A 48,728-nucleotide genomic window follows, 5' to 3' on the forward strand; every position below is an offset into this window, starting at 1 on the left:
TTTAACCTTGCCCCGCACCACCGGCACCGGATTCGAAACCAACTGATCCCCAGCCTTCAACGGCGCATCCGGGATCGTCTTGATCGCCGTCGCCGGCCCCCCCAGCAACAACGGCTTCGACGCCTCGACATGCGCATCCAACTTCGGCCCCACTACCTGATCAGCCAACATCTGCAACCACTTACGCGCTTGAGCAGACTTGATGCGCTCCAATACCTGGGCACCCAGACGTATCTGCACCCCCATGCCCCGCGTTGCCCACACCAGAAGCAGATTGATCAGCACTTCGCCGGTGATCTTGCCCAGCAATTCGTACATCTGCGGCGGCGGCAGCATGCGTATCCAGCTGACCGCCGCTGACAGATAGATGAACAGCAGTGGTTCATCACTGAGCACCAACAGACCCTTGGCGAGCGCGTCCTTGCCCAGTGCCAGCAGCTGATTCAGTTCGCTTTCGGACATGAATTTCAGCAACTTCTTGCTGTTGGCCTTGAGGTCACTCAGCAGTTCGTACAGTTGTGTGAAATTGCCCCAAAGGTTGTAGAGCGCACTGCCAAACCCCGTCGTAAACCCAATGCCTTGCTTCACACTGCGCTCTAAAGGCGTGGCGTTGGCAAAGGTGTCCCATTGGGCTTTGAAGGTCTTTGTCCACTCATCGCGCAGCTGACTTTCCAGCCCGCTGATCACCGACTGATAAGACGCATACAGCGCCTTGACGTGATCCTTGGAAACGTTGGGATAAAAGGTGATTTGGTAGAGCTGGTCGCGGGTGCAGTCCTTGATTTCAAGAATCCCGCTGGGGCCGATGGTGTGTGGGATAGGCGCACCTATCGGGCTTTTGTCCTGCGCAAGCGCTTGCAGCATCACCGGTGTGTTGCCGATGGGCACGAACCGCGTGCTTTCGAACATGTGCACCAGGGTCAGCGAGCCTTGGGCCTTGCAGACGGCAGTCGTACGACTGGGCTTTTCTGACGACGCCGGTGCGACGAGAGTGACCTCTTCGCCAACCTTGAATACCTGCTCGACTTCCAGCGCCGAGCGAGTCCAGTAGTTATCAGCCCATTTATCGAAGGTGTTCAGGCAATTGCGGAAATCGCGTAGGACGCTTTCGACATCCGGCTTTTCGCCATCCATTGGGGCCAGGACAAAGCTGGCGATGACCGGAGTCAAGCGACAGCCCCAGCATTCAGAGCATTCACAACAACATCCATCTGCAATCCCTCGCACGGTGAAATCAGGCGAAGGACTTTGCAGGCGTTCCCAGGGCAGGGCAGTAGAGCTAATCCGGCGGTTGCGTGGGACGTTTCGACAGCGCTTGTGTTCCCTCTTGCGACTGGCGGCTATTGTCAGAAATTTCCCACAGGAGTACAAATGTACTCCATGACGACTCTAACCCCTCGCCGTACCGCCATCCTGACCTTCATCCGCGACCGTATCGCGCAACAAGGCCAGCCCCCCAGCCTCGCCGAGATCGCCGAGGCGTTCGGTTTTGCCTCGCGCAGCGTGGCGCGCAAGCATGTGCTGGCGTTGACCGAAGCCGGTTTTATCGAGGTCAACCCCAATCAGGCGCGTGGTATTCGCTTGCTCAACCAGCCGCCGCGGCCGGAGTGGCTGGATGTGCCGGTGCTTGGTCGTGTCGCGGCGGGCTTGCCGATTGGTGCCGATGCCGACGTGCACAGCCGCCTGCAACTGGACCCCGCCACCTTCGCGAAAACCCCGGACTACCTGCTGCGGGTGCAGGGCGATTCGATGATCGAAGACGGCATTCTCGACGGCGACCTGGTGGGTGTACGCCGCAGCGCCGAAGCCTTGAACGGGCAGATTGTGGTGGCGCGCCTGGACGGTGAAGTGACCATCAAGCGTTTCGAACGCCATGGCGACAGCGTGCGCTTGTTGCCGCGCAACCCTGCGTATCAACCCATCGTGGTCAAGCCTGACCAGGACCTGGCGATCGAAGGGGTGTTCTGCGGTTTGGTGAGGCAAGGCTGATGGGCGCCGTCGTTGCGTTGGACACGCTGTTCAATGGCGGCCGCGTCTGGAAAGGCAGACCCGCCGCGCCACCGGCCAGCGTGCATCCCACCGGGCTTGCGGGGTTGGACGCGGTGTTGCCCAGCGGCGGTTGGCCGGAGGCGGCCTTGAGTGAAATCCTCATGGCCAAGGAGGGCGTCGGCGAGTTGCAATTGGTACTGCCCACCCTGGCGCGCTTATCCAAGGCTGGCGAGCGCATTGTGTTGGTGGCGCCGCCCTACACGCCGTATCCCCACGCCTGGCAGAACGCCGGGGTGGATTTGCGCCTGCTCTCGGTGATCCAGGCCGAGGAGCGTGATGCGCTGTGGGCGGTGGAGCAATGCCTGCGCTCCGGCAGTTGCGGCGCGGTGTTGTGTTGGCCGCGCAAGGCCGATGATCGTGCGTTGCGGCGCTTGCAGGTGGCGGCGGAAACCGGGCAGACCCTGGCGTTTGCCTGGCGCTCTTTGAGCGAGGCGATCAATTCATCGCCCGCTGCTTTGCGTCTGGCGGTTGAAGCGAAACCCGCGCAAGTGCGGGTGCTCAAGTGCCGTGGCGGCCGGGCCCATCCGGCGCCGATTGCCCTGGCCGGGCACTGAGGTTGGCATGCGCTGGGTGTGTATTGTCTTCCCGCAATTGGCGCTGGACGGGGTGCAGCGCGTGCATCCCGAACCGGACCAGCCCCTGGCCCTGCTGGCCGGTACGCCGCAGCGCCGGGTGCTGCAAACCGTCAATGACGCCGCCCGCGCCCTGGGCCTGCGCCCCGGCCAGTCGCTGACGGCGGCCCATGCCCTGGCCAAGACGTTTGCCAGTGCCGAATACGACCCCGCCGAGATCGAGCGCTGGCAGCAATTCCTCGCGGCCTGGGCCTATCGCTTCAGCTCCCAGGTCAGCCTGTATTACCCGCGCGCCTTGTTGTTCGAGATCGAATCGAGCCTGGGTTTGTTTGGCCCGTGGCCGCAGTTCGAAGCGCGCTTGCGCGCGGAACTGACGGAGCTGGGCTTTCGTCACCGCATCGTCGCCGCGCCCAACCCGGCTGCGGCGCGGGTGCTGGCCAATCTCTACGACGGCCTGGCCGTGGCCGATGATGAACGCTTGATGCAAGCCCTGGCGCCGCTGCCCATCGACCGCGCCGGCCTTGACCCGCAGGCGGCCACAGCCTTGTCGCGCATGGGCCTGCGCACCCTGGCCCAAGTGCAGGCGTTGCCCCGGCATACTCTGGCGCGACGCTTTGACGCCAGCCTGCTCAAGCACCTGGACGCCCTGAGCGGGCAGCGCCCGTTGGCCCTGGCGTTTTATCAGCCACCGGATCAGTTCGATGTGCGCATCGAGTTGAATTTCGATGTGCAATCCCATCAAGCGCTGCTGTTTCCCTTGCGCCGCTTGACCGGCGATTTGTCCGCCTTCCTCTGTGGGCGTGACAGTGGCGTGCAGCGTTTTGACCTGCACCTGGAGCATGCCCAGGCGCCCGACAGCGTGATCAAGGTCGGCCTGCTCAGCGCCGAGCGTGAACCGGCGATGCTGTTTGAACTGGCCCGTGGCCGCCTGGAGCAAGTGCAAGTCACCTCGCCCGTGCGCGGCTTTCGCCTGGTGGCCGAGGATCTACCGGTGTTTGTGCCGCAACGCCAGGACCTGTTCGACGACCGCCCGCACCAAACCCTGCCCTGGGAGCAATTGCGCGAACGTCTGCGCGCACGGCTGGGGGATGAAGCGGTACAGGGCCTGCGTTTTCACGCCGACCATCGCCCCGAATGCGCCTGGCAAGCGGTGGCCGACAGTCGCCCCAGCCCAACCCTGGATAAAGTCCAGCGCCCCGGCTGGTTGCTGAGCGAACCGACCTTGCTCGCCGAGCAGGGCCTCCAGATCCTCATGGGCCCGGAGCGCATCGAATCCGGCTGGTGGGACGGCGCGGATATCCGCCGCGACTACTACCTGATCCAGACCCGCGCCGGCCAACAAGGCTGGGCCTATCGCACCGTGGGCCACAACGATGGGCTGTGGCTGCAAGGCTGGTTTGCATGAGTTACGCCGAGCTGCATTGCCTGTCGAATTTCAGCTTCCAGCGCGGTGCGTCCACGGCGCTGGAGCTGTTCGAGCGGGCCAAGCGCCAAGGCTACAGCGCCCTGGCGATCACCGATGAATGCACGCTGGCGGGCATTGTGCGGGCGTGGCAGGCGGCGAAAGCGGTGGAGCTGCCGCTGATTATCGGCAGCGAGATGCGCATCGAGAACGGCCCGAAAGTGGTGCTGTTGGTGGAAAACCTCAGCGGCTACCAGCAGCTGTGTCGCTTGATCACCCTGGCCCGGCGCCGTGCTGAAAAGGGCAGTTATCGCTTGCTGCAAGAAGACTTCGACCAGCCGCTGCCCGGCCTGTTGGCGCTGTGGATCGCCGCAGATCACGACACCCAGGCCGATATCCAATGGCTGCGCCACACCTTCGCCGAACGCCTGTGGCTGGCGGTGCAGCTGCATTGTGGCCAGGACGATGCGCGCCACTTGCAACAACGCCTGCAACTGGCCGCCAGCCTGCAACTCCCCGTCGTCGCTTGCGGCGATGTACACATGCATGCCCGTGGCCGCCGCGCCCTGCAAGACACCATGACCGCCATCCGCCATCACGTGCCGGTGGCCGAAGCCGGCACGCGCCTGCATCCCAACGGCGAGCGGCACCTGCGCAGCCTCGACGCCCTGGCCGCGTTGTACCCGCAAGCCTTGCTCGACGAAACTGAAACCATCGCTCGCCGTTGCACCTTCGACCTCAGCCAGTTGCGCTACCACTACCCGCGCGAGCTGGTGCCCGCCGGCCATGACGCCAAATCCTGGCTGCGCGCCGTGACCGAAGAGGGCATCGCCCAGCGCTGGCCCCAGGGCGTCGATGCAAAGACCTTGCAGCAGATCAACAACGAGCTGGAGCTGATCAGCGAGCTGGGCTACGAAAGCTACTTCCTCACCGTGCACGACATCGTGCGCTTCGCCCGCAGCCGCTCGATCCTGTGCCAGGGCCGGGGCTCGGCGGCCAACTCGGCGGTGTGTTTTGCCTTGGGCATCACCGAGATCAACCCGAGCCTGACGAGCATGCTGTTCGAGCGTTTCCTGTCGCGCGAGCGCAACGAGCCGCCGGATATCGACGTGGACTTCGAACACGAGCGCCGCGAAGAAGTGCTGCAGTACGTGTTCCAGCGCTACGGCCGCACGCGTGCGGCGTTGACGGCGGTGGTCAGCAGTTACCACGGCGCCGGCGCCGTGCGCGATGTGGCCAAGGCCTTGGGCTTGCCACCGGACCAGGTCAACGCGCTGGCCGAGTGCTGCGGGCGCTGGAGCGACGAAGCGCCGCCCCTGGAGCGTCTGCGCGAAGGCGGCTTCGACCCTGACAGCCCGATCCTGCGCCGAGTGCTGACGCTGACCCAGCAATTGATCGGTTTCCCCCGGCACCTGTCCCAGCACCCCGGCGGCTTCGTGATTTCCGAATACCCGCTGGACACCCTGGTGCCGGTGGAAAACGCCGCCATGGCCGAGCGCACCATCATCCAGTGGGACAAGGACGACCTTGACGCCGTCGGCCTGCTCAAGGTGGATATTCTCGCCCTTGGCATGCTCAGTGCGATCCGCCGTTGCTTCGACCTGTTGCGCCGCCATCGTCATCTGGACCTGGCGTTGGCGAGTATTCCCAAGGAAGACCCGGCCACCTACGCGATGATCAGCAAGGCCGACACCATCGGCGTGTTCCAGATCGAGTCGCGGGCGCAGATGTCGATGTTGCCGCGCTTGAAACCGCAGACGTTCTACGACCTTGTGATCGAAGTGGCGATTGTGCGCCCGGGGCCTATCCAGGGCGGCATGGTGCATCCGTACCTGCGGCGGCGGAACAAGGAAGAAGAGACCACCTATCCCTCGCCGGAGCTGAAAGCGGTGCTGGAACGCACCCTGGGCATTCCGCTGTTCCAGGAACAGGTCATGCAAATCGCCATGGTTGCCGCCGATTACGGCCCCGGCGAGGCGGACCAGTTGCGCCGTTCCATGGCGGCGTGGAAGCGTCACGGCGGCCTGGAGCCGCATCAGGCGCGCCTGCGCACGGGCATGTTGAAAAACGGCTACAGCGAAGCCTTTGCCGCGCAGATCTTCGAGCAGATCAAGGGCTTTGGCAGTTATGGCTTTCCCGAATCCCACGCGGCCAGTTTCGCCTTGCTGACCTACGCCAGTTGCTGGCTCAAGTGCCACGAACCGGCGGCGTTCGCCTGTGCGCTGATCAACAGTTGGCCCATGGGCTTCTACAGCCCGGACCAGATCCTGCAAGACGCGCGGCGCCATCACTTGCAGATCCGCCCGGTGGATGTGCAGGCCAGTGACTGGGATTGCAGCCTGGAGCCCATCGACGGCGCGCAACCGGCGATTCGCATGGGCTTGCGCATGATCGCGGGGTTTCGCGAAGAGGATGGGCGGCGCATCGAGGCGGCGCGCCAACGTCGCCTGTTCAGCGACATTGCCGACCTGGACGAACGCGCCGGGTTGGATGCCCGCACCCAGGCGTTGCTGGCGGATGCCGGCGCCTTGCGTGCCTTGGCGGGCAACCGGCATACGGCGCGTTGGGAGGTGGCCGGGGTGCACAAGCAACTCGGGCTGTTTGCCGGCCTGCCCAGTCCCGACGAAACGCCGGTCGAACTGCCAGCGCCGACGGTGGGCGAGGACGTGCAGGCGGATTACGCGACGGTCGGCACCACCCTGGGCCCGCATCCGCTGGCGTTGCTGCGCGCTGAATTGCGCCGGCGGCGCTGCCGCAGTTCCGAGGAGCTGATGGCGGTGGAGCATGGGCGCAATGTCAGCATCGCCGGGTTGGTCACCGGTCGTCAGCGTCCCGGCACGGCGAGCGGGGTGACCTTTGTCACCCTGGAAGACGAGTTCGGCAACCTCAATGTGGTGGTCTGGCGCGACCTGGCCGAGCGCCAGCGCCAGGCACTGGTGGGCTCGCGGCTGCTGAAAGTGGACGGGCGTTGGGAAGCGGTGGGCGAGGTGCGGCACTTGATCGCCGGGCGCTTGACCGACCTCACGCCGCTGCTGGACGGGATCAATGTGCGCAGCCGGGATTTTCACTGAGGGCGGTGGTGGCTGCGCGGTTTAGCGCCTAACGTACATGCGGTGAAACCATCTACGTTTGCAGCGCTCCAAACTTAACGATGTCTTCTTTGCGCACAGAGCCAACCGATGCAGTTTTTATCCAACCCTCACGGCTGTGAAGGCTGGGCCGGCGAAATGGCCCAGCGCATCCGCGCGTTCGATTGGTCGGCCACCGACCTTGGGCCGATTGACCGCTGGTCCACCAGCCTGGCCTGCAACGTGCAGATGCTGCTGGCGTCCCCCGTGCCCATGGTGATGCTGTGGGGGCGGCTGGGCTACATGATCTACAACGACAGTTATTCGCGGTTTGCCGGCGGCCGCCACCCGTACCTGCTGGGCACGCCGGTGGAGCTGGGTTGGCCGGAGGTCGCCGAGTTCAACCGGCATGTGGTGGACACCTGTTTGGCGGGCGGCACCTTGTCGTTCAACAACAAGGACCTGGTGCTGCTGCGCAACGGCCAGCCGGAAACCGTATGGCTGGACCTCTACTACAGCCCAGTGGCCGGCGATGACCAGCAGCCGGCCGGGGTGTTGGCGATCGTGGTGGAGACCACCGAGCATGTGCATTCCGAGCGCGTGCGCCAGGAACTCACCCACAACCTGGAACAGCGCGTGGCCGCCGAAGTGCAGGCACGCTCCGCCGCCGAGGAGCAGTTGCGCCAGTCACAAAAACTGGAAGCCATCGGCGGCCTCACCGGTGGCGTGGCCCACGACTTCAACAACCTGCTGCAAGTGATCGCCGGCAACCTGCACCTGCTGGCGCGCCATGAGCCGGACAACGCCCAGGTGCAGCGCCGTGTGGCGGCGGCGATTGCGGCCGTGGAGCGCGGGGCCAAGCTGTCGGCGCAACTGCTCGCGTTTGCCCGGCGCCAACCGTTGTCGCCTGCCGTGTACAACCCGCAACGCATCTATGCGGGCTTGGGGGAGTTGCTGCAACGGGCGCTGGGGGAAACCATCCATATCGACGTGCAAATGCCCCAGGATGCCTGGTTTATCAATGTCGATCGCAACCAGCTGGAAAATGCGCTGCTCAACCTGGCAATCAATGCCCGCGATGCGATGAAAGGCGAGGGCGTGATCCGGATCACCGGGGAAAACATCATTCTCAACCCCGCCGATTGCGCGGGTAAAAGCATCAAGCCGGGCGAGTATGTGCGCTTGGCGGTCACTGACACGGGGGTTGGCATGTCCCCGGTCACCCTCAAGCGTGCGTTCGAGCCGTTCTTCACCACCAAGCGCGAAGGCCACGGCACCGGCCTGGGCCTGAGCATGGTGTTTGGGTTTGTGCGCCAAAGTGGCGGGCATGTGGAGATGTGGAGCGAGGAGGGCAAGGGCACGGTGGTGCAGATGTATTTTCCCCACAGCCTGGAGCCGGAAAGTCTCGATGTGCACATTGACCAGGTGCTGCACGCCGGCGGCCAGGAAACCATCCTGGTGGTGGAGGACAACGAAGGCGTGCGCTTGACCGTGGTCGAACTGCTGCAACAGTCGGGCTACACCGTGCTCACCGCCGAAGACGGCGACCGCGCCATGCAGGCGTTGCAAGGCGGGTTGCTGCCGGACCTGATTTTTACCGACGTGGTCATGCCTGGCCGCGTCAAAAGTACGGACCTGGCCGACTGGGCCCGTACACAGAACCCGCCCGTGGGGGTACTGTTCACCTCGGGCCATACCCGCGACATTCTTTCCAGCAATCATCTGCTTAGCCCCGACATTCACCTGCTGAGCAAACCCTACAGCCCCGAAGCCCTGACGCAACGGGTACGCAGCGTGCTCACCGCGCGATAAGGTTGACCATGACTTCACAGCGCAACATCCCTCAATTCCACGGTTTCGTGCGGGTGCGCGGCGCCCGCGAGCACAACCTGCGCAACGTCGATGTGGATATTCCACGGGATGCCCTGGTGGTGTTCACCGGCGTGTCGGGTTCGGGCAAGTCGTCCCTGGCATTTTCCACGGTGTATGCCGAGGCGCAGCGGCGTTATTTCGAATCGGTGGCGCCGTATGCGCGGCGGCTGATCGACCAGGTTGGCGTACCGGATGTAGACAGCATCGAAGGCCTGCCGCCCGCCGTGGCCCTGCAACAACAGCGCGGCACGCCGAGTGCGCGCTCATCGGTGGGCAGCGTCACCACCTTGTCGAGCCTGATCCGCATGCTCTATTCCCGCGCCGGCAGCTACCCGCCGGGGCAGGCGATGCTGTATGCCGAGGATTTTTCGCCCAACCTGCCCCAGGGCGCGTGCCCGCAATGCCACGGCCTCGGCCGCGTGTATGAAGTGACCGAGGCGCTGATGGTGCCGGACCCTTCGCTGACGATTCGCCAGCGCGCAGTCGCCTCCTGGCCGTTGGCGTGGCAGGGCCAGAACCAGCGCGACATCCTTGTGACCCTGGGCTATGACGTGGATATTCCTTGGCGCGAGCTGCCGAAAAAGCAGCGCGACTGGATCCTGTTCACCGAAGAAACCCCGACCGTACCGGTGTACGCCGGTTTTACCCCGCAGCAGACCCGCGATGCGCTCAAGCGCAAGCTGGAGCCGAGCTACCAAGGCACCTTCAGCGGTGCACGGCGCTACGTCCTGCACACCTTCACCCACAGCCAAAGTGCGCTGATGAAAAAGCGCGTGTCACAGTTTATGCAGGGCAGCGCCTGCCCGTTGTGCGAGGGCAAACGCCTGAACAAGGCGGCGCTGTCGGTGAAGTTCGCCGGGGTGGACATTGGTGAGTTGTCGCAGTTGTCGTTGACGCAGTTGGCCGAACTGTTGCGGCCGGTGGCGGCGGGGCAGGACAGGATGCAGCTGTCGGTGGAAAAGCGCCTGGCCGCGCAACGCATCGCCCAGGATCTGCTGGAGCGGGTCAGCACCTTGACCGAGTTGGGCTTGGGCTATTTGTCCCTGGAGCGCAGCACGCCGACGTTGTCGTCCGGCGAATTGCAGCGCTTGCGCCTGGCCACGCAACTGGGGTCGCAACTATTTGGGGTGATCTATGTGCTGGATGAACCGTCGGCGGGGTTGCATCCAGCCGATGGCGAAGCGTTGTTCACCGCGCTGGAACGGTTGAAAGCGGCGGGCAATTCGTTGTTTGTGGTGGAACATGACCTGGAAACCATGCGCCGCGCCGATTGGTTGATCGACGTGGGGCCAGCGGCGGGTGAGCAGGGCGGGCAAGTCTTGTACAGCGGGCCACCGGCGGGGTTGGCGCAGATTGAAGCGTCACAGACCCGTGAGTATCTGTTTGCCGAAAAAAGCGGCTTGCCTCGGGTGTGTCGCGAGCCGCAGGGTTGGCTGAAGCTCGACGGCGTGACGCGCAACAATCTCAAGGAGCTGAGCGTGGATTTCCCCTTGGGCTGCTTTACGGCGGTCACCGGGATTTCTGGCTCGGGCAAGTCCAGCCTGGTCAGCCAGGCGCTGCTGGAACTGGTGGGCAGCGGCCTGGGTCGTGTGGTCGAAAACGATGAAGAGCCGAGCCTGGAAGACGACGCCCCGCAAACCAGCGGCGGACGGATCAGCGCCGGCCTGGAGCAGATCCATCGGCTGGTGCAGGTGGACCAGAAACCCATCGGCCGCACGCCACGTTCCAACCTCGCGACCTACACCGGGCTGTTCGACCACGTGCGCAAACTGTTTGCCGCGACACCGGCGGCAAAAAAGCGCGGTTATGATGCCGGGCAATTCTCCTTCAACGTCGCCAAGGGCCGCTGCCCGAACTGCGAGGGTGAAGGCTTTGTCAGCGTGGAATTGCTGTTTATGCCCAGCGTGTACGCACCGTGCCCGACCTGCCATGGCGCGCGCTACAACCCCGAGACATTGGCGATCCAATGGCAAGGCTTGAGCATCGCCGAGGTGCTGGGGCTGACGGTGGAGCAGGCCGTCGAAGTGTTTGCCGAACAACCCAGCGTGTTGCGCTCGTTGCAGGTGCTGCGCGATATCGGCCTGGGCTACCTGCGCCTCGGCCAGCCGGCCACCGAGCTGTCGGGCGGCGAGGCGCAGCGCATCAAACTGGCGACTGAGCTGCAACGCAATGCGCGGGGCGCCACGCTGTACGTCCTGGATGAACCGACCACCGGCCTGCATCCACGGGATGTGGACCGCTTGCTCAGCCAACTCAACCACCTGGTGGACGCCGGTCACACCGTGGTTGTGGTGGAGCATGAGATGCGCGTGGTGGCGCAGAGTGACTGGGTGATCGACATCGGGCCGGGGGCGGGGGACTTGGGTGGGGAGGTGGTCGTACAGGGAACGCCACAAACGGTGGCCAAAAACAAAACCAGCCGCACTGCGCCATTTTTGGCCCGAGAGCTACCCTGACAGACAGCACAGATGATGATCGTTCCCACGCTCTGCGTGGGAATGCCGCCGATGACGCTCTGCGTCATGCCTTCAAGAACGGACGCAGAGCGTCCAGGGATGCATTCCCACGCAGAGCGTGGGACCGATCCACCTGTGGAGCGGGCCAGTGTCCACATTTAGAGCAGTGTCTTGACCTCAAACATGACAAGACCCCGCGCAATGGTCTAGCTTCAAGGGCGTAAGCCATTGATCAACTTGCGGAGGTACGCCATGCCAGTGAAACACGACCTGTATCAGGACTTGGGGTTGAGCAAGGACGTCATTCACGAACGCAGGGCGAGCGACAAGCGTCTGGATTCGCTGCTCACTCAATACGACGACGCCGACAAAGAGGTGTTGAAGGCGGAAGCGGCCAGTGCCAGCGATGAGGATGTGGAGAAGCTGAAGAAGAAGCGGCTGTTGATCAAGGACAAAATTGTGGAGCAGCTGGGTTAACTGATACTCCTGTAGGGGAAAGGTCATATTTGTTCAGAATTGTCATAGGGACAGTGCCCGGCGCAGTCCCTATGATGCCCACCGCCCACCCGGCTCTTGGGGGCTTTTACGGTGTAAGGATTACGCCGGTGAGCTGGGTGGGTATCTTGTTTCAGGCATGCAGCGCTTTAATGCATGCCTCTATCGACCGCTGCTGCGTCTCTTCATACAGCGTCAACTCATCAATCGTCCGCCGCCCCAGTGCGTTCTCAAACTCGACCCTGTTCGAGTTGGCCGCGTAGTGACTCTGCGCCGCATCCCCCAGGTTTGACTGAAAAATCCCCGCCGCACTCACCGGCAGGAAATCTTCGTACACCAACGGCTCCACCGCCACATGACCTGCTGCGATCAGCGCCTCCAGTGTGCGCGGTTGATCGACTCTGCCGCGTGCCGCCAGGCCTTGTGCGGTGGCGAAGTAGCGGAAGTACGCCAGGCCCTGCTCGCGCATCTGCGCGTGGTTGTCGGGGAAGGCCTGGAAGTGCTGTTCCATCAATTGCACATAACGAGTGGCGTTGCCTTCAGTGGGGAACGCGCCGAGTTCATCGCGTGCGGCATTCAATAATTGGTCATACAGGGCGCGGCCTTTGGGGGTGAGTGCCACGCCGCGCTGTTCGATCTCGCCGAAGCGGGCGCTGTGGCTGCCTTGGGCGTCGGTGAAGGCGATGGCTTCGTCGAGGGCCTTGAAGCTGGTCTGGCGCAGCAGGATCGGGCACTGGCGGCGCGGTGGGCCTTCGATCACGGCCTTGGGGGTGATGCCTTTGCCGGGCATGGCGGCCTGGACCTGGTCGATGTCCAGGGTGCGCGGCGTCAGGTGGTTGATATGGGGGCCCTTGAAGGCCACCACGTCGGCGATCAGGCGGTGCTGGTCGCTGAGTTGCTGGTATTGGGTTCGGGTGACGGTGGCAGCGTGGTGCCAGCGAAAAGTTTCCAGGGCCTCGCGGATAAATTCCTCGGCGTCTACGGCGTTGAGTCCGTCAGCCTCTTCCGCCTGTTCGATCAGCGCCAGGGCGCGGTCGGTGAAGATGTTGCGTTTGGCCAGGGCGGTTTCGGCAAAGGCGCGCAGTTCGGGGTTTTCGATCAGTTCCAGGCGCAGCAACGAGGTGAATACGCGAAACGGGCTGGTTTGCAACGCCTGCTCATGCACCGCACGAAACGCGGTGGAATGCACCGGCACGCCGGCCGGGGTCAGGTCGTAGTAGCCCACCGGTTGCATGCCCATCACCGCAAACAGGCGGCCGATGGTGGCCAGCTCAAAGGCGGTGCCCAGGCGGATGGCCCCGTGGCGCTCCATGTCCAAACGCTGGATTTCGCCCGTGCGTTGCAGCTGTTGCGCCAGCGCTGGCTGGGTGTCGAGCACGCGGGTGTTGGTCTCGGCCACCAACGCCATCAGTGCGCCATAGAGTGGAACTTCATCTCGGTACATGTCGGACATGGCCTTGGAAAAGCCCTTGCGGATCTCGTCGGGGCTGACATGTGCGGTGGTAGGCATAGAAAAATTCCTGATGACGGTGGCGATGAAAGTGGCCTTGTTCTGGATTTTGTTGAGCGCCCGCCGCACTTGCAAACGAAGAATCCTCTGGACTTCATTCCCTGGATGAATGAGATGACGTGAATATGACAAAAATCGGCCAGATGAAAATTTCATTTTCCACTGTTTTTCCTAACTAATTCTTCACGCAGTCGCCCCCACCCGGCATGAAAGAATCGTCACGTTCGCAAGGATGAAAACGCCGTTTTGCACATCACACACATAAAAAAATGTTTAGGGGCCGTCGTTAATGAAAATTTCTACACTGGCGTTGTCGATCACCGCCGCCGTTCTTGCACAACACGCGTTAGCTGATGATTTTGGGCTCGGCTCCCTGGGCACGGGCACCGGTCACAGCGGTTTCCTTGAAGACAGCCATGCGTCCGTCAGTTCGCGGACCATGTACTACAGCGCTGACAACCGCTCGGGCAGCAACAACGACCTGCGCGAAGCCGCCACCGCGCTGCGGTTTGACTACAAATCCGGTTTCACCCAAGGCACCGTTGGCGTCGGTTTTGACGTGATGGCGTTCGGCGCCCTGCGCCTGGACGGTGGCGATGGCCACACCGCAGGCGCGGGCTTGTCGGGCAACGGCAACAGCTTCTTCCCGACCAAGAACAACGGCACTGAACCGGCTGACTCCTTTGGGCGTGCGGCAGGCAACGTGAAGTTCCGCATTTCCCAGACCGAGTTGCACGTGGGTGGCGGCTTGGCGCCGGTGTTGCCGATCCTGGTGTCCAACGACAGCCGCGTGGCACCGCAAACCTTTGATGGTGGCATCCTTACTTCCAACGATATTCCCAACGTCACTTTCACCGGCGGTGAGCTGAACCGTGCCGAAGGCCGTGCGTCCAGCAACTCCACCGGTTTGAGTGTGGCGGGCGGTCAGCGCGACAGTGATAGCTTCAAGTTCGGCGGGGTGGACTACAAGCCGTTTGGTTCTTCCGACAACGTCGTCGCGAAAAACCTGACGCTGCAGTACTACTACGCCCAACTGCAAGACTTCTACAAACAGAACTACTTCGGCCTGGTCCACGTATTGCCGCTGGGCAATGACCAATCGTTCAAGACCGACCTGCGCTACTTCGACAGCAGCAGCGATGGCAAGAACGGCCAGAGTGGCTACCAGTTCAACAACAACGGCGGCTATGCCAGGCACGCCAACGAAGTCGACAACAAAACCTACAGTGCGGCCTTCACCTACCAACTGGGCGGCAGCAGCTTGATGCTTGGCCATATCGGGGTGGGTGACGACGGCGGCTTTGTGTGGGTGAACCAGGGCAGCCTGGCCGATCCGCACGCACAAGGTGCCGGTGGCAGCGACTTCTACCTGTTCACCGACGCCGTGGTCGGCCAGTTCTCCCGGGCGGGCGAGCAGGTCAACTTTGGTCAGTACTCCTATGACTTCAAGGCCTACGTGCCCGGCCTGAAGGCGTCCGTGGCGTACCTGGATGGCCGGGACATCAAGGCGAAGGTGGCCGGTGGTCCAGACCAGAAAGAAAACGAAGCCGACTTCCGCCTGGACTACGTGGTGCAGGCCGGTCCTCTGAAAGGCTTCGGTACCACCTTCCGTACCGGTACCTACCACGGCAAGAACACCGGCACTGCCGATCAGGATCAAACCCGCCTGATCTTCAACTACACCTACGCCATCTTCTAAACCTTCATGTGCACACGGGCGTGGATGGGCCCTACACTGCACCTCACCTTGTAGGCGCAGGAGGACCCATGACGGCCACGCCCGTAACCCGGATTTCTGACACGATCGAAGGCCAACGCCTGGCAACCGGAGATGCCGAGCGCTGGCGCGAGTGGGGCCCGTACCTGAGCGAACGCCAATGGGGCACGGTGCGCGAAGACTACAGCGCCGATGGCGATGCATGGGCCTACTTCCCCCATGACCATGCGCGCAGTCGCGCCTACCGTTGGGGCGAGGACGGCCTGGCGGGGTTCAGTGACAAGGCGCAACGCTGGTGCCTGGGCCTGGCCCTGTGGAACGAGCGCGATGGGATCATCAAGGAACGCCTGTTCGGCCTGAACAACGCCGAGGGCAACCACGGTGAAGACGTCAAGGAGCTGTACTTTTTCGTCGATGGCGTACCGAGCCATGCCTACATGCGCATGCTCTACAAATACCCCCATGCTGTCTTTCCGTACGAGGATCTGATCGCCGAGAACGCCCGCCGTGGGCTGGCTGACGCCGAGTACGAAATCCTCGATACCGGCGTATTCGAAGACAACCGCTACTGCGATGTCAGTGTCGAATACGCCAAGCATCAACCGGATGATATTTTCATGCGCATCACCGTGCATAACCGCTCGGACCAGCCGACGCGGTTGCAGGTGTTGCCCCAGTTGTGGGCGCGCAATGATTGGAGCTGGACCGTCGGCGCGCCCAAACCACAGTTGACGCTGGACGGCGACCACGTGCTGGCACGTCATCATGCGTTGCCTGACCGCCATCTCAGCGCGTGGGGAGAGCAGGGCGTTGAGTGGTTGTTCTGTGAAAACGAAAGCAACCATCCCCGGCTGGAGGGGCAACCGGCGCCGGGGCCGTTCAAGGATGGGATCAACGATTACGTGGTAGAGGGTGTCCAGTCGGCGATCCGCCATGACTGCGGCACCAAGGTTGCCGCGCGGTTCATCCTCGAATTGGCGGGCCTGCAAAGCACAATCCTCTACCTGCGGTTTGCACCGGTGGACGCTGTGCAGGTCAACGCGCGCAAGCTGTTTGAGCAGCGTCGCCAGGAGGCCGACGATTTCTACGCGGCCTTGCAACAGGGTATGGCGTCTGAGGACGCACGCAACGTACAGCGTCAGGCATTGGCCGGTTTGCTGTGGTCCAAGCAGCTCTACTATTTCGATGTGAACCAATGGCTCGATGGCGACCCGGCCCAGCCCGCGCCACCGGCCGAGCGCCTGCATATCCGCAATACCCATTGGCGGCACCTGTCCAACTTCGACATCCTCTCCATGCCCGATACCTGGGAATACCCCTGGTATGCCTCCTGGGACCAGGGCTTCCAGGCCGTGGCCATGGCGCTGATCGATCCGGCGTACGCCAAGCAACAGCTGTTGCTGCTGGTGAAGGATCGTTTCATGCACCCCAACGGCCAGTTGCCGGCGTATGAATGGCGCTTCGACGACGCCAACCCGCCCGTGCACGCCTGGGCCAGTTGGCGCGTGTATCAGCAGGACAAGGCACTGACTGGCGTAGGCGACATGGACTTCCTGGAGCGCATATTCCACAAACTGCTGCTGAATTTTTCCTGGTGGGTCAATCGCAAGGACGCCGAGGGGCGCAACCTGTTCCAGGGCGGCTTCCTCGGCCTGGACAATATTGCCTTGTTCGACCGCTCGGCCGCACTGCCGCCGGGTTATCAGCTGGATCAGGCCGACGGCACGGCGTGGGTCGCCGCGTATGCGCTGGACTTGATGCGCATCGCCCTGGAGCTGGCCAAGCGCAATGCGGTGTACGTGGATATCGGCGTGAAGTTTTTCGAGCACTTCTTGTACATCGCCGGGGCCATCAACCGCGTGGATGACAGCGCCGAAGGCCTGTGGGATGAACAGGACCAGTTTTTCTACGACGTGCTGCACCGCCCCGACGGCCAGAGTGAACCGGTACGCCTGCGTTCCATGGTCGGGCTGATGCCGCTGTTTGCCGTGTTGGTGCTGGAACAGCACGAACATGAAGGCCTGGAAGGGTTGCGTGAGCGTTTGCTGGGGTTTATGAAGCATCGGCCCGACTTGGCCAAGCTGGTGTCGCGCTGGAATGAACCGGGCCAGGGCAATCGCCTGTTGCTGGCGTTGCTGCGGGGTGAACGCACCAAGGACCTGTTGCGGCGCATGCTCGACGAGGCTGAGTTCTTGTCGGCGTTTGGTGTGCGTTCATTGTCCAAGGCGTTTGCCGAGCAGCCGCTGGCATTGAAGATGAACGGCAACACCTTGTGTGCGCGCTACCAGCCCGGGGAGTCCGATTCGCGCTTGTATGGCGGCAACTCCAATTGGCGCGGGCCGTTGTGGATGCCGGTGAACTACATGCTGATCGAATCGCTGCGGGAATTTCACCGCTACTACGCCGACAACTTCTCGGTGGAGTACCCGACGGGCAGTGGTTATCTGGCATCGCTGGAAGAAGTGGCTGACAGCCTCAGCGCGCGGCTGACGGGGTTGTTTCTAAGGGATGAGGAGGGGGTGCGGCCATCGATGGCGGGGTATGCGCAGTTGGAAGCGGACCCGGCGAGCCGTGACCTGGTGCTGTTCCACGAGTATTTCCATGGCGAGACCGGGCGCGGGTTGGGGGCATCGCATCAGACGGGGTGGAGTGCGTTGGTGGCGTTGTTGCTACAGCCCAAAACCTGAGCATCACAGCCAATCAAAATGTGGGAGCGGGCTTGCTCGCGAATGCGGAGTGTCAGCCAATGAATCTGGTACTGATACACCGCATTCGCGAGCAAGCCCGCTCCCATACAAGCCCGCTCCCACACAGGGATTCAGGCTGGCCCTTGAATCAGGAAGGGAACAGCTCGCTCAGCTTCATCGCCAACATCATGTCGCCTTCGGTGCGCAGTTTGCCGCCCATGAAGGCCTGCATGCCGTCGGTGGAACCGTCAACGATACCTTCCAGGGTTTCGCTGTCCATGACCAGCGTCACTTGGGCGTCTGGGTTTTCGCCTTCCTGCAGCTCGCAGGTCTTGTCTTTGACAACCAGGGAGAAGTTCTTGGTGTCGTCGATGCGGAAACCGAATACCAGGTCCAGGCCGTCAGCGGCGCCTGGGTTGAATTTGGCTTTCATTGCTTCTACAGCTTTGGCTACGTCAGTCATGGTTTCGATCCTTTTATGGTGAGTCCAGTGACCTTGGGGTCACGGTTGGCCGCAGTTCATCGGAAGGTGATGAGCTGCGGCGCCTTCAACAGTTGCAAGTGGGTGTGGCTGTTGAAGGAAGCCAGGGCCACCTCGCGACCGCGAAACTTCAGCTGGTTGAGCGAGGTGTTAACAATTTGCCAGTTCAGTTCGAAGGCCTGGGTGGCAGGCATTCGGGTGATCAGGTGGAGCAGGGCGGTGATGGTGCCGCCCGAGGTAAACACGGCGATTTTCTGTGCGTTGTCCGCCGCTTCAAGAATGCGTTGCAGGCCGCCCTGGACCCGTTCGACAAACCCCAGCCAGCTCTCCAACCCCGGTGGATCATAGGTGCCGGCCAGCCAGCGTTCGATGATCAGGGCGAAGATGCGCTGGAACTCGCTGCGGTTCTGCGCGGCATTGCGCAGGATCTCCAGGGCTTCGGGTTCGGTGGTCAGCAGGTCGGGGAGCAGGGCGCGGATGATCGCATCGGCGTCGAACTCGTTGAAGGCGCTGTCCACTTCCACCGTTGGAACGGATAAACCGAGGGCGCTGTACTGCTCGAACGCGGCGCTGGCGGTGTGCTGCTGGCGGCGCAGGTCGCCGGCGATGCAGCGGTCGAACGTCACGCCCAGATCGGCCAGGTGACGCCCGAGCACTTGCGCTTGTTCCACGCCGACGGGCGACAGGACGTCATAGTCGTCTGCACCGAAGGAGGCTTGGCCATGTCGAATCAGATAGATGCTGCCCACGTCCGTTTTCCCGGTACGTTGAAAGTCTGGCGAGGTTATGGGGATGCCTGCGAGCTGTCAATGGAAAAACATACGCTTGTTTTAAAAGCCCGTTGGAGGCCCGCTTGCTGGCGGTTTGATCACTGGCCCCAACGCGGTGCCGCCGGTATGCTTGGGCGATCCGCGCCTGGCGCACTGCACTTGTAAGGAGCAACATGGATTTTTTGGCCGAATACGCGAGCTTCTTAGCGAAGACCGTCACCCTGGTGGTCGCTATTCTGGTGGTACTGATCAGCTTCGCCGCCTTGCGCAGCAAAGGTCGTCGCAAATCCGCTGGCCAATTGCAGGTCAGCAAACTCAATGACTTCTACAAGGGCCTGCGCGAGCGCCTGGAATCCACCCTGCTCGACAAGGACCAGCTCAAGGCCCTGCGCAAGTCCGAGAGCAAAGCCGAAAAGAAAAACAGCAAGAAAAAGCCCGAAGCCAAGCCACGGGTATTCGTGCTGGATTTCGACGGTGACATCAAGGCCTCGGCCACCGAAAGCCTGCGCCATGAAATCACCGCGCTGCTCAGCCTCGCGACGCCTAAAGACGAAGTGGTGCTGCGCCTGGAAAGCGGCGGCGGCATGGTCCACAGCTACGGCCTGGCTTCGTCGCAACTGGCGCGTATCCGCCAGGCTGGCGTGCCGCTGACCGTGTGCATCGACAAGGTCGCGGCCAGCGGCGGCTACATGATGGCGTGCATCGGCGAGAAAATTATCAGCGCCCCGTTCGCCATCCTTGGTTCGATTGGCGTGGTTGCACAGTTGCCTAACGTCAACCGCCTGTTGAAAAAGCACGATATCGACTTTGAAGTACTGACCGCCGGTGAATACAAACGCACCCTCACGGTGTTTGGCGAAAACACCGAGAAGGGCCGCGAGAAGTTCCAGGAAGACCTGGATATCACCCATCAGCTGTTCAAGAACTTCGTCTCGCGCTATCGCCCGCAGTTGGCAATCGATGAAGTGGCGACCGGAGAAGTGTGGCTGGGTGTTGCGGCACTCGACAAGCAACTGGTGGACGAGCTGCAAACCAGCGACGAATACCTGGCGACCAAGGCCAAGACCGCCGAGGTGTTCCACCTGCACTATGCCGAGCGCAAGAGCTTGCAGGAGCGTGTAGGCCTGGCGGCCAGTGGTTCGGTAGACCGCGTGTTGCTGACCTGGTGGAGCCGGTTGACCCAGCAGCGCTTCTGGTAACCCGGTCCTTCAGACAGAAGTGATCCCCTTGTGGGAGCGGGCTTGCCCGCGAATGCGGTGTGTCAGTCGATACATGTGTGACTGAACCACCGCTATCGCGGGCAAGCCCGCTCCCACATTTGTTTCAGGGTGAAGGGTTGATCGGGTGCCGCATCAACAGCCCCACCACCAACGCCCCCAGCAATCCCAACCATCCCGCCACCCACAACACCCCACCGAAACCCCCGACAAACGCCTGCTGTGCCAGCGGCTGCACACTGGCCCTTGCCGACGCCGGCAACAACCCCATCGCCGCTGTCATATCACCCGCCACCACCCGCGACGCGATCCCGGCCACCTGGCCCTGCCACTGCGCACCGATACTCGCCCCCAACAATTGCTCGCTATGGCCGCTCAACAATGCCCCATACACGCCAATGGCCAGCATTATCGCGCTGAAACGCATAGTGGTACTCATCCCCGAGGCCATCCCGACGCGGTCGCGCGGCACGCAGGCCATGATGTTTTTCTGCGTATCGCCATTGAGCAAGCCCGCGCCGGCCCCCGTGACCGCAATCGCCAACGCGAAGGGTAGATACCCGCCGACATTCACCGCCCACGCGCTGAGCAGGTTGCCGCAGCCCACCAGGGTCAATCCCGTTGCCATCATCGTCGCCGGGGTAAAACGCCCCGCCAGGCGCGCACCGATGCGTGGGCAAACCAGCATGGTCAGGGCGAACGGCAACATGCCCAGCCCCGAAGCAATGGCGGAGAACCCCAGGCCGTTCTGCAAGTAGAAGGGCAGCAGCGTCATCATCACCTGGGCGCAACCGGCGTAGGCAAACATCCCGAGCAAGGCGCCGATAAAGCGCGGGTGGCGAAACAGTTGCAGGTCCACCATGGGCCGTTGCTGCACGCGCTCGACCAGCACAAACACCCCCAGCAGCACGGCGCCACCCAGCAGGCGCGCATAGGTCAGCGGGCTGTCCCAGCCGATGCGGTTGGCCTCGATCAGCCCCCAGATCAGGCACAGCAGGCTGGCACTGAACGCCAGGCTGCCCCAGGGATCAAGGCGGGCGGACTGGGTATCGCGGGATTCCGGGATGGCGCGCAGCACCAGCGCCATCAGTGCCAGGCCCACGGGCAGGTTGAGGTAGAAAATCCAGCGCCAGCCCAGGTACTCGGTGATCAAGCCGCCAAGGGTCGGCGCGGCGGTCATCGCCACGCCCATGCACGCGCCCCAGAACGCCCAGGCTTTGGCGCGCTCCACTTCATCGTGGAAGGTGTGGCCGATGGACGCCAAGGCCGACGTCAGCAATAGCGCCGCGCCGACGCCTTTGACGGCGCGGGCGATGTCCAGCCACAACGCGCTGGGCGCGGCGCCGCAACCCAGGGATGCAAGGATGAAAATACTCAAGCCCCACACCAGGGTTTTCTTGCGCCCGAAGCGGTCGGCAAGGCTGCCGGCCGGCAAGAGCAGTGCGGCGAAAGCCAGCATATAGGCACTGACGACCCACTCGATATCGGCGAAATTGGCCCCCAGGTCGCGGGCGATGCTCGGCAGGGTGACGGCGACGATATTGGTGTCGAGCACAATCAGAGAGCAGACGCCGGAGGCGGTGAGCAACGTCAAGCGTGGGCTGACGGGCCTCATGAATGGATTACCCAGTAGGCAATGGTAGGTGTGAAATCGCAAGGCATCGCAAAGGCGCTCTGGCTGTTAGGATAGGCCCAGCTTATCGCCGTGCAACGCTGCCTTTGTTAGGTAGGAATAAGCACTTCATTACCTTTGAGCTAATCCTGCGATGGAAATCCGTCACTTCCGCTACTTCCTGGCCGTCGCCCGGCAACGCAACTTCACCCGCGCCGCCGAGCAGTTGGGCATTGCCCCGCCGACCTTGAGCCGGCAGATCCAGGACATGGAAACCGCATTGGGCACGCGCTTGTTTATCCGTCAGCAGCGCGAAGTCAGCCTGACCGAAGCGGGCGCGGCCCTGGTGCAGGAAGCCGAAGCCACCGTGCGCCAATTCGAATGCGCCCAACGCCATGCCCAGCGGGCCGGGCGCGGGGACATCGGGCATATCGAACTGGGTTATGTGGCGTCGGCGGTGTATGGCGGCGTGCTGCAGCGGCAGATGCAGGCGTTCAGTCAGGCGTTTCCCGATGTGAGCGTGAATGTGCGCGAATGCGCCATGGCCGCATTGCCAGGTGCGGTGGCGGATGGGCGGTATGACATTGGTTACGTCCGCTCACCCATGACCCTGCCCGATGGCGTGGAAGCGGTGCGCCTGGACAGTGAGGGGTTTGTCCTGGCGGTGGCACAGGGTTCCTGGCTGCTGGGATTGAAGGCCATCGGTTGCGAACACCTGCAAAACGAGACCTTTATCCTGCCGGAGCAGATCAGCGGCACGCTACATGTGGCCGCCCAGGGCGGTTATGCGCCGCGTCTGGGGCCGCAGCCGGGGGGCTTGGTCGCGGTGCTGGCGCTGGTGTCGCTGGGGCAGGGCGTTGCGGTGGTGCCGGCGTCGGTGGTGGGGCATGTGACGCTGCCGAATGTGCTGTACCGCCCCATTCAAGGCAATGACGCGTCGTCGTGGCTGTCGCTGATTCACCGCAGGTTTGAGAAAGCGCCGGCGGTCGCGCGGTTTATCCAGCAGGTGAAAGCGGCTCGCTGAACACGGTTACAGATCTTGTAATAGTTTTGCGTTGTAGGAATTTTGTCTTTCGGCTGTACGATTCAAGTCCTTTTTTATCGCAGGATTTGCATGAACACCCTCTCGGAGCCCCCCAGTCGTCTTTCCCCAAGACATCCGCTGCTGCCGTTCCCGCTGAAGCATCCCGTATTCCGACTGCTAACCTTGTCCCGGTCCACTGACCGCGTATCGCCGTGCCCGGCATTCTGAACTTCGAATCAAAGAGACTCTATAAATGGAATGGTTAGCGGATCCAACGGCCTGGCTCGGCCTGTTGACCTTGATTGTGCTGGAACTGGTGCTGGGTATCGACAACCTGGTGTTTATCGCGATCCTCGCGGACAAACTGCCACCCGAGCAGCGTGACCGTGCGCGCTTGATCGGTTTGTCCCTGGCGTTGTTGATGCGCCTGGGCTTGCTGGCGAGTATTTCGTGGTTGGTGACCCTCACCCAGCCGCTGTTCGAGGTGTTCGACAAGAGCTTCTCCGGCCGCGACCTGATCATGCTGTTTGGTGGTGTGTTCCTGTTGTTCAAGGCCACCATGGAATTGCACGAGCGCCTCGAAGGCCATGTCGCCCAACGCAGCGGCAATGCGGCCTACGCGATGTTCTGGCCGATCGTGGCGCAGATCGTGGTGCTCGACGCAGTGTTCTCCCTCGATGCGGTGATTACCGCCGTGGGCATGGTGGATGAACTGGCGGTGATGATGATCGCGGTGATCATTTCCATCGGCCTGATGATTGTCGCGAGCAAGCCGTTGACCCGCTTCGTCAATGCGCACCCGACGGTGATCATGCTCTGCCTGGGCTTCTTGATGATGATCGGTTTCGCCCTGACCGCCGAAGGCCTGGGTTTCCATATTCCGAAGGGCTATCTGTATGCGGCCATCGGTTTCTCGATCCTGATCGAAGTGTTCAACCAGATTGCCCGCGCCCGTCGCAAGAAGTCGGCGCAAGGCGTGTTGCCGGTACGTGAGCGCACCGCCCATGCGGTGATGCGCTTGCTCGGCGGGCGCAGCCTGGCGGTGGAAGAGGTGGGTGAAGAGGTCGCCGACCTGTTGGGCGAGCCGGATACCGCGCAAGGCCCGCTGTTTGATCGCCGTGAGCGCGTGATGATCAGCGGTGTGCTGCAATTGGCCGAGCGGCCGATCCGCACGTTGATGACGCCACGGGCCAAGGTGGACTATATCGACTTGGCGGACGATGCCGAGACAATTCGCTTGAAACTGATGCATTCGTCCTACTCGCGCCTGCCGTTGATCCGTAATGGCGCGGTGGATGAGCCCCTGGGCTTTGTGCACAAGAAGGAGTTGCTCAAGGAATACCTGGCCGGCAATGAGCCCAACCTCGAACACCTGGCGCGCCGGGCGATCAACCTGCTGGAGAGCTTCTCGGTGCTCAACGCTCTGGAGCAGATGCGCCAGGAATCCACGCACATCGCCTTTGTGATCAACGAATTCGGTGACTTCATGGGCGTGTTGAGCATGACCGACATTCTCGAATCCATCGCCGGTGAACTGCCCGACGCCAGTGAAATCGAGGGGCCGGACATTGTCGAGGACGGTGCAGGTTTTCGCGTGAACGGCGCCCTCAATCTCAACCAGATCCGCCAGCGCACCGGTTTCACTGCCACGGCAACCGAGGACTACCAGACCCTCGCCGGCTTGGTGATGAGCCTGCTGGACCGCTTGCCGGTGGTGGGTGACAGCCTGGTGTACGAGGGCTGGCGCCTGACCGTGGCGGCCGTCGAGGAGCGACGGGTGACCCTGGTGGCTATGGTGCGTGAAACGTAAAGCGGTCCTTGCCCGCATGTTTTGACACATACAACGCCTGGTCCGCCTTGATCAGCACCTGGTTCAAGGTTTCGCCATCCTCCACCCGGGCCAGGCCGATGCTGATGGTCACCGGGTGTTGGCTGGCGTCCTCCCGCACTTGGGCGCACAACTGGTCCGCCAACTGCGCCGCGTCTTCGCGGCGTACCCCGGCCAGGTAGATGGCGAATTCTTCGCCGCCAAGGCGGGCGTAGTCGTAGTCGTTCATCACGGCACGGATGTCGTGGGCGACGCGCTTGAGCACGTCGTCACCGACGTCGTGGCCATATAAATCATTCACTTTCTTGAAATTGTCGATATCGATCATCGCCAGGTAATGGTCGTGCGTGCGCGGCTGGTGGGCGAGCTTCTGCCCGGCGCTGGTCATGAACGAGCGGCGGTTGGGGATGTCGGTCAGGGTGTCCACGTAGGCCTGGTCCAGCAGCAGCTTGGCCATGATGTAGTTGCTCAGCTTGACCTGGCGCAGCTTGAGGAAGCTGTAGAGGGTCAGCAGGCTGAGGAAGCTGGAGTAAAAGAACACCGTGGTGCCTTTGACTTCCAGCACCGACGTTTCCGTGAGGTAGAACGGGTTGAGCACCACCCAGGTGATCACCAGCGTGGCGGCGAATGCCCAGCGCCTCAGCGGCAGCACGGAGGCACTGTACAAAATGGTCGAGGCGCCAAGGATCAGCCAGCCGGGGTGCAGGTCCATGGGCAGGCCTTCGATCACCAGGCGGATGCCGATGGCGATGATGCTGACGAAGATCAGGTTGATCCATTGGAAGTGGCGCACCTGGGTGTTGAAGGCCAGCACCAGCGTGGTGATCAACAGTGCGCTGAGAAATATCACCGAATAGAACGTAAAGCCTTGGCCGCCGCGAAAGCTGACGATCAGGTTGAACACCAGCCAGATGCTGATGCTGGCGAGGTAGATCAACAGGCAGAAAGGCTTGAGTCGCTCGAAATCATGCTGGGCGAACTCAAGTTGCAAGGCGGGTGAGGGGAGTTTCTTGAGGACTTCGGCTTCAATGGTCTTGAACATTGCTGACCCTGGCTCGGCTGAGACTGCATTGAGCAGCGTAGACGTCTGTCAGGGCCGTGCAAGGGCTAACTGGCGTAGCGGGCGAAGGTATCCTCGACGAGTTGTGCCTGATCTTCCAAGGGGCCGAAGCCCTTGAGTTTCTCTTTCAGTTCCCCGTTGACATAGACCAGCCCGGTCGGGGTGCCCGTCACCTCGGGATGCCTTGGGGTTTGTGCGCAGTCAAGCACCATGCTCAAGACGTTGGGGTACTTGGCGGCAATCATTTCAAACAGCGGCACGGCTTCGGTGCACGCAGGGCAGGAGATTGAAGTAAACAGCAGAAACACCGGATATGGCGAACTCAATACCCGTTGGTAGTCCTCGGCATTGGCAATCGTTGCGGTGGCAAGCCCCATGGCGGTCGTCCTCCTGCGCAGCGTCAGTTGAGTGCCAACGCTAAATCGAGGATTCGCTGCCGTCTACTGTCAATCTTCACAGGTTGGCATCACGCTCCAGACGCTCGCGCGCCTTTCGGGCCTGGCTCGCGCATTTCTTGTATTCCAGGTTATCCCGCGAGGCCTTTGCCTGGCGGTAGCCGTGGTGGTTCTGGCTGGTGTAGTTGGTGCTCAAGGCTTCGTTGAGCTTGCGCAGTTCCATCTTGCAGTCGCGGCGGTCGTTGCTGGCCCAGGCGCTGGTGGCGATCAGAAAGGAGCATAAAACCAGGGTGAGGCTGAGCTTCATCGGGGCACGATCCTTGTCGGCGGGGATGTGCAAAGGCTAGTCCAGCATGGGGATTTTTCCACGCTGCGCGTGCACTGCAACGGTGCGCGGTAACGCTGTAAAGACGCACCCGACTGGGGCCTGTCACCGCAGTGTGGGGCCTGGGGTAGCAGGTTGACGTCAGGTGCTGGCGTAACGCTGTATCGCCCAATAATAATTATCTGGCTGATTTATAAAGAGTTTATCCCCTGTGTATTTTTCTGTTACCGCGTGTGGCACACTTTCTGCTGTCTATTCCGTTGTTACATACTTCGTTCCGGTATAGCGGAATACACAACCCCTGGAGTGCTTGTCATGCATCACCGACCTTCCGTGTTCAAAGCGTGTGTTTTTCTCTTCGCCGCATCGGCTTCCCTCGCAAGCCTCGTGCAGGCGGCGGACAGCAAGCTCGACAACGTGCTCAAGCGTGGGCATCTGATCGTGGGTACAGGCAGTACCAATGCGCCGTGGCACTTCCAGGGAGCGGATGGCAAGTTGCAAGGGTTTGATATCGACATCGGGCGCATTGTCGCCAAGGGATTGTTCAACGACCCCAGCAAGGTCGAGTTTGTGGTGCAGTCGTCTGACGCACGGATTCCCAACCTGCTGACCGACAAGGTCGACATGAGCTGCCAGTTCATTACCGTCACCGCCAGCCGTGCCCAGCAGGTCGCGTTTACCCTGCCGTACTACCGCGAAGGCGTGGGCCTGCTGCTGCCCAACAACAGCAAATACAAAGAGATCGAAGACCTGCAAGCCGCCGGCGACGGCGTGACCGTGGCCGTGCTGCAAAACGTGTACGCCGAAGAGTTGGTGCACCAGGCGCTGCCCAAGGCCAAGGTCGACCAGTACGACAGCGTTGACCTGATGTACCAGGCCGTGAACTCCGGCCGCGCCGATGCCGCCGCCACCGACCAGTCTTCGGTCAAATACCTGATGGTGCAGAACCCCGGCCGCTACCGCAGCCCGGTTTACGCCTGGAGCCCGCAAACCTATGCGTGCGCGGTCAAGCGTGGCGACCAGGACTGGCTGAACTTCGTCAATACCGCCCTGCATGAAGCCATGACCGGTGTGGAATTCCCCACCTACAAGGCCTCGTTCAAGCAATGGTTTGGCGTCGACCTGCCCGAGCCGGCGATTGGTTTCCCTGTCGAGTTCAAGTGATTCGTGACAACCGGGGCGCCGCCAACGGCGCCCCTATTAGGTATTGCTGACCATGAACTATCAGTTGAACTTTGCCGCCGTGTGGCGCGATTTCGACACCTTGCTGGCGGGGCTCGGTCTGGGCCTGCAACTGGCACTGCTGTCGATCGCCATCGGCTGCGTGATCGGCCTGCTGATGGCCTTTGCCATGCTGTCCAGGCACCGTGCGTTGCGCATCTTCGCCTCGGTGTATGTGACGGTGGTGCGCAATACGCCGATTCTGGTGCTGATCCTGTTGATCTACTTTGCCTTGCCTTCCCTGGGGATTCGTCTCGACAAAATCCCCTCGTTCATCATCACCCTGTCGTTGTACGCCGGTGCCTACCTGACCGAAGTATTCCGCGCCGGGCTGTTGAATATTCCCAAGGGCCTGCGCGAAGCCGGCCTGGCCATCGGCCTGGGCGAATGGCGCATCCGTGCCTACATCACCGTGCCGGTGATGCTGCGCAACGTGCTGCCAGCACTGTCGAACAACTTTATCTCGCTGTTCAAGGACACCTCGCTGGCCGCGGCGATTGCCGTGCCGGAGCTGACCTATTACGCCCGCAAGATCAACGTCGAAAGCTACCGGGTGATTGAAACCTGGCTGGTCACGACCGCGCTCTACGTGGCTGCCTGTTACCTCATTGCCATGCTGCTCCGTTACCTGGAACAGCGTCTGGCGATCCGTCGTTAAGGAGGGTTCCCATGTACGAGTCCCCCAGCTGGCTGCATGAGTTGTGGATCGCCCGGGATACCCTGTGGGCGGGCTTTCAAGCCAGTGTGTCTGTGTCGGCGCTGGCGATTATCTTTGGCACCCTGATCGGCATTGTCGCCGGGTTGATCCTGACCTACGGCAAATTCTGGATGCGTGCGCCGTTTCGCCTGTATGTCGACTTGATCCGTGGCACGCCGGTGTTTGTGCTGGTGCTCGCGTGTTTCTACATGTTGCCGGCCCTCGGTTGGCAGATCAGCGCGTTCCAGGCCGGTGCGGTTGGCTTGACGCTGTTTTGCGGCTCCCACGTGTCGGAGATCGTGCGCGGTGCGCTGCAAGCCATTCCCCGTGGGCAACTGGAAGCGGGCAAGGCGATTGGCCTGACGTTCCAACAGTCCCTGGCCTACGTGCTGTTGCCCCAGGCGCTGCGGCAGATCCTGCCGACCTGGGTCAATTCCTCCACGGAAATCGTCAAGGCGTCGACGCTGCTGTCGGTGATCGGCGTGGCGGAATTGTTGCTGAGTACCCAGCAAGTGATTGCGCGCACGTTCATGACCCTGGAGTTCTACCTGTTCGCCGGGTTTCTGTTCTTTGTCATCAACTACGCCATCGAATTATTCGGGCGCTACATTGAAAAGCGGGTGGCCTTGCCATGAACCAACCTCACATCGAGCAACCGTTGCTCAACATCCGCGGCCTGCGCAAACAGTACGGCGAGGTGGAAGTGCTCAAGGGCGTGGACCTGACCATGCAGCGCGGCAACGTGGTCACGTTGATCGGCTCCAGCGGCTCGGGCAAGACCACGCTGTTGCGCTGCGTCAACCTGCTGGAAGAGTTCCAGGGCGGGCAGATCACTCTTGACGGTGAGTCCATCGGCTACAGCGAAGTTGCCGGCAAGCGCGTGCGCCACCCCGAGCGGGTGATTTCCCAGCATCGCGCCATGACCGGCATGGCGTTCCAGCAGTTCAACCTGTTCCCGCATTTGACGGCGTTGCAGAACGTCACCCTGGGTTTATTGAAAGTTAAGAAAATGCCTAAGGACGAGGCAGTGGCGTTGGCAGAAAAATGGCTCGACCGCGTAGGGCTTTTGGAGCGCCGCAACCACTTCCCGGGCCAGCTCTCTGGCGGCCAGCAACAGCGTGTGGCGATTGCCCGCGCCATTGCGATGAACCCGAGCCTGATGTTGTTCGACGAAGTCACCTCGGCCCTCGACCCGGAGCTGGTGGGCGAAGTGCTCAGCGTGATCAAGGGCCTGGCGGAAGAGGGCATGACCATGTTGCTGGTCACCCACGAAATGCGCTTTGCCTATGAAGTGTCCGACAAGATCGTTTTCATGAACCAGGGCCGCATTGAAGAGCAGGGGGCGTCGAAGGACATTTTCGAACGCCCGCAATCGCCGCGCCTGGCGGAATTTCTCAAGAACATTCGTTTTTAATCAGGAGGCTATTTTTATGAGCATTACTCGTTACGGCACCGGCAGCACCGCCGGCGGCGGCCAGCCCCGTCCCTTCGCCCGCGCGGTGGAAGCGGACGGCTGGCTCTACGTCTCGGGCCAGGTGCCAGCGGTGGACGGTGAAATCATCAACGGCGGCATCGTCGAGCAAACCCGGCAGACCATGCGCAATGTGGTGGCGATTCTGGAAGAGGCTGGCTACGAGTTGAAAGACGTGGTGCGTGTCGGCGTATGGCTGGAAGACCCGCGGGACTTCTGGAGTTTCAACAAGGTGTTCGGCGAATACTTCACCCCGGAACACGCCCCGGCGCGGGCCTGTGTGCAGGCCAACATGATGGTGGATTGCAAGGTGGAGATCGATTGCGTGGCCTACAAGAAAAAGGGCTAAATGATCGTTCCCACGCTCCGCGTGGGAACGCTGCCCTGGACGCTCTGCGTCCGCTTTTGTGACGCAGAGCGTCACCGCATGCATTCCCACGCAGAGCGTGGGAACGATCATCTGTAACGGGACCGACATTGCCATGACCGAAGACACCATCAAACGCCGCGCCAAAGGCCTGGACCGGGCGTTCGATATCCTCGATTTTCTCAAGGAGATCGGCCAGCCCCTGCGCCCGAATGATATTGCCAGCGGCATCGGCAGCCCCAAGTCCACGGTTTATGAACTGGTCGCCTCGCTGCTGGAGCGGCGCATCCTCGAAACCGTGGGCAAGGACGGTCACGTCTACCTGGGCCGCCAGCTGTACTTCCTCGGCCAGGCGCACCTGCGTCACTTCGACCTGACCCGCGAGGCCGACCACGCCTTGCAGGAGATCGTCAGTCAAACCCACGAAACCGCGCAGATGTGCCTGCTCAACGGGCGCAAATACACGGTGGCGCTGATGCGCGAGGGCGAGCGGCATTTCCGCATATCTTCGGATATCGGCGAAAACGCACCGATCCCCTGGACCGCTTCCGGGCGCCTGTTGCTCGGGCATTTGAGCGACCGGCAGATCACCGACCTGATCGACCACGACGACTTTATCCTTCCGGACGGCCAGCGCTTGCCGCTGGAAACCTTCCTCGCACAAATCCGTCAGGCTACCCTCGATGGGTTCTTTTCCTTCGACAGTGTGGCCGACACCTTTACCCATTGCTTTGCCGCCCCGGTCCGGGACGCGCAAGGCATCAGCATTGCGACCCTGTGCATCGTCGCCCCACGGGCCGATGCGCTGAAAAACTACAACGACTATCGCCGGGTGTTGATCGACAGCGCCAACAACCTGGCCCGTCGCATCAACGAATAGGAGCATTTCATGTCTGCCATCAATGCCGTTGCAAAGGGTGCCGCCGCCGTCGGTGCCCACTTGGTCCGTGACGTCAGCCTGCCTGCCCTGGTGCTGCACCGCGAGGCCCTGGAACACAACATCCGCTGGATGCAAACCTTCGTCAGCAACAGCGGCGCCGAGCTGGCGCCCCATGGCAAGACCAGCATGATGCCGGCGCTGTTCCAACGCCAAATCGCCGCTGGCGCCTGGGGCATCACCCTGGCCAGCGCGGTGCAGACCCGCGCCGCCTATGCCGGTGGCGTGCGCCGCGTATTGATGGCCAACCAACTGGTGGGCGCGCCCAACATGGCGTTGATCGCCGACCTGCTGGCGGATAAGGATTTTGACTTCCACTGCATGGTCGATCACCCGGACAACGTCGCCGACCTCGGCCTGTTTTTCGCCGCCCGTGGCCTGCGCCTCAACGTGATGATCGAATACGGCGTGGTCGGCGGCCGTTGCGGTTGCCGCAGCGAGCAGGAAGTGCGCGACCTGGCCAAGGCGATCAAGGCCCAGCCGGCCCTGGCCCTCACCGGTATCGAAGGTTATGAAGGGGTGATCCACGGCGAGCACGCCATCAGCGGCATCCGCGACTTCGCCGCGAGCCTGGTGCGTCTGGCGGTGGATCTGCAGAACAACGGTTCATTCGACCTGCCCAAGCCTATCGTCACCGCCTCGGGTTCGGCCTGGTATGACTTGATCGCCGAATCCTTCGAGGCGCAAAACGCTGCCGGCCGTTTCCTCAGCGTGTTGCGCCCCGGCAGCTACGTGGCCCATGACCATGGCATCTACAAAGAAGCGCAATGCTGCATGCTCGACCGTCGCAGCGACCTCAACGAAGGCCTGCGCCCGGCCCTGGAAGTCTGGGCCCATGTGCAATCGATGCCCGAGCCGGGTTTTGCGGTGATCGCCCTGGGCAAGCGCGACGTGGCCTACGACGCCGGTTTACCGGTGCCGCTCAAGCGTTACAAGGCGGGCGTGGTGGGCGCCGAAGGGGATGATGTGAGTGCGTGCAAGGTCACGGCGGTGATGGACCAGCATGCGTTCATGACCGTTGCCGCTGGGGTTGAGCTGCGCATTGGCGACATCATTTCCTTCGGCACTTCGCACCCTTGCCTGACCTTTGACAAATGGCAGGTGGGTTGCCTGGTGGATGAGCAGTTGCAGGTGGTTGAGAGTTTGCATACCTGCTTCTAGACCGAGTCGCTCCCTTCGCGAGCAAGCCCGCTCCCACACTTGACTGTATTCACAAATAGAAATCTGTGAGCCCAATCCAATGTGGGAGCGGGCTTGCTCGCGAAGAGGCCATCAGCCACACCCGAGAATCCACCATGACAGCCCACCCCCACATCGCCCTCATCGGCGAATGCATGATCGAACTGCAACACCGCGCCGACGGCAGCCTGCACCAAAGCTTCGGCGGCGACACCCTGAACACCGCGGTCTACCTGCGCCGCGAGCTGGGCGATAGCGGCCATGTCGACTATGTGACCGCGCTAGGCGATGACAGCTTCAGCGACGCCATGTGCCAGCAATGGGCCGACGAAGGTCTTGGGCTCGCCATGGTCCAGCGCCTGCCCGGGCGCTTGCCGGGTTTGTACTGCATCCAGACCGACGCCAATGGCGAACGCAAGTTTCTCTACTGGCGTAACGAAGCCGCCGTGCGCGACTGCTTCACCACACCCGCCGCCGAGCCGATCCTGGCCGCATTGCCGGCTTACGACGTGGTGTATTTCAGCGGCATCACCCTGGCGGTGCTGGGTGAAATCGGCCGTGAGCGCTTGCTGCAAACCCTGGTCGAAACCCGCCGACGCGGTGGCAAGGTGGTCTTCGACAACAACTACCGCCCGCGTCTGTGGGCCAATGTCGAGGCGGCACGCGTGGCGTATCGCAAAGTCTTGGCCGAGGTGGACATGGCCTTGCTGACTGAGGATGACGAGCGCGCGTTGTTTGGGTATGCCAGCAGTGAGCTGGTGTTTGCGGCGTATCCGGGGATTGAGGAAGTGGTGCTCAAGCGTGGCGCGGAGGAATGCCTGATCCGTTGCAAGGGCGAGCACTTTGCTGTGCCGGCCGTGAAAGTCGAGAAGGTGGTGGATACGACGGCGGCAGGGGATTCGTTCAGTGCGGCGTATCTGGCCAGCCGGTTGAAGGGTGGCTCGCCGCAAGAGGCGGCGGTGGCGGGGCATCGGTTGGCGAGTCGGGTGATTCAGATGCCGGGAGCCTTGATCCCCCGATGATCGTCCCCACGCTCCGCGTGGGAACGCAGCCAGGGACGCTCCGCGTCCCCAAGGCGGACGCAGAGCGTCCGGTGAGGCATTCCCACGCAGAGCGTGGGAACGATCACCCCTCAGTCGCGGTAAAACACCTGCACCAGGTGATACCCAAACTTGCTCTTGATCGGCCCATGCACCACCCGCAGCGGCTTCTTGAAAATCACCGCATCGATCACCCCCACCATCTGCCCCGGCCGAATCTCCCCCAGATCACCGCCGCGCTTGCCCGACGGGCAGGTGGAGTACTTCTTGGCCAGCACGTCAAAGGCTTCGCCCTTGGCAATGCGCTGCTTGAGTTGTTCGGCTTCTTCGCTGGTTTTCACCAGGATATGACGGGCTTGGGCTTTCATTGATCTCTACCAGGTACCTGCAACGGCGGGCGATTATGCCTGAACTCATTCGACCACGCTGATCATGCTGCGGATTTTCGTGGCCAGCAGGTCGATGGAAAAGGGTTTGGCCACCATGTCCATGCCGTCCTCCAGGAAGCCTTGGCGCTCGGCGGCTTTTTCTGCGTAACCGGTCATGAACAACACGCGCAGGCCCGGCCGATGTTGACGGGCGATCTCTGCCAGCTGCCTGCCGTTCATGCCCGGCAGGCCGACGTCGGTGACCAGCAGATCCACGCGTAAATCCGACTCCAGCAACGGCAGCGCGGTGCGTGCATCCGCCGCCTGGTGCGCGGTGTAGCCCAACTCGTCGAGCACGTTGACCACCAGCATGCGCACGGCGGGGTCGTCTTCGACCACCACCACGGCTTCACCGGCCAGGGCCACTGGCGCTTCACCGAGGCTGGCCGGCAGGCTGCTTTCCAGCGCGGTGCCATGCAGGCGCGGCAGGTACAGGCGCACGCAGGTGCCCTGGCCCGGTGCGCTGTGGATGGTCACGTGCCCGCCGGACTGCTGGGCAAAGCCGTAGATCATCGACAGCCCCAGGCCCGTGCCTTGGCCGATGGGTTTGGTGGTAAAGAACGGGTCGAACGCCTTGGCAAGAATCTTCGGCGCCATCCCTGCGCCGTTGTCGCACACGCCGAGCATCACGTAGTCACCGGCTTTCACCGGTTCCAGGGTGGTGATATCGGTGCCATCGAGGTAGCTGTTGGCGGTTTCGATCAGCAGTTCGCCGCCGTCGGGCATGGCGTCGCGCGCGTTGATCACCAGGTTGAGCAGGGCGTTTTCCAGTTGGCTGGCGTCGGTGTTCACCGGCCAGATGTCGTGGCCCAGTTGTACCTTGAGCGCGATATGCGCGCCCTTGGTGCGGCGGAACAGCTCTTCCAGGGACGCCACCAATTGGTTCGGGTTCAGCGGACGGCGGTCCAGCGACTGGCGCCGTGAAAACGCCAGCAGGCGATGGGTAAGGGCGGCGGCACGGTGGGCGGAGGACACGGCGGCATCGGTAAACCGGCCGATTTCGTCACTGCGCCCTGCGGCGATATAGCGTTGCATCAGGTCCAGGCTGCCGATAATCCCGGTGAGCATATTGTTGAAGTCGTGGGCGATACCACCGGTGAGCTGGCCCACGGCTTCCATCTTCTGCGCATGGCGCAGGGCGTCTTCGGCGCGTTCGCGTTCGAACATCTCGTTTTGCAGGCGCTCGTTGGCTTCGGCCAGCGCCTGGGTGCGCTGGGCCACACGCTCTTCAAGGTTTTCGTTGAGATTGCGCAGCGCTTCTTCGGTGAGTTTGCGTTCGGTTTCGTCGATCACAAAGATGTAGAAACCATTCACCGAACCGTCATTGCTGAAACGCGGCAGGTACTTCATCAATGCGTGGCGCGGGCGTCCGTCGCGGTGCGGGGTGATGGTCTGGAAGCTGCACGCCTTGCCCTTGAGCGCCGCGTTGATCTGGTCCTCACGGCCGGCATAGACCTCGTCGCCGAGTACTTCGCGGATGCTCTTGCCGTACAGCTCCTGGGGCGTCATGCCGTACCACTCCAGGTACGCGCTGTTGTTCAGGCGAAAACGTTGCTCGTGGTCGACATAGCCAATCAGCACCGGCATGGCGTTGATGATCAGCTGCAACTCGGTCTGGCTTTGGCGCAAGGCCTGTTCGGTGTGCTTGCGCTCGGTGAGGTCCAGCGCCGCGCCGAGAAAACGCGCCGGGCGGCCCTGATGGTCCTTGTAGCAACGCCCCCGGGCGAACACCCAGCGCACCTGGCCGTCGGCTTGCTGCAGGCGGTATTCCTCGGCGTATTCGGTGCCGTAGGTGATGCAATGCTTGATGCTGCGCGCCACCATGCCCCGGTCTTCCGGGTGCACGCCTTGCAGGTAGGCGCTGATGGGCAGCAGGCCAGCGTTATCGGGGGCCACGCCGTGCAGGTAGGCGAAATGGGCGTCGGCGATAAAGCGGTCTTCGCCGATATCCCAATCCCAGGTGCCCACCGCATCGGTGGCGGCCAGCGCCAGTTGCAGGCGTTGCTCGGTGTTGTGCTGGGCCTTGCGGCGTTCGTTGGTTTCGATGGCGGTGACCAGGATCCCGGCGACGCTGCCGCTTTCATCGCGCACGGGGCTGTAGGTCAGGTCCAGCCAGATCTCGGTGTCGCGGTGATTGCGTTGCAGGATAAACCGCTGCTCGGTGAAGGTGCGCACCTGGCCTTCGAGCACCGCGTTGTAGATCGGCGCGGTGAAGCTTTGCAGCTCCGGCCAGGCCTGGTGCGCCGGCTGGCCCAGGGCGTCGGGGTGCTTGTTGCCGGCCAGCAGGGCGAAGCCGTCGTTGTAGAGCTGGGTCAGTTGGCTGCCCCACAGCAGGAGCATCGGCATCGGCGAGTGAACAACGATATCCACGGCGGTGCGCAGGCTTTGCGGCCAGTCGTTGATCTCACCGAGTGGGCTTTGTGCCCAGTCCAGCCGTGCAATCAATGCAGCGGCTGCGCTGACGGTGGGTGTTCCATTCATGAAAAAGCCCTGAGCGTAACGCTTTGAATATGACAAACGCCGATTATCCCGTGAGGCGGGAACGGCTGACTACCCCTCGAAAAATAGCATGCATTGGGGTTTTGTCTTCAAATGAGTGCATCAGGGCTGAAACCTTTCATCTTTCAAGCCAGTTCGGGGCGGTCGCGAAACTCCTCCAGGGCCTGTGGGTTGGCGAGGGCGTCGGTGTTTTTCACCGGTTCGCCATGCACCACGTTGCGCACCGCCAATTCGACGATCTTGCCGCTGATGGTGCGGGGGATATCCGTGACAGCGAGGATCTTCGCCGGCACATGGCGTGGCGTGGTGTTGGCGCGGATCACCTGGCGGATCTGCTGTTCCAGGGCTTCATCCAGCACGACGCCATCGTTGAGGCGTACAAACAGCACCACCCGTACGTCATCCTGCCATCGCTGACCAATGGCCAGGCTTTCCATCACCTGGGGGACTTTTTCCACCTGGCGATAAATCTCCGCCGTGCCGATGCGCACGCCGCCGGGGTTGAGCACTGCGTCGGAGCGTCCGTGAATCAACAGGCTGCCGTTCGGCCGTTGCTCGGCGTAGTCGCCCTGGGCCCACACGCCGGGAAACTGGCTGAAATACGAGGCGCGCAGCTTCTTTTGTTCGGGATCGTTCCACAAACCGATGGGCATGGCCGGGAAGTGCCGGGTGCAGACCAACTCGCCTTTCTCGCCGATCAGCGCCCGGCCCTGGTCGTCCCAGACCTCGATTGCCATCGCCAGGCTCTTGCACTGCATCTCGCCCCGGCGCACGGGCAGCACCGGGTTGCCGATCACAAAGCAGGACACGATATCGGTGCCGCCGGACATGGACGACAGACACAGCTCAGCCTTGATCTCGCGGTACACGTAGTCGTAGCTCTGCGGCGACAGCGGCGAGCCGGTGGAAATCAAGCCCTTGAGGCTGCGCAAGTCGTGGCTCAGGCGCGGTTGCAGGCCGGCCTTTTCCAGGGTGGCGAGGAACTTGGGGCTGGTGCCGAACACGCTGATCTGTTCGGCGTCGATCAAGTCGAGCAGACGCTCCGGGCCCGGATGAAACGGCGAGCCGTCATACAGCACCGCCGTCGCGCCGATGGCCAGCACCGAGACCAGCCAGTTCCACATCATCCAGCCGCAGGTGGTGTAGTAGAACAGGCAGTCCTCGCGGCTCAGGTCGGCATGCAGGCCGTGTTCCTTGAGGTGGGTGAGCAGCACGCCGCCGGTGCCGTGGATGATGCACTTGGGCACGCCGGTGGTGCCGCTGGAATAGAGGATGTACAGCGGGTGATCGAAGGGCACCGCGACGAATTCAGGCTCCCCGCCGGGTTGGTAGAAGTCGCCCCACAGGCTGACGCTGGCTGCGGTTTGATAGTCCTCGACCCGCGCCTGGGGCCGTGCGTACGGCACGATGATCAGTTGCTCCAGGGACGGCAGCCGTTCGAGGATTTCGTTGAGCTTGGCCGTTTGGTCGATATCTTTGCCGGCGTAGCGGTAGCCGGCGCAGGTGATCAGCACTTTGGGTTCGATCTGGCCGAAACGGTCGATCACGCCCTGGGTGCCGAAGTCGGGCGAGGAGCACGACCAGATCGCCCCAAGGCTGCTGGTGGCAAGCATGCCCACCAGGGTTTGCCAGGTGTTGGGCATGCACGCGGCCACGCGGTCGCCCTGGGTCACGCCGATGGCCCGCAGGCTGTGTTGCAGGCCGGCGACGTGGGCCGCCAGTTCGGCGTAGGTCAGTTGTTCGCGCTGGCCGTCTTCACCGATGGCGACCACGGCGGGGTGGTCGTCACGGCGGCGCAGCAGGTGCTCGGCAAAGTTCAGGGTGGCGCCGGGGAACCACTGGGCGCTGGGCATTTCGCGGTCTTCGACCAGCACGGCGCTGGGAGGGCTGCGAAATTGCACGTCAAAGAACGTGACGATGGCCTGCCAGAAGTCGGGGCGCTGGTCGATGCTCCACTGGTGCAGGGCGGGGTAGTCGGCGAGTTGCAAGGCGTAGCGGTCGTTGATGTAGCGGCGGAACTGGTCCATGCGCGTGGCGGCGATGCGTTCCGGGGAGGGTTGCCAGAGGATGTCGGACATAAATTCGCTCTCTCGTTCCCACGCTCGGCGTGGGAATGCCTCTTTGGACGCTCTGCGTCCGCTCTTGGGGCGCGGAGCGCCCGGGGCTGCATTCCCACGCGGAGCGTGGGAACGATCGTCTGGTCTATTGGGCCAGCCAGCCGCCGTCGATGTTCCACGCGGCTCCACGCACTTGGCTGCCGGCTTCGCTACAGAGGAACAGCACCAGCTCGCCGAGTTGCGGCGGTGTCACAAACTCCAGCGACGGCTGCTTCTCCGCCAGCAGGTCATGCTGCGCCTGCTGCGGGTCCACGCCGGTGGCGATGCGATCATCGATCTGCTTCTGCACCAGCGGCGTCAGCACCCAGCCCGGGCAGATGGCGTTGCAGGTCACATTGCTGGTGGCCGTCTCCAGGCCCACCACTTTGGTCAAACCGATCACCCCATGCTTGGCTGCTACGTACGCGGCCTTGCCCACCGAGCCGACCTGGCCGTGTACCGAGGCGATGTTGACGATGCGCCCCCAACCCTTGGCCTTCATCCCCGGAAGGCTCAGGCGCGTGCTGTGGAACACCGACGACAGGTTGATGGCGATGATCGAATCCCAGCGTTCGGCAGGGAAGTCTTCCACCGCCGCGACGTGCTGGATGCCGGCGTTGTTGACCAGGATGTCCACGCCGCCGAATTCACGCTCGGCGTAGGCGAGCATGTCGGCGATCTGCGCCGGGTCGCTGACGTCGGCCGGGTGATGGCCGACCTTGCCGCCAAACGCCTGCACCTGGGCGACCACCGCGCTGGCGTCGCCGAAGCCGTTGAGGATCAGGTTGGCGCCGGCCTTGGCCAGGCTCAGCGCAATCCCCAGGCCGATGCCGCTGGTGGAACCGGTGACCAGGGCGGTCTTGCCGTTTAAAGTCGTCATGAAAACCTCACACAATGCCGGTGGCGTAGAAAGTCCCGATCACCACGAACACCGCAAGGGTCTTGATGATGGTGATGCCGAAAATGTCCTTGTAGGCTTCGCGGTGGGTCAGCCCGGTCACCGCCAGCAGGGTGATCACCGCGCCGTTGTGGGGCAGGGTGTCCATGCCGCCGCTGGCCATGGCCGCCACGCGGTGCAGCACTTCAAGGGGGATATTGGCCGCATGGGCCGCTGAAATAAAGCTCTCGGACATGGCCGCCAGCGCAATGCTCATGCCGCCCGAGGCGGAACCGGTGATGCCGGCCAGCAAGGTCACGGTAATCGCTTCGTTGACCAGCGGGTTGGGAATGCCCTTGAGCCAGTCTGCCAGCACCAAAAAGCCCGGCAGCGAGGCGATCACCGCACCAAAGCCGTATTCCGACGCGGTGTTCATCGCCGCCAGCAGCGCACCGCTGACCGCGCTTTTGCTGCCTTCGGCGAGCTTGCTTTTGATCGCCGACCAGCCGAACGCCAGGACCATCAAGATGCCCACCAGCAGCGCCGCCTGCACCGCCCAGATCGCGGTGAGCTTGGCGATTTCAGTGGTCACCGGCGCGCTCATGCCCGGCAGGGCGAGGCTGTGGGTCTTGCCGTACCATTGTGGGATCCAGTGGGTGAACAGCAGGTTCATCACCCCCACCAGGATCAACGGCGACAGGGCGATCCAGGGGTTGGGCAAGCTGAGGTTTTCGGCGGTTTCCGGCTCATTACGCAAGTCGGTGCCATACCCTTCGCCAGCACGCTGGGCCTTGTTGCGCTGGCGCGCCAGGTAGAGCATGCCGGCGCAGAACACGAAAATCGTACCGATCACGCCCAGCCACGGCGCGGCCCAGGCGGTGGTGTTGAAAAACGTGCTGGGGATGATGTTCTGGATCTGTGGCGTGCCGGGCAGGGCGTCCATGGTGAACGAAAACGCGCCGAGGGCGATGGTCGCCGGGATCAGGCGCTTGGGGATATTGCTCTGGCGAAACATCTCCGCCGCAAACGGGTACACCGCAAACACCACCACAAACAGCGACACTCCGCCGTAGGTGAGCAGGGCGCAGACCAGCACGATCACCAGCATCGCTTGGCGGGTGCCGAGCAAGCGGATCGCCGCGGCCACAATCGAACGGGAAAAGCCCGACAGCTCGATCAGCTTGCCGAACACCGCGCCGAGCAGAAACACCGGGAAATACAGTTTGATAAAACCGACCATCTTCTCCATGAACACCCCGGTAAAGGCAGGCGCGACGGCGGACGGGTCAGTCAGCAGGACAGCGCCGAGGGCGGCGATGGGGGCAAACAAGATAACGCTATAGCCACGGTAGGCAGCCAGCATCAGCAGCGCGAGGGCTGCCAGGGCGATGATTACACTCATGGAGTGTCTCCGGATCGAATTGTTATTTTTGTGGGGTGTTGCTGTAGGAGGAAGCTATAGCTAGATCTGTGCCAAGATATTAAGTTATTGAAATATAAGGTAAATATAAAAAAATCTGATGGCGATTTTAAAGGTTGTCTCTAATTTGAGACAAATGAACATCCCCTGTGGGAGCGGGCTTGCTCGCGAATGCGGTATGTCAGTACCCAATATGCTGACTGACACACCGCATTCGCGAGCAAGCCCGCTCCCACATGGGAATGTCTTTGTATTGGGATTTTTGTCTCTTTATTGAGATTGCGCGATGCCCAACGCCACCATCTTCTTGTACAGCGTCGACCGCCCCAGCCCCAACCGCTTAGCCGCCTCCACCACATTCCCCCCGCAAGCCGCCAACGCCGCCGCAATGATCTGCCGATCAAACCGCTCCCGCGCCGCACTGAAGCTCTCTCCCTCTACCGCCGCCACCGCATTGCGCGCGACCGGGGTAAACGTGCCGATGGCCGCGCGAATCTCCCCGGCATTCAACACCAGGTCATCACTGAGCAACGCCGCCCGTTCCAGCACATTGCGCAGCTCGCGGATATTCCCCGGCCATGCGTGTTGCGCCAGCAGCGCCAGGGCTTCGCGGTCCAGTTCGTGCTGGCTGCGCAGTTCCTCAAGGATCGCCTCGCTCAGCGCCGGTATATCTTCCAGGCGCTCGCGCAAGGGTGGCACCTGGATCGGCAGCACGTTCAGGCGGTAATACAAGTCCGCACGGAATTCACCGCGCTTGATCGCCGCTTCCAGGTCCATGGACGTGGCCGCGATCACCCGCACGTCGCTGTGCAGCATCTCGTTGGAGCCTACCGGTTCGAATTCCTTTTCCTGCAATACGCGCAGCAGTTTGCTTTGCAGCGGCAGGGGCATATCGCCGATTTCATCAAGGAACAACGTGCCGCCCTGGGCGATCTGGAACTTGCCGGGACGGCCCTTGCGGTCGGCACCGGTAAACGCGCCCGGCGCGGTGCCGAAGAATTCGGCCTCCAGCAGGTCGGCAGGAATCGCCGCGCTGTTGACGCTGACAAACGCCTTGTGTGCCCGCGGTGATGCGCCGTGGATCGCCTGGGCCAGCAATTCCTTGCCGGTGCCGGTTTCCCCCAGCAACAACACCGGCGACTCGGCACTCGCACTGCGCCGGGCGCGGCGTTTGACTTCGAGGCTGGCGGCGCTGGTGCCGATAAAGTGCGCGAAGTTGTATTTGCTCTGCCGCGAACGCAGCAGCGAGCGGGTCGAGGCCAGTTCCTGCTGCATGCTCAGGTAGCGCTCGATCAGCGGCGATAGGTTGCGCAGCTCATCAAACAGCGCAAAACCAATCGCGCCGATCACCGCGCCGGCATCGTTGTGAATCGGCAGGCGCATCACCACCAACGGGCCTTTGGGCGTGTCCTGGATGTCCAGCAGGATCGGCAGGTCGGTGCGCACCACCTGGCGCAACAGGCTGTTGGAAATCACCTGCTCGCACGGCTGGCCGATGGCTTCATCGGCGCTTTTCAGGCCGAAGCGCTTGGCGTAGCGCTCGTTCATCCAGACGATATTGGCGTCGCGGTCGACAATCACCGTGCCTTCGCTGGACTGTTCGATGATCTCGAACAGCGACTGGATGGCCAGGCCGCGCACCTGTTGGTAGTCCTTGAGGCTTTCGCTGGTGTTCATGCTTTTGCCGCCAACACAAAATAGGAGTGGGAGTGGGAGTGCGATCTTGTGGGAGCTGGCTTGCCTGCGATGGCGGTCTATCAGTACCGAATATACTGACTGATACACCGCCATCGCAGGCAAGCCAGCTCCCACAGGAGGACGTGTTTACAAGGGGATATTGGCTGCGGCCAGTAGCTCCTGAGTGTAGGTATGCTGCGGCGCCTCGAACACCTGATGACTCGCCCCGGCCTCCACCACCTTGCCATCCTTGATCACGATCATGTCATGGGCCATCGCCCGCACCACCGCCAGGTCATGGCTGATGAACAGGTAGGTCAGGCCGTACTTCTCCTGCAATTCACGCAACAGCGCCACCACCTGCTTTTGCACCGTGCGGTCGAGGGCCGAGGTCGGTTCGTCCAGCAGCATCAGCGCCGGTTTGAGCACCAGGGCGCGGGCGATGGCGATGCGTTGGCGCTGGCCACCGGAGAATTCGTGGGGGTAGCGGTGGCGGCTGGCGGGGTCGAGGCCCACGTCCTTGAGCACCTGGATCACCTGCGCATCGCGCTCTTGCAGGCTGCACGGCGCGTGCACTTCCAGGCCTTCGCTGATGATCTGCTGCACCGACATGCGCGGGCTGAGGCTGCCGTAAGGGTCCTGGAACACCACCTGCATCTGTTTGCGCCACGGGCGCATCTGCTGGTGGTTGAGCGGGTCGAGGGCGGTGCCCTGAAAGCGGATGCTGCCGGTGGAGTCCAGCAGGCGCAGGATCGCCTGGCCCAAGGTGGACTTGCCCGAGCCGGACTCGCCGACAATCCCCAGGGTCTTGCCGCGCTGCACGCTGAGGCTGATGCCGTCCACCGCGCGCAGATAGGTCTTGCGTCGGAACAAACCGCCGCCGAGGGGGAATTGCACGCTCAGGTCGTCCACCTGCAACACCGTTTCACGGGTGTCGCTGCACAGCACGTCACCCGAGGGCTCGGCGTCCAGCAGCAGGCGGCTGTAAGGGTGCTGCGGCGCGGTGAACAAGGTCTGGCAGTCGGCCTGTTCGACGATCTCACCGGCGCGCATCACGCACACACGCTGGGCAATGCTGCGTACCAGGTTGAGGTCGTGGCTGATCAGCAGCAGCGACATGCCCAGGCGCTGTTGCAGGGACTTGAGCAGCAGCAGGATCTTGCGCTGTACCGTCACGTCCAGCGCGGTGGTGGGTTCGTCGGCGATCAGCAGTTCCGGTTCGCAGGCCAGGGCCATGGCGATCATCACCCGTTGGCGCTGGCCGCCGGAAAGTTGATGGGGGTAGGCCTTGAGGCGTTCCTGGGGTTTCTGGATGCCCACCAGTTCGAGCAGTTCAAGGATGCGCGCCTGCGCCGCCTTGCCGCCCAGGCCCTTGTGCAGCAGCAGGGTTTCGCCGATCTGCTTTTCGATGCTGTGCAGCGGATTGAGGGAGGTCATCGGCTCCTGGAAGATCATCGCGATGCGGTTGCCGCGCAGCTTCTGCAAGGTGCTGGCCGATGCGCCCACCAGTTCCTCGCCGCGATAACGAATGGAACCGGTGGTCAACGTGCCGGCTTCGGGCAGCAACTGCAGGATCGAATGGGCCGTCACCGACTTGCCCGAGCCCGACTCGCCCACCAGCGCCAGGCACTCGCCGGGGCGTACGTCCAGGCACAACTTGCTGACCACGGTCTGGCCGTTGAAGGCGACGCTGAGGTCGCGGATCTCGATCAGATTCATATGCAATCACTCATGAGCGGGGGTCGAAGGCGTCACGCAGCGCCTCGCCAATAAAGACCAGCAGCGACAGGATCAGTGCCAAGGTGAAAAACGCCGTCAGGCCCAGCCACGGCGCTTGCAGGTTCTGCTTGCCCTGGGCGATCAACTCGCCCAGGGACGCGCTGCCGGCGGGCATGCCGAAGCCGAGGAAATCCAGGGCGCTCAAGGTGGAAATCGCCCCGGTCAAAATAAACGGCAGGTAACTCAAGGTGGCGGTCATCGCATTCGGCAGGATATGCCGACGGATGATCTTCGCGTCGCCCAAACCCAGGGCCCGCGCGGCCTTGACGTATTCCAGGTTGCGCCCGCGCAGGAACTCGGCGCGCACCACATCCACCAGGGCCAGCCAGGAAAACAGCGCCATGATCCCCAGCAGCCACCAGAAATTCGGCTCGACAAAGCCCGACAGAATGATCAGCAGGTACAGCACCGGCAGCCCCGACCACACTTCCAGCACGCGCTGGCCAATCAAATCCACCCAGCCGCCGTAATAGCCCTGCAACGCACCGGCGGCGATGCCGATGGCCGCGCTGATTGCGGTGAGCGCCAGGGCAAACAGGATCGACACCCGCGCGCCAAAGATCACCCGCGCCAACACGTCCCGCGACTGATCGTCGGTGCCCAGCCAGTTCACCGCCGAGGGCGGGCTGGGGGCAGGGCGGGTCAGTTCGTAGTTGGGCGTGTCGTCGCTGAACGGGATCGGCGGGAACAGCATCCAGCCGCCATCCTGCTCTATCAGCTTTTGCACGTAGTCACTGCGGTAATCGGCCTGGAACGGCAACTGGCCGCCGAACTGCTGCTCGGTGTAGCGCTTGAACACCGGGAAATACAGCTCGTTCTTGAAGCTCAGCACCAGGGGTTTGTCATTGGCGATCAACTCGCCGCCGAGGGTGAGGACGAACAGGCCGATAAACAGCCACAGCGACCACCAGCCGCGACGGTTCTTCTTGAACCGCTCGAAACGCCGACGGGCCACGGGAGACAGATTAAGCATCAGGCGTTCCTCGCGGCGAAGTCGATACGCGGGTCCACCAGGGTGTAGCAGAGGTCACCGATGAGTTTTATCAAGAGGCCGAACAGCGTGAAGATAAACAGCGAACCGAACACCACCGGATAGTCCCGCGAGACCGCCGCTTCGTAGCTCATGCGGCCCAGGCCATCGAGGGAGAAAATGACCTCGATCAGCAAGGAGCCGGCAAAGAACACGCTGATGAATGCCTGGGGAATGCCTGAGATCACCAGGAGCATGGCGTTGCGGAACACATGTCCGTACAGCACGCGCCGTTCGCTGAGGCCCTTGGCACGGGCAGTGACCACGTACTGACGGGTGATTTCATTGAGGAACGAGTTTTTCGTGAGGATGGTCAACGTGGCGAACCCGCCGATCACCAGCGAGGTCACCGGCAGCACCAGGTGCCAGAAGTAGTCGGCGATCTTGCCCACGGTGCTCAGTTCTTCGAAGTTCTCCGAAACCAGCCCGCGCACCGGGAACCAGTTCAGCGAGGTGCCGCCGGCGAAGACCACGATCAAGAACATCGCAAACAGGAACGCCGGCATGGCATAACCGATGACAATGGCGGTGCTGCTCCACACGTCAAAGCTGCTGCCGTGGCGCACCGCCTTGCGAATCCCCAGGGGGATCGACACCAGGTACGTGATCAGCGTGGCCCACAGGCCGAGGGAGATGGTCACCGGCATTTTTTCCAGGATCAGGTCGATCACCGTCTTGCCGCGAAAGAAGCTGTTGCCGAAGTCCAACTGGGCGTAGCTGGTGAGCATCAGCCACAGGCGTTCCGGCGCGGGCTTGTCGAAGCCGTATTGTTTTTCGATGTCCTTGATCAGCTTCGGGTCGAGGCCACGGCTGGCGCGGGAGCCGCCGCTGATGCCGTCACCGCCTGAGCCGCCGACCGCGCCGCCGCCGATGCCTTGCAGGTGGGCGATGGCTTGTTCCACCGGCCCGCCGGGCGCGGCTTGGACGATAACGAAGTTGACCAGCAGGATAATCACCAGCGTGGGGATGATCAGCAGCAGGCGCCGTACGATATAAGCAAACATCAGTGGCGGCCTCCGCGTTTCTGCATCTGTTCGTTGGTCAGCGGCGTGGGGCTGATTTCCCACCAGCTTTCCAGGGCTTCATCGTTCTTCGCCTCGACGGCCGGGCGGCCGAAGCGGTTCCACCACGCGGCGGACGTGCCGGGCGGGTAGTAGTTGGGAATCCACAGGTAATTCCATTGCAGTACCCGGTCCAGGGCGTGGGCGTAGGTGAGCATCTGCGCCTGGGTGTTGGCCTTGACCAGGCCTTTGATCAAGGTATCGACGGCCGGGTCCTTGAGCACCATGTAGTTGTTGGCGCCCGGGTCGAATGCCGCTTCCGAGCCGAAGTAGTTGTACAACTCCATCCCCGGTGAGGTGGTGACCGGGAAGCCGATCACGATCATGTCGTAGTCGCGCGCCATCATGCGGTTCACGTATTGCGAGGGGTCGATGCGGCGGATGTTCAAGGTGATGCCGATCTGTGCCAGGTTGCGTTTGTACGGTAGCAACAGGCGTTCCAGGCCGTTCTGGGTGTTGAGGAAGGTGAACTCCAGCGGTTCGCCCTCGGCGTTGACCAGCTTGTCGCCGTCCGGTTTCCAACCGGCCTCTTCCAGCAGGGCCAGGGCTTGCAGTTGTTTGTCGCGGATCATGCCGCTGCCGTCGGTGACCGGGGCCTTGAACACTTGCGTGAAGACCTCGTCAGGAATCTGCCCGCGCAGGGGCTCGAGGATCGCCAGTTCTTCTGGGGTGGGCGGTTGGCTGGCGGCCAGCGGGCTGTTGGAAAAGAAGCTCTGCTGGCGGATGTACATATTGCGCATCATCTGCCGGTTGGCCCATTCGAAGTCCCAGAGCATCGCCAGGGCCTGGCGCACGCGGCGGTCCTTGAACATCGGCTTTTGCACGTTGAACACATAGCCCTGGGCCGGTTGCGGCGCCTCTTTGGCCAGGTGCGCACGTTGCAGGCGGCCATCGTCGAGGGCCGGGCCGTTGTAGCCGATGGAATAGCCAGTGGCGGAAAACTCGCGGTTGAAATCATAGGCGCCGCCGCGCAGGACCTGGCGCGCCACTTCGGTGTCGCCGAAGTATTCCAGGCTCAGGTGATCGAAGTTGTACAGGCCACGGCTGACGGGCAGGTCCTTGCCCCACCAGTCGGGGTCGCGGGTAAAGGTGATGGTGCTGCCGGAGTCGATCTTGCTGATTTTGTACGGGCCGCTGCCCAACGGTATCTCGTAGCCGCCGCCATTGGCGAAGTCGCGGGTTTTCCACCAGTGTTCGGGGAGCACCGGCAGGGTCGCCAGGTCGAGGGGCAGGGTGCGGTTTTCATTGCTGGAGAAATCGAAGCGCACTTGGCGCTCGCCTTCGACTTCGACGTGCTTGACGTCGGCGAACAGCGTGCGAAAGCCTAGCCGGCCTTGGGTCATCAGCAGGTTGTAGCTGTAGCGCACGTCTTCGGCGGTGATCGGCGTGCCATCGGCGAAACGCGCCTTGGGGTTGAGGAAGAAGCGCAGCGACAGACCATCTTCGGCGCGTTCCATCTTCTCGGCCACCAGGCCATAGACCGTGTAGGGCTCATCCAGGGAGCGCTGGGCCAGGGGCGAATAGAGCCAGCCGTCGACCTGGGACACGCCGATGCCTTTGTCGATATACGGCAACACATGGTCAAAGCGCCCGATCTCGATGGCCGAGCGCTTCAGGCTGCCGCCCTTGGGGGCGTTGGGGTTGACGTAGTCGAAGTGGTGGAAGCCGGCGGGGTATTTGGCCGGTTCGCCGTACACGGTGAGGTACGGTTGCGGCGCCGCCATAACGGCGGTGCTGGTCAATAGCAGGGAAGCAGTAAGCAGTCTTAGAAAAGCCAATCGCATTATCAGCCTTGAGCACCGGGTGAACAGGAATAGGGATTTGTACGCTAACGGCTCCAGCGTCGCCAGTCGTCACATGCACAACGGCCCACCAAAAGGCGGGCCGTTGTGTAGGGCATCAGCGCAGACTGGATCAGTCCTGGCGGCTGGTGACTTCCAGCAGGTGGTAGCCGAACTGGGTTTTTACTGGGCCTTGTACGGTGTTGACCGGGGCGCTGAAGACGACGGTGTCGAATTCCTTGACCATCTGGCCTGGGCCGAACGAGCCCAGGTTGCCGCCGTCGCGGCTGGATGGGCAGCTGGAATTGGCTTTGGCGATTTCTGCGAAATCAGCGCCGCCTTCGATTTGGGCTTTGAGTTCGTTGCACTTGTCTTCAGTGGAAACGAGGATGTGACGGGCGGTGGCTTTGGCCATGGGGAAGGTCTCCTTGGGGTAAAAAGGGGGAGCGTACCGGATTCAGGCGGTTATTTCTTGGCAAAGTTCCGCTGGTTTGGCTTTTGGTTGGAGTGAGTACATATCCGTTTCTTCGGTAACGGCGGCTTATGGTTCCGCCCTTACGGCGGGTCACTTTGGAAAAGCCCCAAAGTAACCAAAGGGCTCTTGCCCCAACACTCGGTGCCTCGCCTA

Annotated in this window: 38 protein-coding genes and 1 pseudogene; 20 read left to right on the forward strand and 19 right to left on the reverse strand. The window is 62.3% G+C overall.

Annotated features, from left to right (window positions below; genetic code table 11):
- Window positions 1-1,170 (reverse strand): annotated as a pseudogene (locus ACZRMO_RS29065) (type IV secretion protein Rhs); the annotation flags it as partial.
- Window positions 1,171-1,371: 201 nt separating this feature from the next.
- Between ACZRMO_RS29065 and lexA the strand changes: the two are divergent.
- The 7 genes from lexA (at window position 1,372) to ACZRMO_RS29100 (ending at window position 11,896) form a co-directional block, all read left to right on the forward strand.
- Window positions 1,372-1,989: a transcriptional repressor LexA gene (gene lexA / locus ACZRMO_RS29070; protein ID WP_124526763.1), complete on the forward strand. Its 618-nt coding sequence runs from the start codon at window positions 1,372-1,374 to the stop codon at window positions 1,987-1,989.
- Window positions 1,989-2,603: a translesion DNA synthesis-associated protein ImuA gene (imuA, locus tag ACZRMO_RS29075; RefSeq protein WP_463975137.1), complete on the forward strand. Its 615-nt coding sequence runs from the start codon at window positions 1,989-1,991 to the stop codon at window positions 2,601-2,603. Before lexA ends, imuA begins: the two co-directional genes overlap by 1 nt.
- Before the next feature lie 7 nt (window positions 2,604-2,610).
- Entirely contained in the window at window positions 2,611-4,026 is a 1,416-nt protein-coding gene (locus ACZRMO_RS29080) for a Y-family DNA polymerase (RefSeq protein WP_463975138.1), read from the forward strand.
- Complete coding sequence (locus ACZRMO_RS29085) at window positions 4,002-7,094, forward strand: error-prone DNA polymerase (protein WP_463975139.1); 3,093 nt, start codon at window positions 4,002-4,004, stop codon at window positions 7,092-7,094. The genes ACZRMO_RS29080 and ACZRMO_RS29085 overlap by 25 nt, the downstream gene beginning before the upstream one ends.
- A gap of 108 nt (window positions 7,095-7,202) precedes the next feature.
- On the forward strand, window positions 7,203-8,903 hold the full coding sequence (locus tag ACZRMO_RS29090) for an ATP-binding protein (RefSeq protein WP_463975140.1): 1,701 nt from the start codon (window positions 7,203-7,205) through the stop codon (window positions 8,901-8,903).
- 8 nt (window positions 8,904-8,911) lie between these two features.
- Entirely contained in the window at window positions 8,912-11,419 is a 2,508-nt protein-coding gene (gene uvrA, locus ACZRMO_RS29095; RefSeq protein WP_463975141.1) for an excinuclease ABC subunit UvrA, read from the forward strand.
- 252 nt (window positions 11,420-11,671) lie between these two features.
- A complete protein-coding gene (locus tag ACZRMO_RS29100) occupies window positions 11,672-11,896 on the forward strand; it encodes a DUF465 domain-containing protein (RefSeq protein ID WP_463975142.1) in 225 nt (74 codons plus the stop codon).
- Between the two features lie 151 nt (window positions 11,897-12,047).
- Here the strand turns inward: ACZRMO_RS29100 and hglS are convergent, their stop codons facing one another.
- On the reverse strand, window positions 12,048-13,424 hold the full coding sequence (gene hglS / locus ACZRMO_RS29105) for a 2-oxoadipate dioxygenase/decarboxylase HglS (protein ID WP_463975143.1): 1,377 nt from the start codon (window positions 13,422-13,424) through the stop codon (window positions 12,048-12,050).
- A gap of 289 nt (window positions 13,425-13,713) precedes the next feature.
- Between hglS and ACZRMO_RS29110 the strand changes: the two genes are divergently transcribed.
- A complete protein-coding gene (locus ACZRMO_RS29110) occupies window positions 13,714-15,123 on the forward strand; it encodes an OprD family outer membrane porin (protein WP_124526755.1) in 1,410 nt (469 codons plus the stop codon).
- A gap of 68 nt (window positions 15,124-15,191) precedes the next feature.
- Window positions 15,192-17,828: an MGH1-like glycoside hydrolase domain-containing protein gene (locus ACZRMO_RS29115; protein WP_463975144.1), complete on the forward strand. Its 2,637-nt coding sequence runs from the start codon at window positions 15,192-15,194 to the stop codon at window positions 17,826-17,828.
- A 148-nt stretch (window positions 17,829-17,976) separates the two neighbouring features.
- Here ACZRMO_RS29115 and ACZRMO_RS29120 read toward each other — a convergent pair whose 3' ends face one another.
- Both ACZRMO_RS29120 and ACZRMO_RS29125 read right to left on the reverse strand, forming a co-directional pair.
- Window positions 17,977-18,291 (reverse strand): SCP2 sterol-binding domain-containing protein, encoded by a 315-nt coding sequence (locus ACZRMO_RS29120; protein ID WP_463975145.1) that lies wholly within the window; start codon window positions 18,289-18,291, stop codon window positions 17,977-17,979.
- A gap of 56 nt (window positions 18,292-18,347) precedes the next feature.
- On the reverse strand, window positions 18,348-19,058 hold the full coding sequence (locus ACZRMO_RS29125) for a histidine phosphatase family protein (RefSeq protein WP_124526753.1): 711 nt from the start codon (window positions 19,056-19,058) through the stop codon (window positions 18,348-18,350).
- A gap of 194 nt (window positions 19,059-19,252) precedes the next feature.
- On the opposite strand from ACZRMO_RS29125, the gene sohB reads away from it, so the two are divergent.
- A complete protein-coding gene (gene sohB, locus ACZRMO_RS29130) occupies window positions 19,253-20,278 on the forward strand; it encodes a protease SohB (RefSeq protein ID WP_207046359.1) in 1,026 nt (341 codons plus the stop codon).
- Between the two features lie 124 nt (window positions 20,279-20,402).
- Here the strand turns inward: sohB and ACZRMO_RS29135 are convergent, their stop codons facing one another.
- Window positions 20,403-21,911, reverse strand: a complete 1,509-nt coding sequence (locus ACZRMO_RS29135; RefSeq protein ID WP_463975146.1) for an MFS transporter — start codon at window positions 21,909-21,911, stop codon at window positions 20,403-20,405.
- A gap of 151 nt (window positions 21,912-22,062) precedes the next feature.
- Between ACZRMO_RS29135 and ACZRMO_RS29140 the strand changes: the two genes are divergently transcribed.
- On the forward strand, window positions 22,063-22,932 hold the full coding sequence (locus ACZRMO_RS29140; protein ID WP_463975147.1) for a LysR family transcriptional regulator: 870 nt from the start codon (window positions 22,063-22,065) through the stop codon (window positions 22,930-22,932).
- A 253-nt stretch (window positions 22,933-23,185) separates the two neighbouring features.
- Window positions 23,186-24,742: a TerC family protein gene (locus tag ACZRMO_RS29145; protein ID WP_463975148.1), complete on the forward strand. Its 1,557-nt coding sequence runs from the start codon at window positions 23,186-23,188 to the stop codon at window positions 24,740-24,742.
- Here ACZRMO_RS29145 and ACZRMO_RS29150 read toward each other — a convergent pair.
- From ACZRMO_RS29150 to ACZRMO_RS29160, 3 genes are all read right to left on the reverse strand, one after another.
- Complete coding sequence (locus ACZRMO_RS29150) at window positions 24,723-25,802, reverse strand: GGDEF domain-containing protein (RefSeq protein WP_463975149.1); 1,080 nt, start codon at window positions 25,800-25,802, stop codon at window positions 24,723-24,725. The two genes, ACZRMO_RS29145 and ACZRMO_RS29150, sit on opposite strands and share 20 nt — an antisense overlap.
- Before the next feature lie 65 nt (window positions 25,803-25,867).
- A complete protein-coding gene (locus tag ACZRMO_RS29155) occupies window positions 25,868-26,197 on the reverse strand; it encodes a thioredoxin family protein (RefSeq protein ID WP_463975150.1) in 330 nt (109 codons plus the stop codon).
- 76 nt (window positions 26,198-26,273) lie between these two features.
- Window positions 26,274-26,522: a hypothetical protein gene (locus ACZRMO_RS29160; protein WP_463975151.1), complete on the reverse strand. Its 249-nt coding sequence runs from the start codon at window positions 26,520-26,522 to the stop codon at window positions 26,274-26,276.
- 333 nt (window positions 26,523-26,855) lie between these two features.
- Here ACZRMO_RS29160 and ACZRMO_RS29165 point away from each other — a divergent pair, with 333 nt between their 5' ends.
- From ACZRMO_RS29165 to ACZRMO_RS29200, 8 genes are all read left to right on the forward strand, one after another.
- Window positions 26,856-27,704 (forward strand): transporter substrate-binding domain-containing protein, encoded by an 849-nt coding sequence (locus ACZRMO_RS29165; RefSeq protein WP_124526746.1) that lies wholly within the window; start codon window positions 26,856-26,858, stop codon window positions 27,702-27,704.
- 52 nt (window positions 27,705-27,756) lie between these two features.
- Window positions 27,757-28,419 carry an amino acid ABC transporter permease gene (locus ACZRMO_RS29170; RefSeq protein WP_017737242.1) on the forward strand — a complete coding sequence of 221 codons (663 nt, stop codon included), beginning with the start codon at window positions 27,757-27,759 and terminating at the stop codon, window positions 28,417-28,419.
- Window positions 28,420-28,430: 11 nt separating this feature from the next.
- Window positions 28,431-29,093, forward strand: coding sequence for an amino acid ABC transporter permease (locus ACZRMO_RS29175; RefSeq protein ID WP_463975152.1), 663 nt, complete (start codon window positions 28,431-28,433; stop codon window positions 29,091-29,093).
- Window positions 29,090-29,872, forward strand: coding sequence for an amino acid ABC transporter ATP-binding protein (locus ACZRMO_RS29180; protein ID WP_463975153.1), 783 nt, complete (start codon window positions 29,090-29,092; stop codon window positions 29,870-29,872). Before ACZRMO_RS29175 ends, ACZRMO_RS29180 begins: the two co-directional genes overlap by 4 nt.
- A 16-nt stretch (window positions 29,873-29,888) precedes the next feature.
- A complete protein-coding gene (locus tag ACZRMO_RS29185) occupies window positions 29,889-30,278 on the forward strand; it encodes a RidA family protein (protein WP_078742925.1) in 390 nt (129 codons plus the stop codon).
- Window positions 30,279-30,411: 133 nt separating this feature from the next.
- Window positions 30,412-31,176 carry an IclR family transcriptional regulator gene (locus tag ACZRMO_RS29190; RefSeq protein WP_463975154.1) on the forward strand — a complete coding sequence of 255 codons (765 nt, stop codon included), beginning with the start codon at window positions 30,412-30,414 and terminating at the stop codon, window positions 31,174-31,176.
- 9 nt (window positions 31,177-31,185) lie between these two features.
- Window positions 31,186-32,394 (forward strand): amino acid deaminase, encoded by a 1,209-nt coding sequence (locus tag ACZRMO_RS29195; protein WP_463975155.1) that lies wholly within the window; start codon window positions 31,186-31,188, stop codon window positions 32,392-32,394.
- 134 nt (window positions 32,395-32,528) lie between these two features.
- Window positions 32,529-33,434 carry a sugar kinase gene (locus ACZRMO_RS29200; RefSeq protein ID WP_463975156.1) on the forward strand — a complete coding sequence of 302 codons (906 nt, stop codon included), beginning with the start codon at window positions 32,529-32,531 and terminating at the stop codon, window positions 33,432-33,434.
- Between the two features lie 110 nt (window positions 33,435-33,544).
- Here ACZRMO_RS29200 and ACZRMO_RS29205 read toward each other — a convergent pair whose 3' ends face one another.
- From ACZRMO_RS29205 to ACZRMO_RS29255, 11 genes are all read right to left on the reverse strand, one after another.
- Window positions 33,545-33,820, reverse strand: a complete 276-nt coding sequence (locus tag ACZRMO_RS29205; protein ID WP_017737235.1) for a peptidylprolyl isomerase — start codon at window positions 33,818-33,820, stop codon at window positions 33,545-33,547.
- A 45-nt stretch (window positions 33,821-33,865) separates the two neighbouring features.
- On the reverse strand, window positions 33,866-36,361 hold the full coding sequence (locus ACZRMO_RS29210; RefSeq protein WP_463975157.1) for a PAS domain-containing protein: 2,496 nt from the start codon (window positions 36,359-36,361) through the stop codon (window positions 33,866-33,868).
- Window positions 36,362-36,504: 143 nt separating this feature from the next.
- Window positions 36,505-38,457, reverse strand: a complete 1,953-nt coding sequence (locus tag ACZRMO_RS29215; RefSeq protein ID WP_463975158.1) for an acetoacetate--CoA ligase — start codon at window positions 38,455-38,457, stop codon at window positions 36,505-36,507.
- 124 nt (window positions 38,458-38,581) lie between these two features.
- Window positions 38,582-39,355, reverse strand: coding sequence for a 3-hydroxybutyrate dehydrogenase (locus ACZRMO_RS29220; protein WP_463975159.1), 774 nt, complete (start codon window positions 39,353-39,355; stop codon window positions 38,582-38,584).
- Window positions 39,356-39,362: 7 nt separating this feature from the next.
- Complete coding sequence (locus ACZRMO_RS29225; protein WP_463975160.1) at window positions 39,363-40,754, reverse strand: GntP family permease; 1,392 nt, start codon at window positions 40,752-40,754, stop codon at window positions 39,363-39,365.
- 288 nt (window positions 40,755-41,042) lie between these two features.
- Window positions 41,043-42,449 carry a sigma-54 interaction domain-containing protein gene (locus tag ACZRMO_RS29230; RefSeq protein WP_463975161.1) on the reverse strand — a complete coding sequence of 469 codons (1,407 nt, stop codon included), beginning with the start codon at window positions 42,447-42,449 and terminating at the stop codon, window positions 41,043-41,045.
- 147 nt (window positions 42,450-42,596) lie between these two features.
- The gene (locus ACZRMO_RS29235) at window positions 42,597-44,168 is read right to left on the reverse strand and encodes an ABC transporter ATP-binding protein (RefSeq protein ID WP_463975162.1); all 1,572 of its coding nucleotides are present in this window, start codon (window positions 44,166-44,168) and stop codon (window positions 42,597-42,599) included.
- A gap of 10 nt (window positions 44,169-44,178) precedes the next feature.
- Entirely contained in the window at window positions 44,179-45,201 is a 1,023-nt protein-coding gene (locus ACZRMO_RS29240) for an ABC transporter permease (protein WP_463975163.1), read from the reverse strand.
- Window positions 45,201-46,262 carry a microcin C ABC transporter permease YejB gene (locus tag ACZRMO_RS29245; protein ID WP_017737227.1) on the reverse strand — a complete coding sequence of 354 codons (1,062 nt, stop codon included), beginning with the start codon at window positions 46,260-46,262 and terminating at the stop codon, window positions 45,201-45,203. Before ACZRMO_RS29245 ends, ACZRMO_RS29240 begins: the two co-directional genes overlap by 1 nt.
- Window positions 46,262-48,103 (reverse strand): extracellular solute-binding protein, encoded by a 1,842-nt coding sequence (locus tag ACZRMO_RS29250; protein WP_463975164.1) that lies wholly within the window; start codon window positions 48,101-48,103, stop codon window positions 46,262-46,264. The genes ACZRMO_RS29245 and ACZRMO_RS29250 overlap by 1 nt, the downstream gene beginning before the upstream one ends.
- Before the next feature lie 130 nt (window positions 48,104-48,233).
- Entirely contained in the window at window positions 48,234-48,515 is a 282-nt protein-coding gene (locus ACZRMO_RS29255) for a peptidylprolyl isomerase (protein ID WP_010210937.1), read from the reverse strand.
- Window positions 48,516-48,728: the final 213 nt, after the last annotated feature.

The organism is Pseudomonas sp. B611 (assembly GCF_055407965.1).

Bases quoted from the DNA above. Each gene is read 5' to 3' on its own strand.
- ACZRMO_RS29225 (WP_463975160.1), bottom strand. From the start codon at position 40,754: ATGAGTGTAATCATCGCCCTGGCAGCCCTCGCGCTGCTGATGCTGGCT.
- ACZRMO_RS29250 (WP_463975164.1), bottom strand. From the start codon at position 48,103: ATGCGATTGGCTTTTCTAAGACTGCTTACTGCTTCCCTGCTATTGACC.
- ACZRMO_RS29160 (WP_463975151.1), bottom strand. From the start codon at position 26,522: ATGAAGCTCAGCCTCACCCTGGTTTTATGCTCCTTTCTGATCGCCACC.
- ACZRMO_RS29180 (WP_463975153.1), top strand. From the start codon at position 29,090: ATGAACCAACCTCACATCGAGCAACCGTTGCTCAACATCCGCGGCCTG.
- ACZRMO_RS29090 (WP_463975140.1), top strand. From the start codon at position 7,203: ATGCAGTTTTTATCCAACCCTCACGGCTGTGAAGGCTGGGCCGGCGAA.
- ACZRMO_RS29080 (WP_463975138.1), top strand. From the start codon at position 2,611: ATGCGCTGGGTGTGTATTGTCTTCCCGCAATTGGCGCTGGACGGGGTG.
- lexA (WP_124526763.1), top strand. From the start codon at position 1,372: ATGTACTCCATGACGACTCTAACCCCTCGCCGTACCGCCATCCTGACC.
- ACZRMO_RS29100 (WP_463975142.1), top strand. From the start codon at position 11,672: ATGCCAGTGAAACACGACCTGTATCAGGACTTGGGGTTGAGCAAGGAC.
- imuA (WP_463975137.1), top strand. From the start codon at position 1,989: ATGGGCGCCGTCGTTGCGTTGGACACGCTGTTCAATGGCGGCCGCGTC.
- uvrA (WP_463975141.1), top strand. From the start codon at position 8,912: ATGACTTCACAGCGCAACATCCCTCAATTCCACGGTTTCGTGCGGGTG.
- ACZRMO_RS29145 (WP_463975148.1), top strand. From the start codon at position 23,186: ATGGAATGGTTAGCGGATCCAACGGCCTGGCTCGGCCTGTTGACCTTG.
- ACZRMO_RS29190 (WP_463975154.1), top strand. From the start codon at position 30,412: ATGACCGAAGACACCATCAAACGCCGCGCCAAAGGCCTGGACCGGGCG.
- hglS (WP_463975143.1), bottom strand. From the start codon at position 13,424: ATGCCTACCACCGCACATGTCAGCCCCGACGAGATCCGCAAGGGCTTT.
- ACZRMO_RS29235 (WP_463975162.1), bottom strand. From the start codon at position 44,168: ATGAATCTGATCGAGATCCGCGACCTCAGCGTCGCCTTCAACGGCCAG.
- ACZRMO_RS29135 (WP_463975146.1), bottom strand. From the start codon at position 21,911: ATGAGGCCCGTCAGCCCACGCTTGACGTTGCTCACCGCCTCCGGCGTC.
- ACZRMO_RS29110 (WP_124526755.1), top strand. From the start codon at position 13,714: ATGAAAATTTCTACACTGGCGTTGTCGATCACCGCCGCCGTTCTTGCA.
- ACZRMO_RS29200 (WP_463975156.1), top strand. From the start codon at position 32,529: ATGACAGCCCACCCCCACATCGCCCTCATCGGCGAATGCATGATCGAA.
- ACZRMO_RS29255 (WP_010210937.1), bottom strand. From the start codon at position 48,515: ATGGCCAAAGCCACCGCCCGTCACATCCTCGTTTCCACTGAAGACAAG.
- ACZRMO_RS29215 (WP_463975158.1), bottom strand. From the start codon at position 38,457: ATGTCCGACATCCTCTGGCAACCCTCCCCGGAACGCATCGCCGCCACG.
- ACZRMO_RS29170 (WP_017737242.1), top strand. From the start codon at position 27,757: ATGAACTATCAGTTGAACTTTGCCGCCGTGTGGCGCGATTTCGACACC.
- ACZRMO_RS29210 (WP_463975157.1), bottom strand. From the start codon at position 36,361: ATGAATGGAACACCCACCGTCAGCGCAGCCGCTGCATTGATTGCACGG.
- ACZRMO_RS29175 (WP_463975152.1), top strand. From the start codon at position 28,431: ATGTACGAGTCCCCCAGCTGGCTGCATGAGTTGTGGATCGCCCGGGAT.
- ACZRMO_RS29240 (WP_463975163.1), bottom strand. From the start codon at position 45,201: ATGCTTAATCTGTCTCCCGTGGCCCGTCGGCGTTTCGAGCGGTTCAAG.
- ACZRMO_RS29120 (WP_463975145.1), bottom strand. From the start codon at position 18,291: ATGACTGACGTAGCCAAAGCTGTAGAAGCAATGAAAGCCAAATTCAAC.
- ACZRMO_RS29150 (WP_463975149.1), bottom strand. From the start codon at position 25,802: ATGTTCAAGACCATTGAAGCCGAAGTCCTCAAGAAACTCCCCTCACCC.
- ACZRMO_RS29245 (WP_017737227.1), bottom strand. From the start codon at position 46,262: ATGTTTGCTTATATCGTACGGCGCCTGCTGCTGATCATCCCCACGCTG.
- ACZRMO_RS29220 (WP_463975159.1), bottom strand. From the start codon at position 39,355: ATGACGACTTTAAACGGCAAGACCGCCCTGGTCACCGGTTCCACCAGC.
- ACZRMO_RS29165 (WP_124526746.1), top strand. From the start codon at position 26,856: ATGCATCACCGACCTTCCGTGTTCAAAGCGTGTGTTTTTCTCTTCGCC.
- ACZRMO_RS29195 (WP_463975155.1), top strand. From the start codon at position 31,186: ATGTCTGCCATCAATGCCGTTGCAAAGGGTGCCGCCGCCGTCGGTGCC.
- ACZRMO_RS29140 (WP_463975147.1), top strand. From the start codon at position 22,063: ATGGAAATCCGTCACTTCCGCTACTTCCTGGCCGTCGCCCGGCAACGC.
- ACZRMO_RS29230 (WP_463975161.1), bottom strand. From the start codon at position 42,449: ATGAACACCAGCGAAAGCCTCAAGGACTACCAACAGGTGCGCGGCCTG.
- ACZRMO_RS29185 (WP_078742925.1), top strand. From the start codon at position 29,889: ATGAGCATTACTCGTTACGGCACCGGCAGCACCGCCGGCGGCGGCCAG.
- ACZRMO_RS29115 (WP_463975144.1), top strand. From the start codon at position 15,192: ATGACGGCCACGCCCGTAACCCGGATTTCTGACACGATCGAAGGCCAA.
- sohB (WP_207046359.1), top strand. From the start codon at position 19,253: ATGGATTTTTTGGCCGAATACGCGAGCTTCTTAGCGAAGACCGTCACC.
- ACZRMO_RS29205 (WP_017737235.1), bottom strand. From the start codon at position 33,820: ATGAAAGCCCAAGCCCGTCATATCCTGGTGAAAACCAGCGAAGAAGCC.
- ACZRMO_RS29155 (WP_463975150.1), bottom strand. From the start codon at position 26,197: ATGGGGCTTGCCACCGCAACGATTGCCAATGCCGAGGACTACCAACGG.